The sequence below is a fragment of the Micromonospora sp. NPDC048909 genome (assembly GCF_040649635.1).
In the GTDB taxonomy this organism is placed as follows: Bacteria; Actinomycetota; Actinomycetes; order Mycobacteriales; family Micromonosporaceae; genus Micromonospora.
Map to the genome: position 1 here is coordinate 224435 of NZ_JBEZFU010000003.1, position 57204 is coordinate 281638.

At 73.6% G+C, this 57204-nt stretch carries 49 protein-coding genes, 2 tRNA genes and 1 pseudogene (2 of these 52 only partly in view); 35 read left to right on the forward strand and 17 right to left on the reverse strand.

What is annotated here, in order from left to right; genetic code table 11:
* The 4 genes in view from dapC to AB0C04_RS10395 are tightly spaced (at most 54 nt apart) and all read left to right on the forward strand, a layout consistent with a single transcriptional unit that may run on beyond the window.
* Window positions 1-590: the 3' portion of a succinyldiaminopimelate transaminase gene (gene dapC, locus AB0C04_RS10380; RefSeq protein ID WP_357052219.1), read on the forward strand. The gene continues 517 nt to the left of window position 1, outside the view; the window shows 590 of its 1107 coding nt (coding positions 518-1107); the start codon falls outside the window, past its left edge; it ends in the stop codon at window positions 588-590.
* A gap of 9 nt (window positions 591-599) precedes the next feature.
* A complete protein-coding gene (locus AB0C04_RS10385; protein ID WP_357051287.1) occupies window positions 600-1625 on the forward strand; it encodes a prephenate dehydrogenase/arogenate dehydrogenase family protein in 1026 nt (341 codons plus the stop codon).
* Between the two features lie 54 nt (window positions 1626-1679).
* Window positions 1680-2324, forward strand: coding sequence for an SIMPL domain-containing protein (locus AB0C04_RS10390; RefSeq protein ID WP_357051290.1), 645 nt, complete (start codon window positions 1680-1682; stop codon window positions 2322-2324).
* Window positions 2324-2971, forward strand: a complete 648-nt coding sequence (locus tag AB0C04_RS10395) for a nucleoside/nucleotide kinase family protein (RefSeq protein ID WP_357051292.1) — start codon at window positions 2324-2326, stop codon at window positions 2969-2971. Before AB0C04_RS10390 ends, AB0C04_RS10395 begins: the two co-directional genes overlap by 1 nt.
* On the opposite strand, the gene AB0C04_RS10400 is transcribed toward AB0C04_RS10395, so the two are convergent.
* Window positions 2948-5587 (reverse strand): hypothetical protein, encoded by a 2640-nt coding sequence (locus tag AB0C04_RS10400; RefSeq protein ID WP_357051295.1) that lies wholly within the window; start codon window positions 5585-5587, stop codon window positions 2948-2950. The genes AB0C04_RS10395 and AB0C04_RS10400 overlap by 24 nt on opposite strands.
* Before the next feature lie 181 nt (window positions 5588-5768).
* Window positions 5769-6326, reverse strand: a complete 558-nt coding sequence (locus tag AB0C04_RS10405) for a sugar O-acetyltransferase (protein ID WP_357051298.1) — start codon at window positions 6324-6326, stop codon at window positions 5769-5771.
* 140 nt (window positions 6327-6466) lie between these two features.
* On the opposite strand from AB0C04_RS10405, the gene AB0C04_RS10410 reads away from it, so the two are divergent.
* Window positions 6467-9802, forward strand: a complete 3336-nt coding sequence (locus tag AB0C04_RS10410; protein WP_357051301.1) for a S8 family serine peptidase — start codon at window positions 6467-6469, stop codon at window positions 9800-9802.
* A gap of 54 nt (window positions 9803-9856) precedes the next feature.
* Here AB0C04_RS10410 and dapD read toward each other — a convergent pair whose 3' ends face one another.
* On the reverse strand, window positions 9857-10816 hold the full coding sequence (dapD, locus tag AB0C04_RS10415) for a 2,3,4,5-tetrahydropyridine-2,6-dicarboxylate N-succinyltransferase (RefSeq protein WP_357051304.1): 960 nt from the start codon (window positions 10814-10816) through the stop codon (window positions 9857-9859).
* Window positions 10817-10895: 79 nt separating this feature from the next.
* On the opposite strand from dapD, the gene dapE reads away from it, so the two are divergent.
* Window positions 10896-11969 (forward strand): succinyl-diaminopimelate desuccinylase, encoded by a 1074-nt coding sequence (gene dapE / locus AB0C04_RS10420; RefSeq protein ID WP_357051307.1) that lies wholly within the window; start codon window positions 10896-10898, stop codon window positions 11967-11969.
* Window positions 11970-12067: 98 nt separating this feature from the next.
* Here dapE and AB0C04_RS10425 read toward each other — a convergent pair whose 3' ends face one another.
* Window positions 12068-12241, reverse strand: a complete 174-nt coding sequence (locus AB0C04_RS10425; protein ID WP_350871561.1) for a hypothetical protein — start codon at window positions 12239-12241, stop codon at window positions 12068-12070.
* 155 nt (window positions 12242-12396) lie between these two features.
* On the opposite strand from AB0C04_RS10425, the pseudogene AB0C04_RS10430 reads away from it, so the two are divergent.
* From AB0C04_RS10430 to nudC, 11 genes and pseudogenes are all read left to right on the forward strand, one after another.
* A pseudogene (locus AB0C04_RS10430) lies at window positions 12397-13227 on the forward strand (TIGR00730 family Rossman fold protein); the annotation flags it as partial.
* A gap of 200 nt (window positions 13228-13427) precedes the next feature.
* Window positions 13428-13973: a TIGR00730 family Rossman fold protein gene (locus AB0C04_RS10435; protein WP_357051311.1), complete on the forward strand. Its 546-nt coding sequence runs from the start codon at window positions 13428-13430 to the stop codon at window positions 13971-13973.
* Between the two features lie 94 nt (window positions 13974-14067).
* Window positions 14068-17577, forward strand: coding sequence for an ATP-dependent DNA helicase (locus AB0C04_RS10440; RefSeq protein WP_357051315.1), 3510 nt, complete (start codon window positions 14068-14070; stop codon window positions 17575-17577).
* A gap of 107 nt (window positions 17578-17684) precedes the next feature.
* The gene (locus AB0C04_RS10445) at window positions 17685-21194 is read left to right on the forward strand and encodes an ATP-dependent DNA helicase (RefSeq protein WP_357051318.1); all 3510 of its coding nucleotides are present in this window, start codon (window positions 17685-17687) and stop codon (window positions 21192-21194) included.
* A gap of 203 nt (window positions 21195-21397) precedes the next feature.
* The gene (locus tag AB0C04_RS10450) at window positions 21398-21601 is read left to right on the forward strand and encodes a cold-shock protein (protein ID WP_007464836.1); all 204 of its coding nucleotides are present in this window, start codon (window positions 21398-21400) and stop codon (window positions 21599-21601) included.
* A gap of 205 nt (window positions 21602-21806) precedes the next feature.
* Complete coding sequence (locus AB0C04_RS10455; protein WP_357051321.1) at window positions 21807-23129, forward strand: DEAD/DEAH box helicase; 1323 nt, start codon at window positions 21807-21809, stop codon at window positions 23127-23129.
* A 158-nt stretch (window positions 23130-23287) separates the two neighbouring features.
* Complete coding sequence (locus tag AB0C04_RS10460) at window positions 23288-23491, forward strand: hypothetical protein (protein ID WP_357051324.1); 204 nt, start codon at window positions 23288-23290, stop codon at window positions 23489-23491.
* Between the two features lie 238 nt (window positions 23492-23729).
* Window positions 23730-24845, forward strand: coding sequence for an LLM class flavin-dependent oxidoreductase (locus AB0C04_RS10465; RefSeq protein ID WP_357051328.1), 1116 nt, complete (start codon window positions 23730-23732; stop codon window positions 24843-24845).
* A gap of 10 nt (window positions 24846-24855) precedes the next feature.
* Window positions 24856-26166 (forward strand): pitrilysin family protein, encoded by a 1311-nt coding sequence (locus tag AB0C04_RS10470; RefSeq protein WP_357051330.1) that lies wholly within the window; start codon window positions 24856-24858, stop codon window positions 26164-26166.
* A 65-nt stretch (window positions 26167-26231) separates the two neighbouring features.
* Window positions 26232-27578 carry a pitrilysin family protein gene (locus AB0C04_RS10475; RefSeq protein ID WP_357052222.1) on the forward strand — a complete coding sequence of 449 codons (1347 nt, stop codon included), beginning with the start codon at window positions 26232-26234 and terminating at the stop codon, window positions 27576-27578.
* A 52-nt stretch (window positions 27579-27630) separates the two neighbouring features.
* Window positions 27631-28614, forward strand: a complete 984-nt coding sequence (gene nudC / locus AB0C04_RS10480; protein ID WP_357051333.1) for an NAD(+) diphosphatase — start codon at window positions 27631-27633, stop codon at window positions 28612-28614.
* A 100-nt stretch (window positions 28615-28714) separates the two neighbouring features.
* Here nudC and AB0C04_RS10485 read toward each other — a convergent pair whose 3' ends face one another.
* From AB0C04_RS10485 to AB0C04_RS10495, 3 genes are all read right to left on the reverse strand, one after another.
* Window positions 28715-28990 carry a hypothetical protein gene (locus AB0C04_RS10485; RefSeq protein ID WP_357051336.1) on the reverse strand — a complete coding sequence of 92 codons (276 nt, stop codon included), beginning with the start codon at window positions 28988-28990 and terminating at the stop codon, window positions 28715-28717.
* A 215-nt stretch (window positions 28991-29205) separates the two neighbouring features.
* Window positions 29206-29445 (reverse strand): DUF397 domain-containing protein, encoded by a 240-nt coding sequence (locus AB0C04_RS10490; protein ID WP_357051339.1) that lies wholly within the window; start codon window positions 29443-29445, stop codon window positions 29206-29208.
* A 71-nt stretch (window positions 29446-29516) separates the two neighbouring features.
* Window positions 29517-30497 (reverse strand): helix-turn-helix transcriptional regulator, encoded by a 981-nt coding sequence (locus tag AB0C04_RS10495; RefSeq protein WP_357051342.1) that lies wholly within the window; start codon window positions 30495-30497, stop codon window positions 29517-29519.
* Between the two features lie 45 nt (window positions 30498-30542).
* On the opposite strand from AB0C04_RS10495, the gene AB0C04_RS10500 reads away from it, so the two are divergent.
* Window positions 30543-32006, forward strand: a complete 1464-nt coding sequence (locus AB0C04_RS10500; protein ID WP_357051345.1) for an MFS transporter — start codon at window positions 30543-30545, stop codon at window positions 32004-32006.
* 87 nt (window positions 32007-32093) lie between these two features.
* Here the strand turns inward: AB0C04_RS10500 and AB0C04_RS10505 are convergent, their stop codons facing one another.
* Window positions 32094-32336, reverse strand: a complete 243-nt coding sequence (locus tag AB0C04_RS10505) for a mycoredoxin (protein WP_357051348.1) — start codon at window positions 32334-32336, stop codon at window positions 32094-32096.
* 93 nt (window positions 32337-32429) lie between these two features.
* On the opposite strand from AB0C04_RS10505, the gene AB0C04_RS10510 reads away from it, so the two are divergent.
* The 4 genes from AB0C04_RS10510 to AB0C04_RS10525 all read left to right on the forward strand — a co-directional run bounded on the left by AB0C04_RS10510 (window position 32430) and on the right by AB0C04_RS10525 (window position 35706).
* Complete coding sequence (locus AB0C04_RS10510) at window positions 32430-34592, forward strand: ATP-dependent DNA helicase UvrD2 (protein WP_357051351.1); 2163 nt, start codon at window positions 32430-32432, stop codon at window positions 34590-34592.
* Between the two features lie 124 nt (window positions 34593-34716).
* The gene (locus AB0C04_RS10515) at window positions 34717-34971 is read left to right on the forward strand and encodes a hypothetical protein (protein ID WP_357051354.1); all 255 of its coding nucleotides are present in this window, start codon (window positions 34717-34719) and stop codon (window positions 34969-34971) included.
* Window positions 34972-35102: 131 nt separating this feature from the next.
* Window positions 35103-35468: a WhiB family transcriptional regulator gene (locus AB0C04_RS10520; protein WP_357051357.1), complete on the forward strand. Its 366-nt coding sequence runs from the start codon at window positions 35103-35105 to the stop codon at window positions 35466-35468.
* A 1-nt stretch (window position 35469) separates the two neighbouring features.
* Entirely contained in the window at window positions 35470-35706 is a 237-nt protein-coding gene (locus AB0C04_RS10525; RefSeq protein ID WP_350871591.1) for a hypothetical protein, read from the forward strand.
* A gap of 85 nt (window positions 35707-35791) precedes the next feature.
* Here the strand turns inward: AB0C04_RS10525 and AB0C04_RS10530 are convergent, their stop codons facing one another.
* From AB0C04_RS10530 to AB0C04_RS10540, 3 genes are all read right to left on the reverse strand, one after another.
* The gene (locus AB0C04_RS10530; protein WP_350871593.1) at window positions 35792-37138 is read right to left on the reverse strand and encodes an AarF/ABC1/UbiB kinase family protein; all 1347 of its coding nucleotides are present in this window, start codon (window positions 37136-37138) and stop codon (window positions 35792-35794) included.
* A gap of 145 nt (window positions 37139-37283) precedes the next feature.
* Window positions 37284-38336, reverse strand: coding sequence for a TOMM precursor leader peptide-binding protein (locus AB0C04_RS10535; protein ID WP_357051362.1), 1053 nt, complete (start codon window positions 38334-38336; stop codon window positions 37284-37286).
* 204 nt (window positions 38337-38540) lie between these two features.
* Window positions 38541-38708, reverse strand: a complete 168-nt coding sequence (locus tag AB0C04_RS10540) for a DUF5679 domain-containing protein (RefSeq protein WP_012014940.1) — start codon at window positions 38706-38708, stop codon at window positions 38541-38543.
* Between the two features lie 523 nt (window positions 38709-39231).
* Between AB0C04_RS10540 and AB0C04_RS10545 the strand changes: the two genes are divergently transcribed.
* A complete protein-coding gene (locus AB0C04_RS10545; protein WP_357051366.1) occupies window positions 39232-39765 on the forward strand; it encodes a M48 family metallopeptidase in 534 nt (177 codons plus the stop codon).
* Between the two features lie 105 nt (window positions 39766-39870).
* Entirely contained in the window at window positions 39871-40479 is a 609-nt protein-coding gene (locus tag AB0C04_RS10550; RefSeq protein WP_357051369.1) for a hypothetical protein, read from the forward strand.
* 60 nt (window positions 40480-40539) lie between these two features.
* Here AB0C04_RS10550 and AB0C04_RS10555 read toward each other — a convergent pair whose 3' ends face one another.
* On the reverse strand, window positions 40540-41832 hold the full coding sequence (locus AB0C04_RS10555; RefSeq protein WP_350871597.1) for a zinc-dependent metalloprotease: 1293 nt from the start codon (window positions 41830-41832) through the stop codon (window positions 40540-40542).
* 114 nt (window positions 41833-41946) lie between these two features.
* On the opposite strand from AB0C04_RS10555, the gene AB0C04_RS10560 reads away from it, so the two are divergent.
* The 8 genes from AB0C04_RS10560 (at window position 41947) to AB0C04_RS10595 (ending at window position 49482) form a co-directional block, all read left to right on the forward strand.
* Window positions 41947-42960: a PDZ domain-containing protein gene (locus tag AB0C04_RS10560; protein ID WP_357051372.1), complete on the forward strand. Its 1014-nt coding sequence runs from the start codon at window positions 41947-41949 to the stop codon at window positions 42958-42960.
* 127 nt (window positions 42961-43087) lie between these two features.
* The gene (locus AB0C04_RS10565) at window positions 43088-46093 is read left to right on the forward strand and encodes a UPF0182 family protein (RefSeq protein ID WP_357051375.1); all 3006 of its coding nucleotides are present in this window, start codon (window positions 43088-43090) and stop codon (window positions 46091-46093) included.
* A gap of 190 nt (window positions 46094-46283) precedes the next feature.
* Window positions 46284-46793, forward strand: a complete 510-nt coding sequence (locus AB0C04_RS10570) for a SigE family RNA polymerase sigma factor (protein ID WP_357051378.1) — start codon at window positions 46284-46286, stop codon at window positions 46791-46793.
* Window positions 46783-47700 (forward strand): hypothetical protein, encoded by a 918-nt coding sequence (locus tag AB0C04_RS10575; protein ID WP_357051381.1) that lies wholly within the window; start codon window positions 46783-46785, stop codon window positions 47698-47700. The genes AB0C04_RS10570 and AB0C04_RS10575 overlap by 11 nt, the downstream gene beginning before the upstream one ends.
* Before the next feature lie 89 nt (window positions 47701-47789).
* Window positions 47790-47863 (forward strand) — tRNA-Met (locus tag AB0C04_RS10580).
* A 464-nt stretch (window positions 47864-48327) separates the two neighbouring features.
* Window positions 48328-48401 (forward strand) — tRNA-Met (locus tag AB0C04_RS10585).
* Between the two features lie 119 nt (window positions 48402-48520).
* Window positions 48521-49078 (forward strand): hypothetical protein, encoded by a 558-nt coding sequence (locus tag AB0C04_RS10590; RefSeq protein ID WP_357051384.1) that lies wholly within the window; start codon window positions 48521-48523, stop codon window positions 49076-49078.
* Window positions 49079-49233: 155 nt separating this feature from the next.
* Window positions 49234-49482: a hypothetical protein gene (locus AB0C04_RS10595; protein ID WP_357051386.1), complete on the forward strand. Its 249-nt coding sequence runs from the start codon at window positions 49234-49236 to the stop codon at window positions 49480-49482.
* Window positions 49483-49500: 18 nt separating this feature from the next.
* Here the strand turns inward: AB0C04_RS10595 and AB0C04_RS10600 are convergent, their stop codons facing one another.
* Window positions 49501-50835, reverse strand: coding sequence for an extracellular solute-binding protein (locus tag AB0C04_RS10600; protein WP_357051389.1), 1335 nt, complete (start codon window positions 50833-50835; stop codon window positions 49501-49503).
* A gap of 168 nt (window positions 50836-51003) precedes the next feature.
* Between AB0C04_RS10600 and AB0C04_RS10605 the strand changes: the two genes are divergently transcribed.
* The gene (locus AB0C04_RS10605; RefSeq protein WP_357051392.1) at window positions 51004-51837 is read left to right on the forward strand and encodes a phosphoribosylaminoimidazolesuccinocarboxamide synthase; all 834 of its coding nucleotides are present in this window, start codon (window positions 51004-51006) and stop codon (window positions 51835-51837) included.
* Between the two features lie 42 nt (window positions 51838-51879).
* On the opposite strand, the gene AB0C04_RS10610 is transcribed toward AB0C04_RS10605, so the two are convergent.
* The 3 genes from AB0C04_RS10610 to glpK form a co-directional block, all read right to left on the reverse strand.
* The gene (locus AB0C04_RS10610; RefSeq protein ID WP_357051395.1) at window positions 51880-52602 is read right to left on the reverse strand and encodes a GPR1/FUN34/YaaH family transporter; all 723 of its coding nucleotides are present in this window, start codon (window positions 52600-52602) and stop codon (window positions 51880-51882) included.
* 173 nt (window positions 52603-52775) lie between these two features.
* Window positions 52776-53297: a pyridoxamine 5'-phosphate oxidase family protein gene (locus AB0C04_RS10615; protein WP_357051398.1), complete on the reverse strand. Its 522-nt coding sequence runs from the start codon at window positions 53295-53297 to the stop codon at window positions 52776-52778.
* Window positions 53298-53300: 3 nt separating this feature from the next.
* The gene (gene glpK, locus AB0C04_RS10620; protein ID WP_357051401.1) at window positions 53301-54785 is read right to left on the reverse strand and encodes a glycerol kinase GlpK; all 1485 of its coding nucleotides are present in this window, start codon (window positions 54783-54785) and stop codon (window positions 53301-53303) included.
* A 99-nt stretch (window positions 54786-54884) separates the two neighbouring features.
* Between glpK and AB0C04_RS10625 the strand changes: the two genes are divergently transcribed.
* Entirely contained in the window at window positions 54885-55823 is a 939-nt protein-coding gene (locus AB0C04_RS10625) for a ribose-phosphate pyrophosphokinase (RefSeq protein ID WP_357051404.1), read from the forward strand.
* 73 nt (window positions 55824-55896) lie between these two features.
* Here AB0C04_RS10625 and AB0C04_RS10630 read toward each other — a convergent pair whose 3' ends face one another.
* Window positions 55897-56358, reverse strand: coding sequence for an ATP-binding protein (locus AB0C04_RS10630; RefSeq protein WP_357051407.1), 462 nt, complete (start codon window positions 56356-56358; stop codon window positions 55897-55899).
* 120 nt (window positions 56359-56478) lie between these two features.
* Here AB0C04_RS10630 and AB0C04_RS10635 point away from each other — a divergent pair, with 120 nt between their 5' ends.
* Window positions 56479-57204, forward strand: partial view of a DUF5931 domain-containing protein gene (locus tag AB0C04_RS10635; protein WP_357051410.1) — the 5' portion only. Its footprint extends 399 nt past the window's final position; only the first 726 of its 1125 coding nucleotides appear in the window; it begins with the start codon at window positions 56479-56481; its stop codon lies beyond the right edge, outside the window.

A 57204-nucleotide genomic window follows, 5' to 3' on the forward strand; every position in this document is an offset into this window, starting at 1 on the left:
ACCTCCGCAAGGTGGTCGACTGGGCCCGGGAGCGCGGCGCGGTGGTCGCCAGCGACGAGTGCTACCTCCCCCTCGGCTGGTCCGCCGAGCCGGTCTCGGTGCTCTCGCCCGAGGTCTGCGGCGGGTCGTACGAGGGCGTGCTGGCGCTGCACTCGCTCTCCAAGCGCTCCAACCTGGCCGGCTACCGGGCCGGCTTCGTCGCGGGTGACCCGGCGCTCGTCGCCGAGTTGCTCAAGGTGCGCAAGCACGCCGGGATGATCGTGCCCGCCCCGGTGCAGGCGGCGATGGTGGCCGCGTTGCAGGACGAGCGGCACGCCGACGCGCAGCGGGAGCGCTACCGCGCCCGGCGGGAGGCGCTGCACCGCGCGTTCACCGGGGCCGGCTTCACGGTCGAGCACTCGCAGGCGGGCCTCTACCTCTGGATGACCCGGGGCGAGGACTGCTGGCAGACGGTCGACTGGCTGGCCCGCCGGGGCATCCTGGTCGCCGCCGGCGTCTTCTACGGCCCGGCCGGCGGGCAGCACGTCCGGGTCGCGCTGACCGAGTCCGACGAGCACGTCGCGGCCGTCGCCGGCCGGCTGCGCGACTAGCGCCGGGTCATGGTGGACGGGTCGGGCCGGCAGCCGAGAGTCGCCGTGGTGGGCACCGGCCTCATCGGCGGCTCGATCCTGCTGCGCCTGCACGGCGCCCACCCGGACGTGGTCGGTTGGGATCCCGATCCCCGCACCCGGGTCGAGGGGCGCGAGCGGGGGGTGCGCTTCCCCGACGATCTGGGCGAGGCGGTCCGGGACCGGGACGTCGTGTTCCTCTGCGGCCCGCTGCCGAGCCTGCCGGAGACGCTGCTCGCAGTGGCCAAGCAGACCGACGACCGCTGCGTGATCACCGACGTCGGCAGCACGAAGGGCTCGGTGGCCGCTTTCGCCGTGGAGCACGGGTTGACCGACCGGTTCGTCCCCGGTCACCCGATGGCGGGCACCGAGCGCTCCGGGCTGACCGCCGCGGTGCCGGCGCTCTTCGACGGGGCTGCCTGGGTCCTCTGTCCCGCCGCCGAGGGCATCGAGCCGTTCCGGAGGCTGGTCGGCCTCATCGTGGACGTGTTCGCGGCCCGCGTGGTGCCGATGTCCCCGGCGGTGCACGACTCGGTGGTCGCCCTCTCGTCCCACGTCCCGCATCTGCTGGCCGGGAGCCTGGCCGGCGCGGTGGCCGGTTCGGAGCTGCGCGACGCGGTGCTCGGGCTGGCCGCGGGGAGCTTCCGGGACGGCACCCGGGTGGCCGGCACCCCCGCCAGGCGGACCGCCGACATGCTTCTCAACAACCGGGAACAGCTGCTCCGACAGCTCGGCAGGGTCAGTGCCCTCCTCGACGAACTGGCCGACGCGCTGCGCCGGGACGACCTGGACGCGCTGGTCGGGCAGTACCGGCGGGCGCAGGACCTGCGCACCGCGCTGCTCGATCGGGACCTGCCGGCGGGCCGGGAGGAGTTCCCGACCGGCGGGGATCACGCCGCCGAGCTGGCGTACCTGTTGGAGCTGGGGTCGGCCGGGGGATACCTGACCGGGTGCCGCGCCGACGCCGGTGTCGTGACGTACCTCGGACACCGGCCGGTGACCACCGAGACGGCGTGACGGCGGCTCTCGTGCGAGCCGGCGCGCGGGTCCAGCCGCGACTAGGGTGAGGGCATGGCGGACGGGCCGGTGGTGACGGTGCGCGGTGAGGCCTACCGGGAGGTGGCGCCCGAGTTGGCCCGCTTCTCGGTGACGGCGACCGCGCGGGACAGGGACCGGGAGACCACCCTCACCCGGCTGGCCGAGCGGGCCGCGGCCGTCCGCGTGCTGCTCGACGGCGCTGGTTCGGCGATCGCCCGCCGGGAGGCCGGTGACCTGCGGGTGTGGCCGGAGACCCGGCGCGCCACCGAGCGGGTGGTCGCCTGGCACGGCGGCGTCACCACCACCGTCACGGTCACCGACTTCACCGCCCTCGGCGAGCTGATGCTGCGCCTGGCCGACCAGGAGCAGGTCGAGGTGGCGGGCCCCTGGTGGTCCCTGCGACCCGACAGTCCGGCGCACCGGGAGGCCCGGCACGCCGCGATCTCCGACGCGTTGTCCCGGGCCCGGGAGTACGCCGAGGCGCTCGGCGTCCGGGTCACCGGCTTGATCGAGCTCGCCGACACCGGGCCCGCCGACCGGCCGATGATGGCCCGGATGGCGTTTGCCGGCGGCGCGGAGGGCGGCGGCCGGCCGGAGCTGGAGCTGGACCCGCAGCCGCAGCCGGTGCAGGCGGCCGTGCAGGCCCGCTTCTCGATCACCGAGCCGGCCCTGGGCTGATGCCGGAGGCACGGGTCTTCCCCGTCGACGAGCTGGTGGCCCGGGCGCGCGCCCTGGCCGAGGCCGGGCCGCGCCAGCTGCTCGGCATCGCCGGAGCGCCGGGCGCCGGCAAGTCCACGCTGGCCGAGCGGATCGTCGGCGAGCTGGGCCCGGTCGCCCGGCTGGTGCCGATGGACGGCTTCCACCTCGCCCAGTCCGAGCTGCACCGGCTCGGCCGAGCCGAGCGAAAGGGCTCGGCCGACACCTTCGACGCCAACGGCTTCGTCTCGCTGCTGCGTCGCCTGCACCGGCTCGAACCCACCTCGGTCTACGCACCGGTGTTCCGGCGCGACCTGGAGGAGCCCATCGCCGGGGCGATCGAGGTCCCGCCGGAGGTGCGGCTGGTGGTGACCGAGGGCAACTACCTGCTGGTGCCGGAGACCCCCTGGGACGAGGTGCGGTCGCTGCTGCACGAGGCCTGGTTCCTCGACCTCGACGCGGAGCTGCGGCTGCGCCGGCTGACCGCCCGGCACGAGGCGTACGGCCGGACGGCCGAGCAGGCTCGGGCCTGGGCGCTGGGCAGCGACGAGACCAACGCCGCGCTGGTCTCCGACACCGCGGACCGCGCGGACCTGGTGGTGCGGCTAGCCGACCCCCCGCCGCTGTGACGGCACCGCCCGTCTGAGCAGCCGGGCCACCCGGGCCCGTTCGTAGTGGAACTCGGCCGCGTCCGGGTAGCCGCTGTGGCTGCGGATCGGTGGGTCGGCCACCTCGCCGCCGCTGGGATGCAGCGCCTCCGGGTCCCGGACGGCGAGGTCCCGCTCGCCCGCGTTGACCGGCCAGCCGAGCGGGTCGGTGTCACGCCAGAAGTTGGTCCAGCCGGTCCGGCCGGGCGGGTTGGTCAGCGCCTCCGTCACCGTGGGCAGCCGGTCCGGCCCGAAGTACGCGGGAAAGACCCGCCCGTACAGCCGGGTGAGCTGGCAGCCGTAGGAGAAGTACCAGATCCGCCAGCGCCACCGCGCCGGCAACTGGAGGATCACCGCGGCGCAGATCACCGTCCCCTGGCTGTGCCCGGAGAGGATGATGCCGTCCATCCGGCGCGGGTCGTGCCGGTTCAGGGCGAGCAGCCCGGCGATCCGGGTCTGCAACTCGGGCACCGCGCGTTCGGAGTAGCTGGGCGGGGCGAGCGGGTGGGCGGTGCGCGGCCAGAACGTGCCGACGTCCCAGACCACCCCGACGGTGCGACGCACGGTGTCGTTGCGGTAGACGAGCGCGCCGATCGTGGCGACCAGCACCGGCAGCCAGCTGAGCATCGAGTCGCCGACGTCGGAGACCGCCTTCAGCACGGCCGAGCCGTCGGTGGCCGCGGCGGGGTGCGGCCGGGCGTGCGAGAGCGCGGCCGCGCAGCCGAGGGTGATCAGCGCGGCGGCGGCGACGGCGTAGCAGCCGGTCAGTCGGATGGCGTGCTCCCCGACCAGCCGGTGCAGCGCCCGGTAGGCGCCGACCTCGCGGCAGCGGCGCAGCTCGTGCAGGGAGAGGGTGTGTCCGGGTGGCACCAGTTCGGCGTACTCCCGGCGGCGCAGCCGGTGAAAGAGCAGGCCGGCCCGGAGCAGGGTGACCACGAGCGCGAGGAGCGCGGCGGCGAACGCGAGCCCCGCCCACAGCACCGGGGTGGGCGGGACGATGGCCGATCGTCCGGTCGGGGTCGCCGCGCCGTCGAGCCGGTCGGTCACCCAGTAGATCAGCCCGGCGCAGTTGGCGATGCAGAGCAACCACCCGAAGCCCGCGATCACGGCGGGCCCCCGGCCGCCCCAGGCCAGGTCGGTGTGGGGCGCCAGCGGTTGGACATCGACCGCCGCGCGGGTCCGGGGGAGCACCAGACCGACCGCGGCGAGCGCGATGGCCGGCAGGGCGAGTACCCAGACCGGCGGCGCCCAGGACACCGGAGATGTTCCGGGCAGCCAGCCCTCCATCCAGATCACCCCGGCGGTGAGCAGCAGCCCGGCCGCGCCGGGCGCGGCCAGCGCGCGGCGGCCGGACCGGGCGAGCGCACCGATGGCGATCAGCAGCAGCAGCTGCCCGGTGGCCAGCCACGCGATGATCCAGTCGTACCCGGGCAGCGAGCGGTCGGCGCCGCACCCCGGGAGAGCAGAGTCGCGGGCGCATCCGGGCGGCGGGCGCAGCTCGCGCAGCGGGGTGCCGGCCGGCCCGTCGGGCAGCAGCAGGAGCGTGACGGTGCCGGCCACGGCGAGGGCGGCGAGCACGGCGACCGCGAGGCTCCACGGCCCCAGGGGGGTGTCGCCGGCCCGCCGGGTCAGGTACGGCCGGCCGAGCCCCACGACGGCGATCACCAGCACCGCCGCGCAGACGGCGACGGTGGGCCAGGCTACGACGGCACGGACGCCCCGCGGCGGGTCCATCGCCAGTACGGTGCCGAGCGGCACCGCCACCGCGACCACCGTTCCGGTGCAGAGGTGCAGCACGGCCCCCCGGCGCAACTGCCCCTCCCCGAGCCAGAAGGTCGGGTCCTGCAACGGGTTCGTCGGGTCCTCAGGCGGCGGTTCGGGCGCCGGTGGTGGCTCCTGCGGCGGCTGAGCGACCGGGGGCGACGCGTCGGTGGGCGCCTCGACCGGCGGTCGCAGGTAGGCGCTGGCCGCCGGGTCGGCCGGCATCTCCGCCTCGTACTGGTAGGTGCGCCAGGCCACCATTCCGAGCACCGCGAGCAGGCCGAGCGGGACCAGCAGTCCCACCGCGAGCGCGTGCGCGCCCTCACTCCACCAGCTGTGGGCGAGGAACTCCCACGGCCCGGGGATCCGGCCCAGGCAGGCGTCGTCCACGCACTGCCAGCCGATCAGGTCCACGCCGATCCCGGTCACCGCGACGACCACGGTGCTGGTCAGGCTCAGGCAGAAGACCCGGATCAGCCAGGCGGTGATGCCGGAGCGGCTGGCCCAGCGCTCCTGGTCCGGGTCCGCCGGTATTTCCGGTCGGGCGTGCAGCGCCACGTTGGCCAGGGTGAACGGCAGCAGCAGCGTCCACAGTGCGCGTTCCACGTCGCGCGCGGTGCGCCCGCCGGAGGTCAACTGCCCCCAGCTGTACGCCTCGACGACGAGCGGGTCGTCCGATCCGCCGCCGGGGGCCCGGTAGAAGCCGGTCACCGCGCCACCGGCGACCAGCCGCGGTTGGGGCGGGTCCCCGCCCGGTTCCGGGGGCAGGCCGAGGGTCTGGCCCGGGGGCGTGTTGGACACCCCGTGCACCCGTAGTTCCAGCACCCGACCGCTCATGCCGGCACTCCGCTGCGCTGCGTGCCGGCATGAGGCACCAGCGCGCCGAGTCGATGATTCGCTCGCTGTCGCTCGCTCATGGCGCCTCCCGGTGGCGACGTCACTACCCAGTGTGCTGGCTGGTGAGTCGACCCGCCATCGGTCGAAGGAGCCGTTTACGCAGGTGAAAGCCTTGATCGGGTTACTCGACCGACCGTGCCGGGCGGGCTGGGTTGCCGAGCGCGACGACGTTCGGTGGTAGATCCCGGGTCACGACCGCGCCCGCCCCGACGACGGTGTTCGCGCCGACGGTGACGCCGGCGAGCACGATCGCGCCGCCGCCGAGCCACACGTTGTCGCCGATGGTGATCGGCTTGGCCGCCTCCCATTTCGCCCGCCGCGGCTCCGGTTCGACCGGGTGGGTCGGGGTGAGCAGTTGGACGTTCGGCCCGACCTGGACGTCGGCGCCCAGCGTGATCGGCGCGACGTCGAGGAAGACCGCGTTGAAGTTGACGAAGCAGCGCGGTCCGATCCGGATCCGGTCGCCGTAGTCGCAGTAGAACGGGGGACGTACCCAGGTCTCCTCGCCGACCTCGCCGAGCAGGTCGCGCAGCGCCGCGAGGCGGGCCTGCGGGTCGCCGGCGGGGCTGGTGTTGAAGCGTTCCATCAGCCGGGCGGCGCGGTCCAGGTCGGCGGTGATCGCGGGGTCGTCGGCCTGGTACAGCTCGCCGGCGAGCATGCGTTCCTTCATCGACGTCACCGGCCGATCATGCCGGCCGGGCCGGCGGTCAGCCGGCAACTCAGTCATCTTTCCGACTTTTCAAGACATACCCGGTATGCAATCCTGACGGTTGTCAATGTGTCTCCCGTTGGTAACGACGCTCCACCGAGGAGGATCCGTTGCAAGGAAACAGAAGAATCATCGGGATCGGTCTGGTGCTCGCGCTGGCGCTCGGCACACCGGCGGCCGCCACGGCCGCGCCCCCGGCCGGGCCGGGCGCCACGAACGCCGCCCCGACGGCGGCCCCGACGACTGGCCGTCCGACCACAGTCACCCTGCTCACCGGGGACCGGGTGACCGTCACCGCGTCCGGGGCGGCCAGCGTGCGCCCGGCCGAGGGGCGTGAGCACATCCGCTTCCTGACCCGACGGGAGCGGGGTCAACTCTCCGTCGTACCGCAGGACGCCCTGCCGCTGATCCGCGCCGGCCGGGTCGACCGACGGCTCTTCGACGTCACGGGGCTGATCGCGGCCGGCTACGACGACGCCCGGCGCGACCACCTGCCGGTGTTGCTCGCCCGATCGTCCGGGGCCGAGCGGCGGGCTGCCGCGCCGGCCGGCGTGACGATCACCCGCGACCTGCCCGCGATAGGTGGCCTTGCCGGCACCGCGGCCAAGGACCGGGCCGGCGAGATCTGGGCAGCGGTCACCGGCCGGGCCGGTGGACGGGTCGACGCGGCGGGGGGTGTCGACCGGATCTGGCTCGACGGCCGGCGGCGGATCAGCCTCGATCACAGCGTGCCGCAGATCGGCGCGCCCGCGGCCCACCAGGCCGGCTACACCGGTCAGGGTGTCCGGGTCGCGGTGCTGGACACCGGGATCGACACCGGCCACCCCGACCTGGCCGGTCGGGTGGCCGAGGCGCACAACTTCACCGAGGAGTCCGCGCCGGGCGACCTCGTCGGACACGGCACCCACGTCGCCTCGATCATCGGCGGCAGCGGCGCCGCCTCGGGCGGCCGTTACCGAGGGGTCGCGCCGGACGCGACCCTGCTCTCCGGCAAGGTCTGCGAGACCCAGGGCTGCCCCGACTCGGCGATCCTGGCCGGTATGCAGTGGGCCGCCGTGGACCAGGGCGCTGACGTGATCAACATGAGCCTCGGCGGGTCGGACACCACGGAGATCGACCCGCTCGAGGAGGCGATCAACCGGCTCACCGCGCAGACCGGCACGCTCTTCGTGGTCTCCGCCGGCAACGACGGCGGATTCGCCCCGGTCAGCTCGCCGAGCACCGCCGACGCGGCGCTCTCCGTCGGCGCGGTCGACCGTGCCGACGCGCTCGCCGACTTCTCCAGCCGGGGCCCGCGGGTCGGCGACGAAGCGATCAAGCCGGACCTCACCGCCCCGGGGGTGGAGATCGTCGCTGCCCGGGCCGCGGACGGCTTCATCGGTGACCCGGTGGGCGAGGGCTACGTCTCACTCTCCGGAACGTCGATGGCGGCCCCGCACGTCGCCGGCGCGGTGGCGCTGCTCGCCCAGCAGCACAGCGACTGGGCGGCCGGGCAGCTCAAGGCCACCCTGATGGCGTCCGCGAAGCCGCACCCGGAGCAGACCGCGTACCAGCAGGGAGCCGGTCGGGTCGACGTGGCCCGGGCGATCACCCAGACCGTCACCAGCGACCCGGTGAGCGTCTCGTTCGGCCGGGCACTCTGGCCGCACGGTGACGACACCCCGATCACCCGGGAGGTGACCTGGCGCAACGACGGATCGGCGCCACTCGACCTCGACCTGACCATCGAGGCCAGCGGCCCGACCGGCTCGCCCGCCCCGGCCGGGATGTTCGCCCTGAGCGCGACCCGGGTCACCGTGCCGGCCGGCGGGACGGCGACCGCGACGGTCACCGCGGACACCCGGACCCCGGGCGCGGACGGCTACTACACCGGCCGGATCGTGGCCCGCGCCGGTGCGACGGTGGCGGTCACTCCACTCGCCGTGCATCGGGAGGTGGAGAGCTACACGCTGACCGTCCGGCACCTGGACGACTCCGGCGCCCCCGCCGGCGACGCGTTCACCGTCCTCGCCGGGCTGGAGAGCTACGTCAGCTACGACGTGTCAGACCCGGACGGCACCGCCGAGCTGCGGGTGCCGAAGGGCCGGTACGGCGTGTTGTCCTTCATCTTCGGTGGGGACGAGGAAAATCCGCGGACGGCGCTGATGGCCCGCCCCGAGCTGGTGTTGGACCGGGACATGGCGATCGCCATCGACGCCCGCCAGGCGAAGCCGGTCCGGAGCACGGTGCCGGACCGGTCGGCCACGCCGGTCCTGGTCGAGGTCGGGGCGAACGTGCTCGCCGCCGATGGCGGCTCGAACGGCTTCAGCCTGGTGGGCCTGGACTTCACCGGGCTCTTCAGCGGACAGCACGGCCCGGCCGGATCGCCGGAGCGGTTCCTGGGCACGGTGAGCAGCCAGTGGGCCGACCGGGCGGTGGCGAGCAGCCCGTATCTCTACGCGCTCAGCGAGGGCTTCCCCGGGCGGCTGCCGACCGGCTTCGACCGGCACTACCGCAGCCGTGACCTCGCCACGGTCACTCAGCAGTTCCGTGGCGGCTACCCCGGGCTGGACGCCGAGCGGCTGGTCTTCCCGCAGCTCGAGCCGGACGTGGGTGGCTGGGCGGCGGTCCTGCCCACGGCGGTGCCCGGGCAGCGGATCGAGCACTACAACACCCGCGGGGTCCGCTGGAACTCGGAGCTGACCTTCGGCGTACCGACCGAGGAGGGTTGGCTCGAGCCCCGGGCGGTGCTGGTCGACGACGCCCGGGAACACCGGGCCGGCCGGCACCTGCGGCAGAGCTGGAACAGCGCGCCGTACGGGCCGTCCTTCCCGGCGCCGCGCTGGCCCGGGCAGGGCATCACCCGGCAGGGCGACCTGATCCTGCTGGACGTGCCGTTGCACAGCGACGCCGAGGGTCACGCCGGTGGGTCGATCGCGGACAGCGCCCGGACCGCCCTCTACCGCAACGGGGCGCTGGTCGGCGAGAACACCGACCCGGGCTACGGCGAGTTCGAGGTGCCGGCGGGTGCCGCCAACTACCGGTTGGAGACGGTGACCAAGCGCAGCTTCACCGACCTGAGCACCGAGGTCGGCGCCGCGTGGACGTTCCGGTCCCGGCACGTGCCCGGCGAGGACTTCGCCCGGCTGCCCGCGATGGCGGTCCGCTTCGCGCCGCCGCTCGACGTGGCGAACACCGCGCCGGCCGGTCGGAGCTTCGCCATCCCGGTCAAGGTTCAGCGGCAGCCGGGAGCGCCGTCGGCCCGGGTCGCCGCGCTCACCGTCGAGGTCTCCTACGACGGCGGGACGACCTGGCAGCGGGCCCGGGTCCACCCCGGCCGGGACGGCTGGACGGCCACCGTGCGGCACCCGGCCGGCCCCGGGTACGCGTCCCTGCGGGCGACCGCCCGGGACACCGCGGGTAACACGGTGAGCCAGCACGTGCTCCAGGCGTACCGGTTGCGCTAGGGCGTACCCCCTCCGGGTCCGCGGGGTTCCCGCGGACCCGGAGGCGGGCGGCCGTCAGTCGTTGGCGTGCAGCGCGGCGTTCAGCTCGATGCCCCGGCCGGTCCGCGGCTTCGCCTCCAGCGCACCGGTGACCGAGTTGCGCCAGAAGAGCAGGCCGTCCACCCCGGAGAGCTCGCGGGCCTTGACCACCCGGCCGTCCGGCAGGGTGACCTTCGAGGCGGCGGTGATGTAGCAACCGGCCTCGACCACGCAGTCGTCGCCGAGCGAGATGCCGACCCCCGCGTTCGCGCCGACCAGGCTCCGCTCGCCGATGCTCACCTTCTCGGTGCCACCGCCGGAGAGCGTGCCCATGATCGAGGCGCCGCCGCCGATGTCGGAGCCGTCACCGACCAGGACACCCTGCACGATCCGGCCCTCGACCATGGAGGTGCCGACCGTGCCGGCGTTGAAGTTCACGAAGCCCTCGTGCATCACGGTGGTGCCGGCGGCCAGGTGGGCGCCGAGGCGGACCCGGTCCGCGTCGGCGATCCGCACGCCGGCGGGGACCACGTAGTCGGTCATCCGGGGGAACTTGTCCACCCCGTAGACGGCGAGGTGCCGGCCCGCCGTGCGCTCGATCACCCGCAGCTCGTCGACCCGCTCCGGCGGGCACGGCCCGGCGGAGGTCCAGGCCACGTTCGCCAGCTTGCCGAAGATGCCGTCCAGGTTCAGCTCGTTGGGCCGGACCAGGCGGTGGGAGAGCAGGTGCAGCCGGAGGTACGCGTCCGCAGCGTCCTTGATCGGGTCGTCCAGCGAGCCGATCACGGTGACCACCTCGACGGCGCGCAGGCCGGGCAGCCCGCGCTCGCCGATCGCCCCGGGTGGCAGGTCGAGCACGTCCGCCTTCTCCTCGCCGGAGACCAGCGGCAGCTCGCCGAGCCCCAGCTTCCCGGTCGGGTACCAGGTGTCGAGCACCTGGTCGTCGGCGGTGACGGTGGCCAGGCCGATGCCCCAGGCCGATTGTGCGGACGTCACTGCTTCACCTCTCGTTCGCGGCTGTGACGGCGGACGCTCGCTCCTCGCCCCCACCGGGTCTGACGGTACCGTGCGAACCATGGAGAACCCGCTTACCCCCGAGGTCCTCGCCGATCCGGTGGCGCTCACCCGTGTGCTCGTCGACATCGAGTCGGTGTCTCTCAACGAGAAGGCGATCGCCGACTGCGTGGAGGAGGTGCTGCGGGGCGTGCCGCACCTGAGCACCTACCGGCATGGCAACACGGTGATGGCGCGTACCGATCTGGGCCGAACACAGCGGGTGGTGCTGGCCGGGCACCTGGACACGGTGCCGCTGAACAACAACTTCCCGTCCACGATGCGCGGCGACCTGATGTACGGCTGCGGCACCTCGGACATGAAGTCGGGCGTCGCGTACGCCCTGCACCTCGCGGTGACGCTGCCCGACCCGCGTTACGACGTCACGTACTTCTTCTACGAGGCCGAGGAGATCGAGTCGAAGTACAACGGGCTGCACCTGGTCGCCCAGGCGCACCCGGAGTGGCTCGAGGCGGACTTCGCGGTGCTGCTGGAGCCGACGTACGGCATCGTCGAGGCCGGTTGCCAGGGCACCATGCGGGCGATCGTGTCCACCAGCGGCGTACGGGCCCACTCGGCGCGCTCCTGGCACGGCGTGAACGCGATCCACGCCGCCGGCGAGGTGCTGCGCCGGCTCCAGACGTACGAGGCGCGGCGGGTGAAGATCGACGGCTGCGACTACCGCGAGGGCATGAACGCGGTACGGATCCACGGCGGGGTCGCCGGCAACGTGGTCCCGGACCGGTGCGAGATCGAGGTCAACTACCGGTTCGCCCCGGACCGCACCCCGGCCGACGCGGAGGCCCACCTGCGGGAGGTGTTCGCGGGCTTCGAGCTGACCGTGACCGACGCCGCCGCCGGTGCCCCGCCCGGCCTGGAGGCGGCCCCGGCGAAGGAGTTCCTGGCGGCGGTGGGCGCCGCGCCGATCGGCAAGCTGGGCTGGACGGACGTGGCCCGGTTCGCGGCGATGGGGATTCCGGCGCTGAACTTCGGCCCGGGTGACCCGAACCTGGCGCACCACCCCGACGAGCACGTCGAGATCAGCAAGATCCGCGACGGTGCCGCCACTCTGCACCGCTGGCTCGCCCCCGCCTGAACCGCCCGTACGACGACCGAGGCCTGCGTCACCGGGATGTGCCCGGTGACGCAGGCCTCGTGGTCGAAGCTGCTGCCGGCGGAGCGCCGGCGGGGTGGTCAGACCGAAGCGGTGAAGGACGCGTCGGCGGACGGTCGGGCGTCGGTGGGGTCGCCGGACGGCTCGGCGCCGGCCGGCTCGATCTGGCGGGCGCGGCGGCGCTCGGCCACCACGTCGCGGATCCGCCGCTGCATCTGCCGCCGGATCCGGATCATCTCGCTGTTGCTGATCACGCTGGCTCCTCCCCCGAAGGCGCGCGCCGGGGCATACCCGGTATGTGAATAGTAAGACGTACGGGCGAGCCAATTAGTTGCCCAAGATCGCGAACTATTTCTCCGCGTTCTCGCCCCGCGCACCCGGCCGGTGCCGCTCCACTACGGTGGCTTGCATGAGTCAGAGCAACGGGCCGGAGGCGGGCCGGGCCCCGGAACGGGAACGACACCGGGGCGCGGTCACCCTCCGTCGCCAGGCGATCCCGGGCAGTACCGCCGACCAGCGGCTGCTCGACTCGCGGGGGCGAGGCGACTGGAAGACCAAGGACGCCTGGCGCGCGCTGCGCATCCTCTCCGAGTTCGTCGAGGGCTTCGACACCCTCGCCGACCTGCCCCCGGCTGTCAGCGTCTTCGGCTCGGCCCGCAGTGGGCCGGAGAGCGCCGAGTGCCGGCTGGCCGAGGAGTTGGGCGGCGCCCTGGCCCGGGCCGGCTACGCCGTGATCACCGGCGGCGGCCCGGGCGTGATGGAGGCGGCCAACCGGGGCGCCAGCGAGGCCGGTGGGCTCTCCGTCGGGCTGGGCATCGAACTCCCCTTCGAGCAGGGCATCAACGAATGGGTCGATCTCGCCATCGACTTCCGCTACTTCTTCGCCCGCAAGACCATGTTCGTCAAGTACGCCCAGGCCTTCGTCGTGCTGCCCGGTGGGTTCGGCACCATGGACGAGCTGTTCGAGGCGCTCACCCTGGTGCAGACCGGCAAGGTCACCCGGTTCCCGGTGGTGCTGATGGGGGTGGACTACTGGCGCGGGCTGCTCGACTGGCTCCGCGACACCATGGCCGTCGGCGGCAAGATCGGGCCGGTCGATCTTGAGCTGATCTGCCTCACCGACGACGTCAACGCCGCGGTCCGGCACATCGTCGAGGCCGAGGCCGCGCTCTCCGCCGAGCAGGAGGCGGTCCGCGAGGAGGCGGTGGCCCGGGCCGGCGCCGATCAGCGGGCGGCCGCCGCGCAGCACGCCGCCGCCGACCAGCGGGCCGCCGCCGTGGACCGGGGCGAGGCCGGGCCGGACCGGCCGGACGTCGCCGCGGACCGGGGCGAGGCCGGGTCGGCGCCGGGTCCGGTCGGGTCGGCCGGCACCGCGCCGAACGGAACCGGTCCGGCCGGCGTCGCCGAGCGGATCGACGCCGACGAGGCGGGGGCGGGCTGATGGCGGCGATCTGCGTCTTCTGCGCCTCCTCCCGCACCCTCGACCGGCGCTGGCTGGAGCTGGCCGCCGACACCGGCGCGGAGATCGCCCGTCGCGGGCACACCGTGGTCAGCGGCGGCGGCTGTGTCGGGATGATGGGCGCCCTGGTCGACGGGGCGCGGTCGGCCGGCGGGCCCACGGTCGGCGTGATCCCACAGGCGCTGGTCGACCTGGAGGTCGCCGACCTGAAGTCGGACGAGTTGCTGATCACCGACTCGATGGCCAGCCGGAAGACCCTGATGATCGAGAAGTCGGACGCGTTCCTCACGCTGCCCGGCGGGCTCGGCACGCTGGACGAAATCTTCGAGGTGTGGACCACCGCCACGCTGGCTCTGCACGCCAAGCCGATGGTGCTGGTGGACGCCGACGGGTTCTACCAGCCGCTGCTCGACTGGCTGGCCGCGCTCGCCGACCAGCACTTCCTCAAGCCGGCCGGGCTGGACCTGCTCACCGTCGTGGACTCCGTACCCGCCGCCCTCGACGTCCTCGAAGCCCACCTGACCTGACCCGATCCGCCGACGGAGCGGTACCGGACGTGGGCGGGGGCACCGGGCGGGGTGGCGGGCGGGCGGTGTCGTACCGGCGTGGTGGGATTAGCTGATGCAGGCGTACCGGTTGGTGCGTCGACCTGGAGAGTCGACCGAGGGCCTCGGTCGGCCCGCCGGGTCGACCAAGGAGGCTCGTCCGGCCCAGGTGCGGGTCGACGCGGTGCAGGCCGAGGTGGTCGGGCACACCGACGGGCCGATGCTCGTCGTGGGCGGCCCGGGCACCGGCAAGACCAGCACGCTCGTCGAGGCGGTGGCGGCTCGGGTGGCCGAGGGGGTCGACCCCGAATCGATCCTGGTGCTCACCTTCGGCCGTCGGGGCGCCACGGCGCTGCGCCACCGGATCGAGGCCCGGGTGGCCCGCGACGGCCACCGGGTGCTCCGCGAGCCGCTGGTGCGCACCTTCCCGGCGTACGCCTTCGGGCTGCTGCGCCGGGCGGCGGCCGAGCGGGGTGAACCCTCGCCCCGGCTGCTCACCGGCCCCGAACAGGATCTGATCATCCGCGAGTTGCTCGACGTGGTCGGCGAGGAGCCCGAGGACGACCCGGTCGGCTGGCCGGAGGACCTGCGGCCGGCGCTGCGCACCCGGGCCTTCGCCGCACAGCTGCGAGACCTGCTGATGCGCGCCGCCGAGCGTGGTGTGGGCCCGGTCGAGCTGGCCCGGCTCGGTGAGAAGCTCGGTCGGGCCGACTGGCCGGCCGCCGCGCGCTTCCTGCGGGAGTACGTGGCGGTGCTCGCCCTGCGCGATGTCAGCAACCGGGGCTCGATCGCCTACGACCCGGCCGAGCTGGTGCGGGCCGCCACCGGGCTGCTCCGCGACGACGAGGAGCTGCTGGCGGCCGAGCGGCGCCGGCTGGCCCACGTCTACGTCGACGAGCTGGCCGACACCGACCCGGCCCAGCTCGAGCTGCTGGCGGTGGTGGCCGGTGGCGGCAAGTCGCTGATCGCCTTCGCCGACCCGGATTCCTCCACGTACGCCTTCCGCGGCGCCGACCCGGCCGGGGTGACCACCTTCCCGCACCGGTTCCGGACGGCCTCGGGCGCGCCGGCGGCGCGGGTGCTGCTGACCACCTCCTACCGGGCCGGCCCGGGGCTGCTGGCCGCGACCGGGCGACTGGCCCGTCGGCTGCGTGGCCCGGCTGCGCACCGCCGGCTGCGGCCCCTGCCCGATGCGCCGTCCGGAGCGGTGGAGGTGCACACGTTCCGCTCGGCGACCAGCGAGGCCGCCTGGCTGGCCCACACGCTGCGCTCGGCGCACCTGCTCGACGGCGTCCCCTGGGCGCAGATGGCGGTGCTGCTCCGGTCGACCGCGCTCCAGTTGCCCACGCTGCGACGGGCGCTGCACGCCGCCGGGGTGCCGACGGTGGTGCACGGCGAGGACCTGCCGCTGCACCTGCAACCAGCGGTCGCGCCGCTGCTGCTCCTGCTGCGCTGCGCGCTGGAGCCCGAGCGGCTCGACGAGGAGGCCGCCGTCGCGCTGCTGCACTCGGCGTTGGGCGGCGCCGACCCGCTGGCCGAGCGTCGGCTGCGTCAGGGCCTGCGCGCCCTCGCGCTGGCCGGCGGCGACCGGCGACCCTCCGGCGAGCTGATCGTCGAGGCGTTGCAGGACCCGGCCGAACTGGCCGGCATCGACCGGCGATGGGCCGAGCCGGCGCAGGCCGTCGCCGGGCTGCTGGCCACCGCCCGGGAGGCGGCGGCCCGGCCCGGCGCCACCGCCGAGGACGTGCTCTGGGCGGTCTGGCGGGCCAGCGGGCTCGCCGAGCGGTGGGCCGGCGCGATCAGCCGAGGCCGGCCGGCGGCCGGCGAGGGAGACGTCGCCCGACGGCGCCGCGCCGAGGCCGCCGACCGGGACCTCGACGCCGTGATGGTGCTCTTCGACGCGGCGGCCCGGTTCACCGACCGGCTGCCCGGCGCCCGCAGCGAGGTCTTCCTCGACCATGTGCTCGGGCAGGACCTGCCCGCCGACACCCTCGCGCCGACCGCCGACCGGGGCGACGCGGTCCGGCTGCTCACCGCGCACGCGGCCAAGGGCCTGGAGTGGGACCTGGTCGCGGTCGCCGGGGTGCAGGAGGGGGTCTGGCCCGACCTGCGGCTGCGCGGCAGCCTGCTCGGCTCGGAACGGCTGGTCGACGTGCTCGCCGGCCGGGCCGTCGGCGCCGGCGCGGCAGCCACCGTGGTCGGCCAGACCTCGGCGCTGCTCGACGAGGAGCGGCGGCTGTTCCACGTCGCGGTGAGCCGGGCCCGGCGGCGGCTGCTGGTCAGTGCGGTCGCCTCGGCCGCGGTCGGCGGCGACGACCACGAGGAGCAGCCGAGCCGGTTCCTGCACGAGCTCGGCCCCACCGGGCCGCCCGCCCCGCCCACCGCGCCACCCGACGGCGACGATCCGACTTCGCCCGGTGGCGACGATCCGACTCCGCCCGGCCCGCGCTCCGGCCCCGACGACAACCCGACCGACGGCCCGGACGACCAGCCGCAGGGCGGCGGTCCGGACGACGGTGGGCCGGAGGACCGCGGCCCGGACGAGGACGGCCCGGCGCGGCCCGGCGCGCTGCCGCTCACCCGGGCGCCCCGGGCGCTCACCCTGCCGGCGCTGGTGGCAGAGCTGCGTACCGCCGTGGTCGAGCCGACGGCCCCGTACTCCCGGCGGCGCGCCGCGGCGGCCGAACTGGCCCGGCTGGCCGCCGCCGGGGTGCCGGGCGCGCATCCGGACGACTGGTGGGGGCTGCGTGGGCTCTCCGACGACCGCCCGCTGGTGGACGAGGGAGAGCCGGTCCGGGTGACCCCGTCGGCGATGGAGAGCGCGCTGCGGTGCAGCCTGCGCTGGCTGCTGGAACGGCACGGCGGCAGCGCCCCGGCCAGCACCGCCCAGGGGGTGGGCAACCTCGTGCACGCCGCCGCGATGCTCGCCGAGGACGCCAGCGTCGACCGGGGGGCGCTGCTCGACTACGTGGCCGCGCGGTTCGACGCGATCGAGCTGGCCGCCCGCTGGATGGCCGGCCCGGAGCGGTCCCGCGCCGAGGCGATGGTCGACAAGTTGCTGCGCTGGCTGGCCAGCAATCCGCGGCGGCTGCTCGCCATCGAGCACGAGTTCGCGGTCCGGCTCGACGATCCGCACCGCCCGGTCGAGCTGACCGGTCGGGTGGACCGGCTGGAGGTCGACGCCGACGGCCGGCTGGTGGTGATCGACCTGAAGACCGGCAAGTCCACCGCGGTCACCGGCAGCGACCTGGCCGAGCATCCGCAGCTGGGCGCCTACCAGGCGGCGGTCGAGGCGGGTGCGTTCGAGGAGTTCGGCGACGAGTCCGGCGGCGCCGCCCTGGTGCAGCTCGGCACGACGGCCAAGGACGCGAAGGAGCAGAGCCAGCCGCCGGCCGGTGAGGGGCCGGAGGCCGGCTGGGCGACCGCGCTCGTCCGGCGTACCGCCGATACGATGGCCGCCTCGACCTTCGCCGCGGTCGCCAACTCGAAGTGCCGGGTCTGCCCGGTGCGGACCAGCTGCCCGGTCTCCGGGCAGGGACGCCAGGTCGTCGAGCCGCCGGCCGTGCGCCGCCCAGAACACCCGTAGGCGGACCCGTGAGCGCCTTGCGAGCCCCGCAGCCGCGAACCAAGGCCAGCCCCGTGAGCGCGAGGAGTGAGCTTGCGAGCCCCGCAGCCGCGAACTGAGGTGTCGCCGTGACCCAGCCCGCCCTGTTCGGCGCCGCGGCGCCGGCGCCCCGGCTGGCCGACGCCGGTCCCCGCTACACCCCGGTCGAGCTGGCCCGGTTGCTGCGGCTGCCGGCGCCCACCCGGGAGCAGGCCGCGATCATCGCCGCGCCGGTGGAGCCGCTGCTGGTGGTCGCGGGCGCCGGCTCGGGCAAGACCGAGACGATGGCTGCCCGGGTGGTCTGGCTGGTGGCCAACTCCTACGTCCGGCCCGAGCAGGTGCTCGGCCTCACCTTCACCCGCAAGGCGGCCGGCGAGCTGGCGCACCGGGTGCGCACCCGGCTGGACCAGCTGATCCGCCGGCTGGGGCGGCGCGGGCGGGATCCGTTGGACGACCCGCTCGCCGGTGAGCCGACCATCGCCACCTACCACTCCTACGCCGGCCGGATCGTCACCGAGCACGGCCTGCGCGCCGGTTACGAACCCTCCACCCGGCTGCTCACCGAGGCGTCCCGCTGGCAGTTGGTCGACCTGCTGGTCCGCAACTACGACGGTGACATGTCCGAGGTGGACCGGATGCCGAGCACGATCACCGACGCGGTGCTGGCGCTCGCCGGTGAGCTGGACGAACACCTGGTCGCCCCGGACGAGCTGGCCGCCTGGACCGGCCGGTTCTTCGCCGAGGTGCAGGCCCACCCGGGTCGGATCTACGCCGACGTGCGCAAGGCGCTCGCTTTCCAGCAGACCCGGCTGCGCCTGCTGCCGCTGGTGCGGGCGTACGCCCGGCGCAAGGAGGACTTCGAGGCGATGGACTTCGCCGACCAGTTGGCCCGGGCCGCCCGGGTCGCCCGGGACCACCCGGGGGTCGGCGCGGTCGAGCGGGACCGCTACCGGGTGGTGCTGCTCGACGAGTACCAGGACACCAGCCACGCCCAGGTGGTGCTGCTCACCGCGCTCTTCGGCAACGGGCATCCGGTGACCGCGGTCGGCGATCCGTGCCAGTCCATCTACGGCTGGCGGGGCGCGTCGGCCGGCACCCTGGAGCGGTTTCCGACCGAGTTCACCGGCCCCGGCGGGACGCCGGCCCCCGCGCTCGGCCTCACCACCAGCTGGCGCAACCGGCCGGAGATCCTCCGGGTGGCGAACGCGCTGGCCACTCCGCTGCGCGCCGCCGGGGCGCAGGTGCCCGAGCTGCGCGCCGCGCTGAGCGTCCGGGAGCCGATCCCGCACCGCAGCGCCCGCGGCGCCGCCGCCGGCACCGTGCACTGCGCGCTGCTGGAGACGTACGCGGACGAGGCGGCCTGGATCGCGGAGAGCGTGCTGGCCGCCTGGCGGGGCGCAGCCCGGCTGCCCGGCGCGCTGCCGGAGCGCATCCCGGTGGCGCAGCGGCCGACGACCGCGGTGCTGGTCCGGGTACGCAGCCAGATCCCTGCGATCGAGTCGGCGTTGCGCGAACGTGGCCTGCCCGTCGAGGTGGTCGGTCTGGGTGGCCTGCTGGACACCCCGGAGGTGCGGGACGTGGTCTGCACGCTGCGGGTGCTGGCCGACCCGACCGACGGCGCGGCGCTGCTGCGGCTGCTCACCGGTGCCCGCTGGCGGATCGGGCCGCGCGACCTGGTGGCGCTGCACCGCCGGGCCCGGGCGATCGCCGTCGGGCGGCGGCAGCTCGCCGGCGACGGCACGCCGGAGATCACCCCGGACCTGCTGGACGAGGCGACGCTGGTGGAGGCGCTGGCCGACCTCGGCCCGGCGCAGGCGTACTCGGCGGAGGGCTACCTCCGGCTGCGCGCGTACGGCCGGGAGCTGGCCCTGCTGCGCTACCGGCTGGACCAGTCGCTGCCGGATCTGATCGCGGACATCGAGCGGACCATCGGGCTGGACGTGGAGGTGGCGGTCCGGGCCGGCCGGGACGGCGCCGGTGACGCCGGCCTGGCCCGCGGCCACCTGGACGCGCTGGGCGACGTGGCCGCCCGATTCACCGGCGAGACGCCGGGGGCGACGCTCTCGGCGTTCCTGGCCTTCCTCGCCGCCGCCGAGGACGAGGAGCGCGGCCTCACCCCGGGCGAGGTCGAGGTGGTCGAGGGCGCGGTGCAGGTGCTCACCGCCCACGCGGCCAAGGGGCTGGAGTGGGACGTGGTGGCGGTCGCCGGGCAGAGCCGCGGCGTCTGGCCCGGCCCGGTGCGCAACTCCGACCACTGGCTTGGCGGGCTGGGGGTGCTCCCGTTCCCGTTGCGCGGGGATGCCGACGGGCTGCCCCGACTGGAGCTGGCCGAGGCGGAGGACCAGCGCGGGGTGGCCCGGGCGCTGGCCGATTTCACCGACGACTGGCGGGCGCACGACGAGCGGGAGGAGCGCCGGCTGGCGTACGTCGCGGTGACCCGGCCGCGCCGGCTGCTGCTCTGCTCCGGGTACTGGTGGGGCGAGGGGACCAAGCGCCCGCGCGGCCCGTCGGTCTTCCTGCGTGAGGTCTACGACGCCTGCCTGGACGGCGGGTCGGGGCACCTGGTCGACGCCTGGGCGCCGGAGCCGGCGCCGGACGCGGTCAACCCGACCACCGAGGTGGTGCTCCGGGCGGAGTGGCCGGCCGATCCGCTCGGCGTGCGCCGCCCGGCGCTGACCGAGGCCGCGGCGCTGGTCCGGCGGTTCCTGGCCGACGGAGCCGACTCCGGCAGGGCCGGTCCGGAGCCGGCCGACGCGCCGGCGGAGACCGCATCGGCGGCAGCCCGGCCGGGCCAGGTCGCACCGGAGCAGGTCGGGCCGGAGCAGTTCGGACCGGAGCAGTTCGGACCGGAGCAGGTCGGACCGGAGCAGGTGGCGGACGACCCGGATGTGGCGCGTTGGCGGCAGGAGGCGGACCTGCTGTTGGCCGAGCGGGCCGAGCTGACCCGGGCCTCCGGCGCGGTCGAGGTGGCGCTTCCCGGGCACCTGACCGTCACCCAGCTGGTGGCGCTGCGACGCGACCCGGCCGCGCTGGCGCGAACGCTGCGCCGCCCGGTGCCCAGCGAACCCAACCCGTACGCCCGGCGGGGCACCGCCTTCCACACCTGGCTGGAGCAGCGGTTCGGTGCCGACCGGCTGCTCGACCTGGACGAGTTGCCCGGCGCCGCGGACGCGGACGCCGCCCCGGACGAGGCGCTCGCGGAGCTCCAGGAGCGCTTCCTGGCCAGCGAGTGGGCCGAGCGGGTGCCGGTGGAGGTGGAGGTGCCGTTCGCCACGGTCATCGCGGGGGTGGTGGTCCGGGGCCGGATGGACGCCGTCTTCGCCCGCCCGGGTGGACGGTTCGACGTGGTGGACTGGAAGACCGGCGGCCAGCCCACCGGCGCGGCGGCCGAGGTGGCGGCGGTGCAGTTGGCGGTCTACCGGCTGGCCTGGGCGGAGCTGGCCGGGGTGCCGGTCGACCGGGTGGGTGCGGCCTTCCACTACGTCCGGGACGGGGTCACCGTCCGTCCGGCGGACCTGCTCGACGTGGCCGGGCTCACCGCGATGATCGCCGCCGTGCCGGAAGTTGGGGAAAAGGATGCCGATCGCGTCCAGCCGTGATAGGTTGTCCGGGTTGCAGTTTTGGTTACCAGAGACTCTGTGTGCGCCTGGCGGATTGTGGCCCCAGGCGCTCTTTGTTGTGTCCGGAGTTCTCCGGGCGGGGCGACCAGAAGCGACAGGCGGTCCACGCAGTTCCGCGTGGAGCGCTCCTCTCGGGCCCGCAACAGGTGCGGGTTCGACGTTCCGTCAAGGAGACGAAACACATGGCAATTGGCACCGTCAAGTGGTTCAACGCTGACAAGGGCTTCGGCTTCATCACCCCGGACGGCGGCGGCGCCGACGTCTTCGCCCACTTCTCGGCGATCCAGTCCTCCGGCTACCGGAGCCTGGACGAGAACCAGCGGGTCGAGTTCGAGGTGACCCAGGGCCAGAAGGGCCCGCAGGCGGAGAACATCCGCCCGCTCTGATCGTCGGCATCACTGCACCATCCACCGCGCCCGTCCGGGCATGGTGACGGTGGTCGGCCCGCCGCTGTACGCGGCGGGCCGGCCCCCGTACCCCCTTCGGTTCGTGCTTGTGACCACCCGCGGCTCGGCTGCGCCGGTGGCAGCGCCGCTCGGCGCCTTCCTCGACACGTGCCGCCTCGAGGAAGGCTCCCTTGTGACTACCGTCATGCCGTCATTCGCTGATACCGGCCTGGCGCCGAACCTGCTCGCCGCACTCTCGGCGCAGGGCATCGCCGCTCCGTTCCCGATCCAGTCCGCCACCCTGCCCGACTCGCTCGCCGGCCGGGACGTGCTGGGCCGGGGCCGCACCGGCTCCGGCAAGACCCTCGCCTTCGGGCTCGCACTGCTGCACCGCACCGCGGGTCACCGGGCCCGCCCGGGCCGTCCACTGGCGCTGGTGCTGGTGCCGACCCGTGAGCTGGCCCAGCAGGTCACCACCGCGCTCGCCCCGTACGCCCGCGCCGTCGGGCTGCGCTGCGCGACCGTGGTGGGCGGCCTCTCGCTCCAGCGCCAGGCGGACGCGCTGCGCGCCGGCGCCGAGGTCGTGGTGGCCACCCCCGGTCGGCTGCACGATCTGATCAACCGCGGCGACGCCCGTCTCGACCAGGTCGAGATCACCGTGCTGGACGAGGCCGACCAGATGGCCGACATGGGCTTCCTGCCGCAGGTCACGAAGCTGCTGGAGCAGGTCGCCCCGCAGGGGCAGCGGATGCTCTTCTCGGCCACCCTGGACGGCGGCGTCGACCGGCTGGTCCGTCGCTTCCTGAGCAACCCGGTGACCCACTCGGTCGACCCGGGCACGGCCACCGTCAGCGCGATGACCCACCACGTGCTGCACGTCGACGCGGTGGACAAGCCCGCCGCGCTGACCCGCATCGCCGCCCGTGAGGGCCGCACCATCCTGTTCATGGGTACCAAGCACCGCGCCGACCGGCTCGCCCGCCAGCTGCTCTCCAAGGGAGTACGCGCCGCGGCGCTGCACGGCGGCAAGTCGCAGCCGCAGCGCACCCGGATCCTGGAGCAGTTCCGCAACGGGCAGGTGAGCGTCCTGGTCGCCACGGACGTGGCGGCCCGGGGCATCCACGTCGACGGGCTGGACCTGGTGGTCAACGTGGACCCGCCGACCGAGGCGAAGGACTACCTGCACCGGGGTGGCCGCACCGCCCGGGCGGGGGAGTCCGGCACGGTGGTGACCCTGGTCCTGCCGGAGCAGCGCCGCGACGTGTCCCGCCTGATGGCCACGGCCGGCATCCGCCCGGAGTCGGTCCAGGTGCGCTCCGACGAGGCCGCGCTGGTGCGGGTGACCGGTGCCCGGGAGCCCTCCGGCGTGCCGGTGACCATCGTCGCGCCGCCGGCGCCCGCGGCCAAGCGCGCCTCGGGCGGTCGTGGCGCGACCGCGACGAGCACCGACGGCACCTCGAACGTCGGTCGGCCGGCACACCGCGCCTCGGGCCGGTCCCGTCGGCCGCGCCGGCCGCGTATCGCCTGACGCCCGCGGCTGACCTCGTTCCGCGCCGCCGCACCGGTCGGCTGAGTCGGTAATCAGCATCCGGTGCGTCGGGTGGGCGACTGCGCGGTCGTACCGTCCTGGTCGAAGCTGCCCTGGGGACGTCGTCGGGCGGGGGGCCCGGCGCGGGAGGGGTGACCATGGTGGGCGACGTGGACTCCGGCGCGGCACTGCGCGAGCTGCTCATGGTGCTCGCGGTCGCCGTCGCCGGGCTGCTGCTCGCCATGGTCGCGGCCTTCACGCCCTGGCACGCCACCCCGGCCGGGTCTGCTCCCGCCGGCCTGGTGGAGCTGCACGGCCCGGGTGATCCGGGCGCCGCCCCGGCAGGTACGCGAGCCGGCTGACCGGCCGTCGAGGCCCGTCGAGCCGTCGCGTCCGCCAGGGGTGCGCCGGATCGGGTCGTGCGTGGTGTGGTCGGGCCGGCGGGGCACCGGTCCGACCACGCCCTGCTGTCCGGCAGTCGGCCCAGGTCCTTCTGCGTCATCCAGATGCCGGGACGATCGATCTCGGATATGTCGGCCTTTCCTACCGGCTCGATAGGATTACCACTCCTACGGCACCGGCTGGAGAGAGGCGACGCGCATGACCTTCCACTGGTTCCTCCCCACCTCCGGCGACGGCGACCAGGTGGGCGCGGCGACCGTCACCGCCGGCGCCGCCAAGCACGACCGCGCCGCGACCGTCGCCTACCTGGCCGAGGTCGGCCGGGCCGCCGAGCGGGGCGGCTTCGCGGCCGTGCTCACCCCGGTGGGCGCGGGCTGCCCCGATCCGTGGATCGTCTGCGCCGCCGTCGCCCAGCACACCGAGCGGCTCGGCATGCTCGTCGCGGTCCGGGCCGGCTTCGCGCTGCCCACCCTGGTCGCCCAGCAGGCCCAGGCGTTCCAGGCGGTCTCCGGCGGCCGACTGTCGATCAACGTGGTCACCGGCGGCGACCCGGCCGAGCAGCGGGCGTACGGCGACTTCCTGCCGCACGACGCCCGCTACGCGCGTACCGGCGAGTTCCTCGACGTGCTCCGCCGCTGCTGGCGCGGCGAGCCGTTCGACTTCGCCGGCGCGCACTACCAGATCGCCGGCGGCGGCCTGGCCAACCCGCTGACCGATCTGCCGCCGGTCTACTTCGGCGGTGCCTCCCCGGCAGCCGAGGCGGTGGCCGCCCGGCACGCCGACACGTACCTCATGTGGGGCGAGCCGCCGACCGCGATCGCCGCCCGGGTGGCCCGGATCCGCGCGCTCGCCGCCGAGCACGGCCGGCAGTTGCGGACCGGGATCCGGCTGCACGTCATCGCCCGGGCCACCGCCGCCGAGGCGTGGGCCGAGGCCGACCGGCTGCTGGCCGGGATGAGTCCGGAACGGATCGCCGCCGCCCAGGCGCGGTTCCGCCGGATGGACTCGGTCGGGCAGTCCCGGATGGCCGCGCTGAACGGCGGGAGCGCCGACGGGCTCACCGTCGCGCCGAACCTCTGGGCCGGGGTCGGTCTGGTCCGCGAGGGCGCCGGCACCGCGCTGGTCGGCAGCTACGCCGAGGTCGCCGCCCGGATCGACGAGTACGCCGGGCTCGGCGTCGACGAGTTCGTGCTCTCCGGTTGGCCGCACCGGGAGGAGGCGGAGCGGGTCGGCGCCGAGGTGCTGCCCCTGGTGACGGCCCCGGTCGCGGCTGCTCACCGGAGGTCGCCGGTGGCGGCGGTGCCGACGCGCTAGGGTCGATCCCGTGGCGGCGCGGAGATCGAGAATTCCAGCGACGAAGTACCCGGTCGAGCGGTTCACCCTCGACAACGGCCTGCGGGTGGTCCTCACCCCGGACCGCAGCGCCCCGGTCATCGGGGTCGCCGTGGTCTACGACGTCGGCATCCGCTCCGAACCGGAGGGGCGCACGGGCTTCGCCCACCTCTTCGAACACCTGATGTTCCAGGGTTCGGAGAACCTGGAGAAGCTGGCCCACTTCCGGCACGTGCAGGGCGCCGGCGGCACCTTCAACGGCTCCACCCACCTCGACTACACCGACTACTTCGAGACGTTGCCGAGCAACGCGCTGGAACGGGCGCTCTTCCTGGAGGCCGACCGGATGCGCGGCCCCCGGCTGACCGAGGAGAACCTGCGCAACCAGGTCGACGTGGTCAAGGAGGAGATCCGGGTCAACGTGCTCAACCGGCCGTACGGCGGCTTCCCCTGGCTGACCCTGCCTCCGGTCATGTTCGACACCTTCGCCAACGCGCACGACGGCTACGGCTCCTTCGACGACCTGGAGTCGGCCACCGTCGCCGACGCTGCGGACTTCTTCCGGCGCTACTACGCCAGCGGCAACGCGGTGCTGGCGGTGAGCGGCGACATCGACGTGGCCGAGGCGACCGGGCTGATCGAGCGGCATTTCGGGGACGTGCCGGCCCGGCCCGCGCCGCAGCGCCCCGACTTCACCGAACCCGACCTCACCGCCGAGCGGCGCACCTCGTACACCGACCGGCTGGCGCCGCTGCCGGCGGTGGCCGGCGCCTGGCGGGTGCCGGACCCGATCACCGACTTCGCCGGCTACCTGCCCTACGTGGTGCTGGCCGAGGTGCTCACCGACGGCGACGCGTCCCGGCTGGTGGAGCGGCTGGTACTGCGGGACCGGGCGGTCACCAGCGTCGGCGGCTACCTGGGTTTCATGGGCGACCCCTTCGACGTCCGCGACCCGACAGCGTTGCTGCTCCAGGCGCACCTGCCGCCCGGCGGCGACGTGGACAAGGTCCTGCGTACCGTCGACGAGGAGTTGGACCGGCTGGCCGGCGACGGGTTGACCGAGGGCGAGCTGGCCCGCACCCAGGCCCGCATGGGCACCCACCTGCTACGCGACACCGACGCGGTGCTCGGCCGGGCGTTGCGGATGGCGGTGCTGGAACAGCAACGCGGCGAGCCCGGGCTGCTCAACGAGCTGCCTCGGCTGGTCGGCGAGGTCACCGAGGAACAGGTACGCGCCGCGGCCGCCACCCTGCGGCCGGAGGGCCGCGCGTCCATCGAGGTCATCGCGGGAGGTGCCCGGTGAACGCGAGGAGTGAGCCGGGTTTGCAAGCCCCGCAGTCGCGAACGAAGAAGGGTCAGGTGACGGCAATGGTTGAGCCGGGGCCGCGGACCCTGCCGCCGCTGGGCCCGAACCGCAAGCTCAAACTGCCGAAGCAGGCCGAGCGCACGCTGGCCAACGGCCTCACCGTGATCGCGGTGCGCCGCCCGGCGGTGCCGCTGGTCGAACTGCGGTTGTGGGTGCCGTTCGGGCGGGCCCACCTGGCCCGCGGCGTGATGCTCGCGCAGACCCTGCTCTCCGGGACGCCTGCGATGACCAGCGTGCAGATCGCCGCCGAGCTGCAGAAGGTCGGCGGCGGGCTCGCCGCCGGCGTCGACCCGGACCGGCTGATGCTCTCCGGCACCAGCCTGGTCACCGGGCTGGACCGGATGCTGGAGATCCTCGCCGCCGTGCTGACCTCGGCGAGCTATCCGAAGGACGAGGTGGCCACCGAGCGCGACCGGCTCGTCGACCGGATCCAGGTCGCCCAGAGCCAGCCCGCGCACCGGGCCCGGGAGGCCCTGCTCAAGCGGGTCTACGGCCGGCATCCGTACGCGCTCCAGACGCCGGAGCCGGAGCAGGTCCGCGCGGTCCGTCCGGCCGCGCTGCGCAGCCTGCACGGCGAGCGGGTGCACCCGGCCGGGGCGGTGCTGGTGCTGGTCGGCGACGTGCAGCCGGAGCGGGCGCTGGACGCGGCCGAGAAGGCGCTCGGCGACTGGACCGGCGGCGGCCGGGAGGTCGATCTGCCGCCCGCCCCGCCGCTGGAGCCGGGACCGCTGCTGCTGGTCGACCGGCCGGGCTCGGTGCAGTCGTCGCTGCGGGTGGCGCTGCCGGCGGTGCCCCGCACCCACCCGGACCACGCGGCGCTGCAACTGGCCAACCTGATCTTCGGTGGCTACTTCTCCTCCCGGTGGGTGGAGAACATCCGCGAGGACAAGGGCTACACGTACGGCCCGCACTCGCTGGTCGAGCACTCGGTGGCCGGGTCGGTGCTGGTCGCCGCCGCCGAGGTGGCGACCGAGGTGACCGGACCGGCGCTGCTGGAGACGACGTACGAGCTGGGCCGGCTGGCCTCGGTGCCGCCGAAGAAGGAGGAGCTGGAGCAGGCCCGGCAGTACGCGCTCGGCACGCTTCAGCTCGGCATGTCCACCCAGGCCGGCCTGGCCGCGTTGACCAGCGCGTACGCCGGCAACGGGCTGCGGCTCGACTTCCTGGCCGAGCACGGGGCCCGGCTGGCGAAGGCCACCGTCACCGACGTCGCCGAGGCGGCGGCCCGCTACCTCGCCCCGGCGCGGGCGGTCACCGTGGTGCTCGGCGACGCCGAGCGGATCGCTCCGTCGTTGGCCGCGCTGACCGCGGTCGACACGGCATCAGTGAGCGCAGCGACCGAGTCATGATGCGCAGCGCGGCGGGGTCTCGGGACGGCGCCGACCGAAGGGAGGGGTCGGCATGAGCGGGGAGATCGCGCCACCGCTGGCCCGCTCCACGCTGGACCGGGCCGCGCACCGCCGGACCGACCCGGTCTGGTTGGCCGAGGCGTGGTTGCGGGGTCGGGTGCTGGTGTTGGACTCCACGGCGGAGGGCCGCACCCTGATCCGCACCGAGGGCACCCCGCCGCCGGTGGTGCTGCTGAGCGCGGGGGAGCTGCCACCGGGCAGCGAGGCGACCGCGATGTTCCTCGGAATCGAGCCGGACGGGGTCCCGGTCTTCGCCGTGGACACCCCGCTGCCGGCGCTGCCCGGCACTCGTGCGGTCGGCCTGCGCGACGTGGGCCACCTGCTCAGCGACCGGGACGCCGGCCTCTTCACCACCGCGCTGGCGCTGCTCAACTGGCATCTGCGGCACGGCTACTCGTCGGCGAGCGGCGCGCCGACCGAGATGGACGAGGCCGGCTGGTCACGGATCGACCGCAACGGCGTGCGGATCTGGCCGCGTACCGATCCGGCGATGATCGTGCTGGTGCACGACGGGATGCCCGGCCCGGAGGGGCGGTGCCTGCTGGGCAACAACGCCGCCTGGCCGGGCACCGCCGGCGAGCGCCGCTTCTCCTGCCTGGCCGGTTACGTCGAGCCGGGCGAGTCGGCCGAGGCCGCGGTGCTGCGCGAGGTCTGCGAGGAGGTCGGCGTCGGGGTCGAGCGGATCACGTACGTGGGGAGCCAGGCGTGGCCGTTCCCCGGCTCGCTGATGCTGGGCTTTCTCGCCACGGCCGATCCGGAGCACCCGGTGCAGATCGACCCCACCGAGATCGCGTACGCCCGGTGGTTCTCCCGTCAGGAGATCGGCGCGGCGCTGGCCGGGCGGACGGTGGACGTCGGCGGCGGCGCCCGGTTGCTGCTTCCACCACCGTCCTCGATCGCGTTGTTCTTGATCCACCGCTGGCTGGACGGCTGGCTGGAACCGTCGGACGGAGCTGGACACGGTCCCGGCCTGTGACCGTCGTTGCCGCGGCGGTCACAGGCCGGGAACACGGACCGTCGTGGTCGGTGGGCGAGGAACACGGCGGGGGAGCCGGTCCGGCCACGACGGACGTCTCTCAGGTGGCGGTGCGATCCGGTCGGTGCCAGCGGCCGGATCCGGGCTCGCTCAGCGGCAGCACCTTGACCCGCTGCCGGCCGGCGCGTACCGCGCCCACCGTGGCGAGGGCCCGGGCCAGGATCAGCGCGGCGTCCCGGTCCTCGGCGTGCACGATCTGCCGGCGCGGCTCCGGCGCGGTCGTCTCGTCCCGCAGCCGATGACCGCCCGCCCAGGCGGCGGCGATGTCTCCGTCGGCGACGGAGCGGATGTCGGTGCGAACGATCAGGAACCGCATGAGGGTCTCCGATGAACCGCGACTGATGAGCCGGTGTGGAAGTTCCACGTCACTCTGTCGCCATGTTACGCCGCGTGTTCATCTCGGCAACTGAAACACGACTATCAGTGTGGAGCCTCGTCCGATCAGCGGATGCCTGATCAGCGGGGGCACCGGGGGCCCACATGCGACGGGGCCGCCGGCATCGCGCCGACGGCCCCGTGCCTCTCGGTGGGTCAGTCCAGATCGAACTGTCCCTTCTTCGCGCCGGTGATGAAGCCCAGCCATCCGGCCCGGTTGAACAGCAGCACCGGGCCGCCCTGGTCCTTGCTGTCCCGCAGCGCGACCGCCGCCGGTCCGCCGCCGAGCGGCGCGACCTCCACACAGTTGGAGGTCTGGCTGCGGGTGCTCTTACGCCACGGGGCGTCCGCCAGGTTCAGGCCGGGTACGGACGGCGTGTTGCGGATCTCGTTCATGGTTCTGCTCCATTCGAACCGCTCCGATGGGACGAGTGGTGTCGCACGCAGAACGGAGGGTCCCCCGTGGATCACCGTTCCGTCAGCCGCCCCGAATAGCGGCGGCGCTGGGTCGGCGCCGTTGCCGGCCCGTACGCCACTGTGGACGGGCCTCCCGCCTCGGTCAGCCGTCCCGCCGCGTCGATCAGCCAGGAGAGGGTGTCCGAGGCGGGAAGCGCCGCCGTGCATAGCCACTCGAACACCACTTTATAGCGATTTAGGCCGTTTGCCTCGGTCGACATGACGTCGGTGAACCCCCCTTCGATGGCGACCGTCTCCGGATCGAGGGGATCGGCGAACCGATAGAGGGAGAACGCGGTCGGTGGGAGGAACCAGTCGCCGATCGGCGCGTCCCGGAGCAGCACGTGCAGGGTGACGTTGGGCAGCAGCGCCAGCTCGCAGAGCTGGACCAGTTGCTCGTGGAGCACGTCGGGCGGGCCGGCCCGGTGGCCCAGCGCCGCCTCCTCCAGCACCGCCGTGTAGCGCGGCGCGTCGGGGGCCCGGGTCAGCAACGACTGCCGTGCCAGCCGGGCCTGCACCTCGGTCTCCGGCTCGTCGGTGGGCTCCGGGTCACCGGCGTCCGCCCCGACCTGGCGGGCCGAGACGATCCGCACCCGGGCGTAGCCGGGGGTCTGCAACAGCCCGGGCACCAGCACCGGGTTGTACTCGGAGATCTCGGCACAGCCCGCCTCGAGCTCGGCCCAGCTGCGCTGCTGTTCGGTCATCACCGGGAAGTTCTTCAGCCAGCCACGGATGTCGCCGGCCTCCTGGGTGATGCCGAGCAGTTCGTCGCGGAGCGCCTCGTCGGCGCCGTAGAGGTCGAGCAGGTCCCGTACGTCCTCCGGGTCGGGCCGGCTGCGGCCATTCTCCAACCGGGACAATTTGGACGCGGATGCCCAACCGATCCGCTCGATGACCTGGTCCCCGGTGAGGCCCGCGGCTTCGCGCAGCCGGCGCAGCTCGGTGCCCAACCTGCGACGGCGCAGGATCGGGCTGGGTGAGGCAGGAGGCACGACGACCTCTTTCCCGTCGGCCGCCGCAGACGCGACGGTAACTGTATGAAATTCGCCCCCCACCGTCAGTATGGACGGCGCGACCGGCGTCGGACGTTCCGGCGAGGGCGTGTCTTGCAGAAAAGAGGACCGTGGACTCTGTGGCCTCGCACGAACGGGGCCGCGAGGCACGCGCCACCCCGACCGCGCCCACCCTCGGGCGCACCACCGCAAGCCGGAGGATCCATGCGCACCGTCCTGCGCCGACCCGAGTTCCGCCTGCTCTTCGGCGGGCTGCTGGCCAGCATGACCGCGGAGTCGATCCTCCTGCTCGCGCTCGCCATCTGGGTGAAGGACCTGACCGGGTCGAACGGCATGGCCGGCGGCACCATCTTCGCGATCATCGCGCCGATGACCCTGGCGCCGCTGATCGGCTGGTTCGTCGACCGCTACCCGCGCCGGCCGTTCTTCGTGGTGGCCAACCTGGTGACCGCGGTCCTGTTGACGCCGCTGTTCCTGGTGCGGGATCGGACCGACGTGTGGATCATCTACGCGGTGGCCGCCCTCTACGGGCTCTCCTACCTGACCCTCAGCGCCGCGCTCAACGGGCTGATCCGTGAGCTGGTGCCGGTCGAGCTGCTCGCCGAGGCGAACGGCGTGCTGCAGACCGTACGCCAGGGGCTGCGGTTGATCGGTCCGCTGGCCGGCGCCGGGCTCTACGCGGCGGTCGGCGGCGGGATGTTGGCCGCGATCGGCATGGTCGGATTCCTGTCAGCCGCCGTCGTGGTGGCCGCGCTGCGCACGACACAGCCGGCGCCGCCCCGGGCCGGGCCGCGCTGGACCGCCGAACTCGGCGCCGGTCTGCGGCACCTCGCCGGCGAGCCGGCGTTGCGCCGGGCGCTGCTCGGCTACGGCTTCGGCTCGCTGGTGATGGGCTTCACCGAGTCGCTGATCTTCGCGTACGTCGACCACGGACTGCGCCGCGACGCCGCGTTCGTCGGCGTACTGGTCACCGTGCAGGGGATCGGCGGGCTGGTCGGCGGGCTCTGCTCGGCCGGAGCGGTCCGCCGCCTCGGCGAGGTGGGCACGCTCGCCGTCGGCGTCGCCTTCTTCGCGCCGGCCGCGTTGATGTTGGCGTACCCCGATCTCCGGCTGGGGACAGCGGCGGTGCTGCTGGCCGGCGTCTCGCTGCCGCTCACCATGGTCGGGCTGAACACCCTCGTCCAACGCCGGACCCCGCCCCGCCTGCTCGGTCGGGTCACGGCCGCCGCGGAGGCGGTGGTCAGCGGACCGCAGGCGGCCTCGATCGGCGCCGGCGCGCTGCTGGTCGGCGTGCTCGACTACCGACTGCTCTTCCTGCTGATCGGCCTGGCCACCCTGCTCGCCGGGGGCTACCTCTGGCGCGGCCGACACCTGAGCCCCCCGCCCCCACCCTCACCTGCCACTCCCCACATCCCGGCCCCCCGCCGCCCTTCCACGCCCGTCGATCATGAGGTTTTCGCCGCGACACGCCGGCGCCGAGGGCGATAACCTCATGATCAACGGTGGGTGGGGGTCCGGGAGGCACGGAAAAGGTGGCCGTCCGGGCGGACGGCCACCTTTTCTTCGGCGTACGGGTCAGGCGGCGATGGTGGCGAGGTGCTGCTTGACCTGCGTGATCGACGGGTTGGTGAGCGAGCTGCCGTCGGCGAAGCGCAGGGTCGGCACAGTCTGGTTGCCGCCGTTGACGCCCATCACGAAGTCCGCGGCCTCCGGGTTCTGCTCGATGTCGACCACCTCGTACCCGATGCCCTCGCGGTCGAGCTGCGACTTCAGCCGGTGGCAGTAGCCGCACCACGAGGTCGAATACATCGTCAGCATGGTCAGATCCTCCAACTGCTCCGCCCGGCGGCTTGCCGATCAAGCCGAGGCTAATCGCTGCAACGTCCGAGGCGGCTGCGAGAATTCCTGGCTGTGGTGGTTCACTCAGCGTCCGAGCGGGTGCTCGCCGGGCTGGATCCCGAGCAGCGCAGCGCGGTGACCGCGCCGTCCGGCCCGGTCTGCGTCCTGGCTGGCGCCGGCACGGGTAAGACCCGGGCCATCACCTCGCGGATCGCCTACCGGGCCCTCGCCGGGGAGATCTCCGCCCGGCATGTGCTCGCGGTCACCTTCACCGCCCGGGCCGCCGCCGAGATGCGAAGCCGGCTCAGCGTTCTCGGGGTGCCGGGTGTGCAGGCACGCACCTTCCATGCGGCGGCGCTGCGGCAGGTGCGCTACTTCGCGCCCCGGCTGCTCGACGGCCGGGCCATGCCCGAGCTGCTGGACAGCAAGGTCCGGCTGGTGACGCTCGCCGCCGCCCGGGTCGGCCTGCGTACCGACCGGGCCGCCGCGCGCGACCTGGCCGGCGAGATCGAGTGGGCCAAGTCGTCCCTGGTCGAGCCGGGGGAGTACGTGGTCGCGGCGGCGAAAGGGCTGCGCGACACCCCGCACGAGCCGGCGAAGGTCGCCGAGGTCTTCACCGCGTACGAGAAGATCAAGCGGGGCAACGGGGTGATCGACTTCGAGGACATGCTGCGCGCCGCGGTCTGGGGGATCGAGGAGCACGCCGACGTCGCCGAGCAGGTGCGCGCGCAGTACCGGCACTTCGTGGTCGACGAGTACCAGGACGTCAACCCGCTGCAGCAGCGGCTGCTGGACGCCTGGCTCGGTGGCCGGGACGACCTGACCGTGGTCGGCGACGCCAGCCAGACCATCTACTCCTTCACCGGGGCCACCTCGTCCTACCTGGTCGACTTCCCGCGCCGGCACCGCAACGCGGTGGTGGTCCGGCTGGTCCGCGACTACCGGTCCACCCCGCAGGTGGTCGGGCTGGCCAACGCGGTGATCTCCCAGGCCCGGGGCGCGGAGGCCCGACTGCGGCTGGAGCTGAGCGGGCAGCGTCCGCCCGGCCCCGAGCCCGAGCTGCGCATCTTCACCGACGAGCCGGCCGAGGCGAACGCGGTGGCCGCGCGCGCCCGGGCGCTCGTCGAGGCCGGCACCCCGGCCCGGGAGATCGCCGTGCTGTTCCGCACCAACGCCCAGTCCGAGGCGTACGAGAAGGCGCTCACCGAGGCCGAGGTGCCGTACGTGGTGCAGGGGGCGGAGCGGTTCTTCGAGCGCGCCGAGGTGCGCCAGGCGATGATCGCGCTCCGCGCCGCCACCCGCTCGATCCCGGGCGAGACGCCGCTGCCGACCGCCGTGGTCGAGGCCCTCGCCGCGGTCGGTTGGGCGCCGGACACGCCCCCGGCCGGTGGCGCCGCCCGGGAGCGCTGGGAGGCGCTCGCCGCGCTGGTGCAGCTCGCCGAGGAGTACGCGGCCACGCCCGAGGTGCTCCCGATCGGCGAGGCGGCGTCGGTGGAGCGCCCGGTGACCCTGGCCGGCTTCACCGACGAACTGCACCACCGGGCCAGCCAGCAGCACGTACCGACGGTGGACGGGGTGACGCTCGCCTCGCTGCACTCGGCGAAGGGGCTGGAGTGGGACGCGGTCTTCCTGGTCGGGCTCTCCGAGGGCACCCTGCCCACCACCTACGCGAAGACCGTCGAGCAGGTCGAGGAGGAGCGCCGCCTGCTCTACGTCGGCATCACCCGAGCCCGGGAGTGGCTCTGGATGTCGTACGCCGCGGCGCGTTCACCGGGCGGGCGGGCCCGGCGACCGTCGCGTTTCCTGCCCCAGCTGGACCGCTCCGGCGGCGTCGAGCGGGCCCGCGGCACGGGCCCCACCGGCCGACCGGAGCGCCGCCGCACCCAGATCGTCTCCTGCCGGATCTGCGGCGCGACCCTGCTCGCCGGCCCGGACCGCAAGCTCGGCCGCTGCGCGACCTGCCCGTCCGACCTGGACGAGGAGTTGCACGCGCGGCTGTGCGACTGGCGGCAGCGGGTGGCCGGTGCGCAGAAGGTCCCCGCCTACGTGGTCTTCACCGACGCCACGCTCACCGCGCTCGCCGAGCGGCGGCCCCGGCGCGCGGAGGAACTGATCGCCATCGCCGGAATCGGGCCCCGCAAACTCGGGCTCTACGGCGAGTCGGTGTTGGCCCTCGTGGGCGGCGCGACGGTCGACGACGTCTGCCCGGAGAAAACTTTCGAAATCTCGTCGTAAATTCGTTTGCCCTCGCCCCGTGGCGAGGAATAGCCTCAGGACACACCTCGCGAGCAGCGCCATTCCGGCTGCTCACGGGGGGCGAGACCCAGTCGATACGAGGAACGTGAGGGAGGTGGCACCCGTGGAGATCTTCACCTATGAGCGTCCGGCGGCGATGCCAGCTGCCTGCGCTCCGCTGTCGGCTGTCCGGGTGGCCCTTACCGCCGCACGACCGTCGGTTCCGCAGGTGCACCAGGTCCAGGTTCAGGCCGAGCTGAACCTGACCGTCGCGCCGGTCGGAGTCGAGGGCACCAGTGGCTTCACGGGCATGGGCATCAATGTCGCCAAGAAGCGCATGGATGTCCGCGGCGTTCCACCTCGAGGTAGACCGGTCTGATCACAGACCACCGGCTCACCTCGAGGCCGCGGAACCCGCTTACCGGGATCCGCGGCCTCAGTTTTTTGCCCCGCCGAAGTAGTCGGAAGTAGCGATCCACAAGATCGAAGTGAGAGAGAGGTGACCGGGCGATGAGTCTGGCGTTGGCCCCACTCGAGGTGAGCGTCGAGCTGGAGGCGAACCTGCCCTGCCGGAAGTTCGACCCCGACCTGTGGTTCTCCGACTCGCCTGCCGAGCTCGAGCTGGCCAAGTCGCTCTGCGGGGAATGCCCGCTGCGCGTCGAGTGCCTCGCCGGTGCGGTGGAGCGGGCCGAGCCCTGGGGTGTCTGGGGCGGCGAGATCTTCGAGCGTGGCGCGGTCGTTCCGCGCAAGCGGCCCCGTGGCCGTCCGCGCAAGGAGGACGTCGCCCGCGACGCCGCGCTGCGGGTCGAGGCCGAGGCGCGCCTGGCGGCCAGTGGGCTGTCCCAGGGGCGTAACGCGGTCCGGTTGGCGGCCTGACATGAACCCGATCCGTCCCAACTACGCCGGTGTCACGCCGGTAGCGAGCGAGAACACCATGCTGCACGTCCCGAACGGAGCCATCGAGATGCAACTACTCCACGAAGCGTTGTCCCGGGCTCGAATGCGCCGGCCTCAGGCCGGTCGTATCACCACGAGCACTGAGGCAACCCGATCCGCCCGTACCATCGCGCTGAACAGCCGCAAGCAGGCGGCGCGCGACCTGGGCCTTCTCTGACACCCACCGAACCACGAGGGGCGGGTGGCCGGTTCTCCGGCCACCCGCCCCTCGCGCGTCTCAACTCACGACCGCGCGCCGATGTTCAGCCGACCGGCGCGAAGCCCGGCAGCCAGCGTTCCAGGATGCCCCGGTACGGCGCCTTCGCCTCCAGCTGGCAGAGCACCCCGATCGACCCCAGGGTCACCCGGTGGATGAGCAGGTACGACGGGGGCAGGTTGAGCTGCCGGCTCAGCTGGTAGGTGGGGGAGCGGGGGCTGGCCAGCCGGGCGGCCTCACCCCGGAGCCAGGCGCGGGTGAACCGGAACTCCTCGGCCGAGATGGGTTCCAGCATCGGACGGATGAAGTCGAGCACCCCCTCGGCGTCGATCTCTTCCGTGGAGCCGATGAAGCCCTCCGCCCGTAGACCCGCGACCACCTCTTCGGCGTCGTTACGCAGGGCCAGCGCGGCGATCCGACCGATCGGCTCCGGAGTGCCCTCGGGCATCCGGGCCACCGCGCCGAAGTCGATCACCCCGAGCCGGCCGTCCGGCAGCAGCCGGAAGTTGCCCGGGTGCGGGTCGGCGTGCAGCAGACCGGCCCGCTGCGGCGCGGAGAGGTGCAGGATGGCCATCAGCCGGCCTGCCTCGTCCCGCTGGGCCTCGGTGCCCTCCCGGATGATGTCGGCGAGCGGCGTCCCCTCGACCCACTCGGTCACCAGCACCCGGGGCGCGGCGGAGACCACGGCCGGAATGTAGATCTCCGGGTCGTCGGCGTACGCGGCCGCGAACGCGCGCTGGGACTCCGCCTCCAGCTCGTAGTCGAGTTCCTCGGTGATCCGCTCCCGCAGCTCCACCAGGAGCGGCTTGACATCCAGCCCGGGCTGGATCGCCCGGAACATCCCGCCCAGCCGGGAGAGCTGCTTCAGGTCGGCGAGCAGGGCTTCGCCGGCGCCCGGGTACTGGATCTTGACTGCCACGTCCCGGTGGTGCGGCGCGCCCCCCGGGCCGTACCCCGGATCACGCCAGACCGCGCGGTGCACCTGCCCGATGCTCGCCGCCGCGGCCGGGGTGTCGTTGAACTCGACGAACCGGTCCCGCCAGTCGGGGCCGAGCTGCTCGGTCAGCACCTTGTGCACGCTGGCGACCGGCAGCGGCGGCGCGGCCTCCTGGAGCTTGGTCAGGGCCTGCCGGTAGGGCGCGGCGATCTCCTCCGGCAGCGCCGCCTCGAACACCGACAGCGCCTGGCCGAACTTCATCGCGCCGCCCTTGAGCTGGCCGAGGACGCTGAAGAGCTGTTCCGCGGTGCGCTGCTGGATCTCCGCGGAGATCACGTCGGAGGCGAGCCCGGTGACGCGCTTTCCCATGCCGAGGACGGTCCGGCCGGCGAAGCCGAGCGGCAGTGCGGCGAGCTTGGCGGTCCGGGACACGGCCCGGCGTGGGATGTCGGTCACCCGGTCATTGTTACCGACTTGGCCGGCCCGCGGCTGCTGAGCGGCCGGGCGACTGTCGTTTGGTCCGGACGCTCGGGCCGACACCGGGCGTCCCGGACACCACGACGGCCGGTACCCGGAGGTTCGCCGGAACACGGCGACCGGTTCAGCGCCGTCGGCGGGAGCATTCGCAGCCGGGGTGCGGCGGCCAGCTCCGGCGGCGGAACCGGCCGGCGCCGACGACCTCCACGGCTCCGCCGGTCGTCTCCGGGGCCCCGCCGTCGAGGTGCGCCAGCGCCTCCGCGACTGCGAATCCGACGGCCGCGAGCAGGGTGGCGGTGGCGCACGCCGGGGCCGGGCCGTCGCCGGTGAGCTGGGCGGCGAGCCGGGGCCAGTCCGGGTCACGGTCGGCCCGGTGCAGGTCGACGCAGTTCAGGCAGGGCCCGACCGGGGGCCGGACCAGGGGCCCGATCACCGGCACGTCCTCCCGCAGCGTGACCAGCAGGTGGGCCAGGCGGCGCTGGGCGTACCCGGCGGCGAGCAGGGCCGCCGGCCGGTCGGTGCCGAGCTGCACCGCCAGGTCGGCCCGGCCGCGGTGACCCCGGTGCCCGCCGGTGCCGGGGGCGGCCCGCTCGATCGCCTCCCGCACCGCGGTAGCGAGCGGGCGCCCGAGATCCGCGGCGGGGATGCCGGTGCCGACCAGGTCGGCCGGCTGCACCGGGCCGGCGAGTTCCGGCGTGACCTGGCCCACACCGGCCTGGGCGAGCGCCACGGCCAGCGCCGCGCCGGGCCGACCGGCACCGGTCACCAGCACCCGGGCCGCCTGCCGGCGGCGAAGCACCTGGGCCGGCGTGGCGGGCAGCCGCGCGGCGGCGAGGGCGAGCGCGCCGGCCTCGGCGCCGAGCCGGGCCCGGGTCGGCCCGGCCAGGTCGCGGGGCAGCAGGGTGTGCCGCGGCACGAGCAGGCCCGCGGCGCGCAGGGTGTCGAGCAGGGTACGGACCTCGTCGGTGCCCACGTCGGTGGCGACCGGGTGCGCCAGCACGCCGCGTTCGCTGCGGGTGCCGTCGAGCAGGTCCAACAGCCGGGCGGCGCGCGGGTTGGCGATCTCGAGCAGGACGGCCCGCTCCGGTCCGACGCCGAGCTGCAGCGTGTGCCGGTCCCGCCAGAGCCGGGTCAGACCGGGCAGCAGGGTGGGGCGGGGGAGTGCGACACGGGTCATGACAACGAATCGTGACCGAGTCAGTGCGCTCGGTCGATCGTTGTCCACAGGTGTGGAGGGCTCTGTCCAGGGCTGTCCACAGGAAGTCGCGGGTTATCCACAGCCCGCTGGGCCTCCTGTCCGGGAGGCGACAGTGGGCCCACCGTGACGACTACGGGGGAGGGGTGGCCGACGGCCACCCCTCCCCCGTACCCGCGCTCCGGGTCAGACCTTGGCCTTGCCCAGGATGCGGTTCACTGTTGTGCCGCACACCGGACACTTGCCCTTGGCCATGTTCATTCCGGTCTTCGAGACCTCGACGCGCCCCTCGAAGTCCCGCTTCTCCTTGCACTTGACGCAGTAACCGTTGTAGGTCTGGGCCTGGTCGGCCACGGTGCCCTCCTCGTCTCGTCCGCCGGCCGATGCCGTCCCGGCGGGTTGCCCGGCGGCGGGCCACACGGGGCGCCGGCGCTGGGTCTATCTCCGCGGTCACGCACGTGACCGCTGGTCCGCGGACCCTACCCAGGTCTGGGCAGTTCCATGTCAGCTGTGCATCGACACTGTGAGGAAGCCGACGACGAGAGTGTGCACGGCGAATAACGTCGGATAAGTCAGTTTGGCGGGGACACGCCGACCGAACTGGCCCAGATGCCCCCTCCGGGGGCCCCGGGTGCCGCCCGAGCGGGGTGATCACCTACCGTGGGGAGGAAGCGAAGATCTCCCAGGTGGCGACCGAGTGGGCCGCCACGAAGGGTGACGGTGACGCTTCGCGTTGGTCTGCCAAGAATTTTTTCGGGACTCCTGGCGACCAATCACCATCTTCCGGGCGCGTGTCGCAGGGTTGACCCTTCCGACCCCTGGTCACTACGCAGTAGCTTTCCCTCGTGGCAGCAAATCGAGGCTGCGCGGGTCTGTGATGGCAGGGGCGCGCAAGCCGGTCGTCGAGGTACGGCGCAGCCAGCGCCGGCGACGTACGGTGTCCGCCTACCGCGACGGTGAGCGGGTCGTCGTCCTGATTCCCGACCAGTTCTCCCGGGCCGAGGAGAGCGAGTGGGTCGACCGCATGCTGGCCCGGCTCGCCGCCCGGGAAGGGCGGCTGTCCCGCTCTGACGCCGAGCTGCTGAGCCGGGCCAACCGACTGATCAACGCCTACCTCGCCGAATACGGCCGGCAGGCCGTGCCGGCGAGCGTCCGCTGGGTGACCAACCAGAACGGCCGCTGGGGCTCCTGCACCCCGGCGGACCGGAGCATCCGGATCTCGCACCGGGTGCAGGACATGCCCGACTGGGTCATCGACTACGTGCTGCTGCACGAGCTGGCCCACCTCATCGTGCCCAGCCACAACGCCGCGTTCTGGGCCCTGGTCGGCCAGTACCCCCGCGCGGAGCGGGCCCGCGGCTACCTGGAGGGCGTCGCCGCGGCGGCCTGCGTCCCCGCCCTGGCCGACTGAGCAGTCCCGGGGCCCGGCCCGCGTCCGGTCGATCGGCTGGACCGGGTCTCGCGGTCGGGAGGGCGAGGGCCGGAGCGGTTCGGCGGGGAGGGTTAGGGTCGGGGGATGGTGCGGCGGGTGGTGGTGGCGTTGCTCGGGCCGGTGACGTGGGCGCCGCCCGGCGTCGAGCCGGGGCGGTGGCGTCACGCGCTCGCCGAGGACACCGTCGACCTGCTCGCCATGCTGAACGAGGTGGACACCGCGGTGGCCGTCACCCCGGCCGACCGGTCGCTCGCCGACGCGGTGACCTGGCCGGACATGGCCGTCTACGAGGTGCCGGAGCCGACGCCGAACGCGGTCTTCGCGGCGCTGACCGGATACGACCAGGCGGCCGTGATCACCGCCGACGCGCCTGACCTGCCCGGGCTCACCATCGGCAAGCTGCTCCGCCCGCTGACCAGTCGCCCGGTCGCGGTCGCGCCGGCCGAGGGAGTCGGCCCCGGGCTGCTCGGCGTCGCCGCGCGGCTGCCCGTACCCGACTGGTTGCCCGTGATCGACCTGGACCGGTCGCTGCCCACGACGGTCCGCGCCGCCGCCCCGCGCCCCGGCGACCTCGCGGTCACCCCGGCGTGGCGTCGACTCCGCGGCCCGGTCGACCTGGCCGCTCTCGACCCGGCGGTGGAGGGCTGGGAGACCACCCGCGCGCTGCTCTCCGGCGCCGGCCAGCCGGGCTGACCCACCGGACAGCGAACCGGCCGGCACCGCCGGAAGCGGTGCCGGCCGGTCGGGGGAGGGTCAGGAGCGGCTGTCGCCGTCGGTGTCGTCTGGTCGCTCCGGCTCGCCCGGCGCCTGCTCCTCCGGGCCGCCAGGTGCGGTGAAGTCGAAGGTCTCCAGCTCACCGAGGTCGAGCTGGGCCATCGCGAAGGCCACCGGATCGGCGAAGTCGTCCTCGGAGGGGAGCAGATCCGGGTGGCCCCAGAGCGCGTCCCGGCCGGCGATGCCGCGGTGCTCGGTGAGCGCGGCCCAGAGCGCCGCCGCCTCGCGCAGTCGGCGCGGACGCAGCTCCAGGCCGACCAGGGCGGCGAACGTCTGCTCGGCGGGACCGCCCGCGGCGCGGCGGCGCCGGAACGCCTCGGCGAGGCGCACCACGTTGGGCAGCCGGTCGCTGGCAGCGCTGTCCACCACGTGGCAGACCCACCCCTCGACCAGCGCCAACGCGGTCTCCAGCCGGGCCAGCGACGCCTTCTGGGCCGGGGTGTCCTCCGGGGTGAAGATGCCTTCCAGGGCGATCGCCTGCATCGACTCCGGATCGGTCGGGTCGACCCGGCCCATCGCCTCCTCGATCGCCTCCCGGTTGACCCGGATGCCCGAGGCGTACATCTCCACCGCGCTGAGCACGTGCCCGCGCAGCCACGGGACGTGCTGGAAGAGCCGTTGGTGGGCGGCCTCGCGCAGGGAGACGTAGAGGCGGACCTCGTCCTCCGGCAGCTCCAGGCCCTCGCCGTACGCCCGGATGTTGGCCGGAATGAGCGCGGCGGTGCCGGCCGGGCCGAGCGGCAGCCCGATGTCGCCGGCGGAGAGCACCTCGGCGGCGAGCGAGCCGAGGGCCTGGCCGAGCTGACCGCCGAAGAGGGCGCCACCGAGGGTGGCCACCATCGACTGCATCGGGCCGAGCTGGGCGCGGGCCTCCGGCGGCACCAGGTCGCCCATCGCGCCCACCATCCGGCTGGCCACCGGGTCGCAGAGCTTCCGCCAGACGTCGAGCGTCTTGTAGATCCACTCGTTCCGGTTCCAGGCCACCGAGGTCTGGATCCCGGACGGCAGGGCGGACGCCGGTTCGAGCCACAGGTCGGCGAGGCGCAGCGCCTCTTCCACCGCGTTGCGCTCGTAGGGCGAGACCGCCGGGTCGCCCGCGGCGGCGAGCTGGCTCGCCGCTACCTGCCGGGCCAGGTCCCAGTTGACCGGCCCGCTGCCCGGCGAGGAGAGCAGGTGCTGCAACTGCGACATGAACTGCTGCATCTGCGCCGGGTCGTTGGGGTCTGGTGGCTGCCCACCCGGGAGCGCGAAACCGAACGGAATATCAGGCACGAGCTCTACGGTACGCGCGCCACGCCCCAGGTCGTGTCGCTGGCGTTGCGCTGAGGGCGAAGTCGTTCCCGCGGGTTGCCGGAGCGGCGCCGACCGGTCGGTACGCTCTGCCGCATGAGACGTCGCGGCCTGACCGTCCTGCTCGGTGCCCTGTTCACCGCCCTGCTCAGCATCGGCGTGCTCGGTGCGCCGATCCCGTACGTGGTGCTCGGCCCCGGGCCGACGGTGAACACTCTCGGCACCGAGAAGGGTAAGGAGGTCATCCAGGTCAGCGGCCGGCCGACCTCCACCTCGGCCGGGCAGCTGCGGCTCACCACGGTCGGCGTGCAGCCCTCGGTCAAGCTCCGCTCGGCGATCGCCGGCTGGTTCTCCAAGGACGAGGCGGTGGTGCCCCGGGAGCTGATCTACCCGCCGGGTGAGTCGCAGGAGCAGGTCGAGCAGCGCAACGCCGAGGACTTCGCCGCCTCGCAGACCAGCGCGGAGACCGCCGCGCTGCGGGAGCTGGGCTTCCCGGTGCAGGTCGTGGTGAAGACGGTGGCCGCGGACGGCCCGGCGGCAGCGGTGCTCAAGCCCGGCGACGTGCTCACGTCGGTCGACGGCCAGCCGGTGCCGGTCGCCGCCCGGCTCACCGAACTGATCCGGGCCAAGCCGGCCGGCAGCGCGCTGACCATCGGGTACACCCGCGTCGGTGCGCCGGCCACCGCCCAGGTCACCAGCCGGGAACAGGACGGCCGGCCCCGGATCGGTGTCGAGATCGAGCAGCAGCAGCCGCACCCGTTCAACCTCAGCATCGCCCTGGAGGACATCGGCGGGCCGAGCGCCGGCCTGATGTTCGCGCTCGGCATCGTGGACAAGCTGACTCCCGCGGACCTGACCGGCGGCGCAGTGATCGCCGGCACCGGCACCATCGACGACGAGGGGAAGGTCGGCCCGATCGGCGGGATCGCCCAGAAGCTGGTCGGCGCGAAGCACGCCGGGGCGAAGGTCTTCCTGGTGCCGGCGGACAACTGCGCCGAGGCCGTTCGCAACCCGCAGCCGGACCTGCCGCTGCTCAAGGTCGGCTCGCTGGACGAGGCGCTCACCGCCCTCGAGACGCTGCGCGCCGGCGGTCAGCCGACCCGCTGCTGAGGCCGGCGGCCGGGGGTCGGACACGACGGGTGGCGATGCGGCGTGACCGTGGGCCGCCGCATTCAGGAACACCCCGTACTCTGGGTGCCTGGTCGGAGCCGATCACATCGAGCGTGCGGAGCCAACAGTGGTCATGCGTAGCGGCAGCCCCCTGCCGAGGATGAGTAGGCGCGGTCGCGTCACGATCGCCGTCCTGGTCGGGGTGTTCGTGCTCTTCACCCTGCTCGGCTGGGGTGTGCAGGCCTGGACGGACTGGCTCTGGTTCGACGAGGTCAACTTCACCGAGGTCTTCACCGGGGTGCTCGTCACCCGGTTGCTGCTCTTCCTCACCGTCGGCCTCGCCATGGCGGTGGTCGTCGGCGGCAACCTCTGGCTGGCCCACCGGATGCGCCCGCGGCTGCGTCCACACTCGGTCGAGCAGGCCACCCTGGAGCGTTACCGGATGGCGCTCGGCCCGCGACTCGGCCTCTGGATCACCCTCGTCGCCGGCGTCGTCGGCCTCTTCGCCGGTCTCTCCGCACAGAGCCGGTGGAACCAGTGGCTGCTCTTCCGCAACGGCGGCGACTTCGGGGTGAAGGACCCGGAGTTCGGGGTGGACGTCGGCTTCTACGTCTTCCAGCTGCCGTTCTGGCGCTATCTGCTCGGCGTCGCCTTCACCGCGGTGGTGCTGGCCGTGGTCGGCGCGCTCGCCGTGCACTACATCTTCGGCGGGGTCCGGCTGCAGGGCGTCGGTGACCGGATGACCAATGCCGCACGGGCCCACCTGAGCACGCTGGTCGCGGTCTTCGTCCTGCTCAAGGCGGTCGCGTACGTGCTGGACCGGCGGGCCATGCTGCTGGAGTACAACGAGGGCGCCAAGCTCTACGGCGCCGGCTACGCCGACGTCAACGCGTTGCTGCCGGCGAAGGAGATCCTCGCCTACATCTCCATCGTGGTCGCGATCGCGATCCTCGTCTTCTCCAACGCCTGGATGCGCAACCTGGTCTGGCCGGGCATCTCGCTCGCCCTGCTCGGCGTCTCCGCGGTCGCGATCGGCGGCATCTACCCGTGGGCCGTGCAGACCTTCGAGGTGAAGCCGAGCGCCAAGGAGAAGGAGGCGCCGTTCATCCAGCGCAGCATCGACGCGACCCGGACGGCGTTCAGCCTGCAGGCCACGAAGACCACGCCGTACGCGGCGAGCAATCTCACCCCGCCGGCCAGCCTGGTCACCGACACCTCGGTGGTGCCGAACGTCCGGCTGCTCGACCCGCAGCTGGTCAGCGAGACGTACACCCAGCTCCAGCAGGTGCGTGGGTTCTACGACTTCGGTCCGAAGCTGGACATCGACCGGTACGGGGTGAACGGCAAGACCTCCGACTACGTGGTCGGCGTCCGCGAGATCAACTACGGCGAGCTGACCGACCAGCAGAACACCTGGATCAACCGGCACACGGTGTACACCCACGGTTACGGCCTGGTGGCTGCTCCGGCGAACCAGGTGGTCTGCGGTGGTCAGCCGTTCTTCGTCTCCGGCTTCCTCGGCGAGAAGACCCAGGAGGCGTGCTCTTCGCAGACCGAGCAGATTCCGGCCACCCAGCCGCGGATCTACTACGGCGAGCGGATGGAGGACGGCGACTACGCGATCGTCGGCCAGCAGGACCCCGAGAAGAAGGCCGAGTTCGACCGTCCGGTCGGTGAGGGCGGCGGCGAGTCCTACACCTACACCGGCACCGGTGGCGTCGAGATCGGCTCGTTCACCCGCCGGCTGCTCTACGCGATCAAGGAGCAGGAGTCGAACTTCCTGCTCTCCGGTGCGGTCAACGAGGACTCGAAGCTGCTCTACGTGCGCAACCCGCGGGACCGGGTGGAGAAGGTCGCGCCGTTCCTGACGCTGGACGGCGACCCGTACCCGGCGGTGGTGGGCGGTCGGGTGCAGTGGATCGTCGACGGCTACACCACCGCGGCGACCTACCCGTACGCCGAGCGGGTCAACCTGCGCGAGGAGACCACCGACGAGCTGACCGGGCGGGGCACCTTCCAACTGGCCCGGGAGAACGTCAACTACATCCGCAACTCGGTCAAGGCCACCGTCGACGCCTACGACGGCACCGTCCGGCTCTACGAGTTCGACGAGACCGACCCGGTGCTGAAGGCCTGGAACAAGGCGTTCGGCGGCGACCTGGTGGTGCCGAAGAAGGACATCCCGGCCGACCTGGCCGAGCACTTCCGCTACCCGGCCGACCTGTTCAAGGTGCAGCGCAACCTGCTCACCAAGTTCCACGTGACCAACCCGGGTGACTTCTACTCGGCCCAGGACTTCTGGCAGGTGCCCAACGTGCCGGACGCGCCGGACAGCGGGCAGACGCAGCCGCCGTACTACCTCTTCACCGAGTTCCCGGGTCAGGACGGGCCGCGCTTCCAGCTCACCTCGGCGGTCACGCCGAACGGCCGGCAGAACCTGGCCGCGCTGATCACCGGCTCGTACGTCGACGGGCAGCCACAGCTGGAGGTGCTGGAACTGCCCGACCAGACCCGGATCTCCGGGCCGGTGCAGGTGCACCAGCAGATGACCAACAACGCCAACATCCGCCAGCAACTGAACCTGCTCTCCTCGAACCAGGCCCAGGTGCAGTACGGCAACCTGCTCTCGCTGCCGTTCGGCGACGGGATGCTCTACGTCGAACCGGTCTACGTGAAGAGCAACCAGCAGGACGCGTATCCGCTGCTGCAGAAGGTGTTGCTCTCCTACGGTGACGGAGGCTCCTTCGTGGCGCTGGCCGACAACATCACCGACGGCATCAAGCAGCTCGTCGAGCAGGGCAAGCGGGCCACGCCGGGCACCGCGCCGCCGCCGACGACCGGCGGCACTCCGCCGTCGCCCCCCACCGGAGGCGACAACAACCCGCCGCCGCTGACCGGCGAGCTGGCCGCCGCGGCGGACCGGGTGCAGGCGGCGATCAGCGAGGTCCGGGCCGCCCAGGCGTCCGGTGACTTCGAGCGGTACGGGCGGGCGCTCAAGGCGCTGGACGAGGCGCTCACCGCGTTCCAGCAGGCTCAGGGGCGGGCCAGGCCGGCCGCGAGCACCAGCCCGGCCCCCAGCGGCAGCCCGCCGGCGTCGCCGAGCGGCAGCCCGCCAGCCGGGTCGGGCGGCTGACCCGCCGCGCCCCCGGGTAGCTCTCGAAGCCCCCGCCGTCGGACCGCATCCGGTCCCGACGGCGGGGGCTTCACCATGTCCGGCCCGCACGCCCGTCTGTCGCCCTTCCGACCGGGGCCGAGCAGCCCGCAACCTCGGGCACCGGTGCGCCGTCCTCACTGCAACGGGGCGCGGACGAGGGGGAACAGTCGTGAGGGACGCGCAGAGCTTCGACGAGTTCTACCGCAGCACCGCCCGGCGGATGCTGCGTTACGGCTACGCGGTCACCGGCGACCACACCGAGGCGCAGGATCTCGTGCAGGAGGCGTACGCCCGAGCCTGGCGGCAGTGGGGGACGCTTTCGACGCACCCGGCGCCGGAGGCGTGGCTGCGACTGGTGGTCGCCCGGCTGGCGACCGACCGGTGGCGGCACCTGCACCGCTGGCGGGGGGTGCTGAGCCGGACCGGACCGCCGGCCACCGCGCCACCGCCGAGCGAGGACGGGGTGCTGCTCGTCCGCGCGCTGCGGCAGCTGCCGACCGCCCAGCGGCAGGCACTGGCCCTGCACTACCTCTTCGACATGCCGGTGGAGGAGATCGCCCGGGAGACCGGGGTCGCCGTCGGCACCGTGAAGTCCTGGCTGTCCCGGGGCCGCGCCCGGCTCGCCGCGCTACTGCCCGACCTCTCCACCGTGGAGCTGGAGGCGAACGATGTCACCTGAACTCTCCGACCTCTACCGGTCGCTCACCGCCACCGCCGACGGCCAGGAGTTGGCCCACCCCGAGCTGGTCCGGCGGCGCGCCGACCGTCGGGCCCGCGTCCGGGTCGCCGGGACCGCGCTCGCGGTGGCGCTGCTGCTCGGCGGGGTGGCCGCCGGCGGCCGGCTGGTGTTCTCGGCGGACGGCCCCACGCCGCTGCCGCCGCCCGCCGACACCCCCGGCCCGGTATTGACCAGCCCGGCACCCCGCCCGTCCGCGTCGCCGTCGGCCTCGACGCCGGTGCCGAGTACGCCGAGTGGTGCGCCGTCGACGGCACCGACCAGCACCGTGCCGACCCGCCGTCAGCCCACCTCGATCCCGGACCGGGCGTTCTTCGTCCTGGCGGCCGCGAACCGGACGGGCCTGGAGACGGCGCTCGCCACGCCACTGCTGCCGACGCTCTGCGCGGCCCGCTTTCCCAGCGAGTCCGCGGTGGTGCAGCGCCGCGCCCGCAACCTGGCCTACAAGCTGGCGAGCACGCCACGGGGGAACGTGCCGGACGGCAGCTACATGCACAGCATCACCATCTATCGGCCGGGCCGCGCCGACGACGTGCTGCGGGAGCTGCGGCAGGCCGTCCGCGACTGCCCCCGGCAGGGGCCCGACGAGACCGGGGTGACCTGGCGGCAGCGGCTGCTGGACCCGGGGGAGTACGGGGACGAGTCGGTGCTGTTCGAGATGCGGGCGCCGTACCCGGAGGGCATGGGCGAACCGGGTGACGACCAGGTCCGGTTGGTCCGGGCGGTGCGCATCGGTGACGTGGTGACGGTGCTGTGGGAGCAGGGCTGGGAGAACACCACCGCCGAGCGCGCCCAGGTCGACGCCGACAGCCGCCGGGCGGTGCGGGCGATCGAGGACTGGCTCGACTGACGGCGGCCCAGGTCAACCGGGTTGGCGGCGGTGGGACGGGAGGTCGTTTTGCGGCGCCCCGGGTCGGTGCGCTACGGTTACTCAGCCGACGCGGGGTGGAGCAGCTCGGTAGCTCGCTGGGCTCATAACCCAGAGGTCGCAGGTTCAAATCCTGTCCCCGCTACGAGAGAAACACCGTTCAACAGCCCGTCCCCGGTCACCGGGGGCGGGCTGTTTCTGTTGGTCCCGGACCGGGTCTCCGCGCCCGAAAACCGTCAGGCGCAGCCGGCTGCCGGTCGCGGGTTCGTCAGCACTCGAGGCGACCACCTGACCCCCGACCGTCGAGAGTGGACCGCGATCGGTCGTGCCGTCGGCGTCGACGCGCGGTATCGGCTGGCGTTGAACAACGCGGGGGAGCGGCCCGTACCGGGACGGCGCGGGACTTTCACTCCGCGCGACGACGCACGACCGGGCCCGAGTGCCCGGACGGCCCGACTTCAGGGCCCGCATCCGGCCGGCCGGGTCGCCGTCCCGCTGCGGGGCCGGCCACCGGCCGGTCCGGCATCGCGGTCAGCCGGACCCCGATCCGGGCGAATAAGTGGGCCCGCGGATCTCGGTCAACGGCGTGGGGTAGAGTAGAGCTACCGACGCGGGGTGGAGCAGCTCGGTAGCTCGCTGGGCTCATAACCCAGAGGTCGCAGGTTCAAATCCTGTCCCCGCTACGAAAGAGAAGAACCCGGGTCCCGACATGGGGCCCGGGTTCTTCCGTTTCCGGCTCTGATGGGGCGGCGGGCGGACGATCGTCGCGCGTACGGTGTGGGCCGACCCGAAGGAGATTCGGATGGCCGTCCGACCGCGGCGCAAGCCCAACCACGCGCGTTTCTTCGCCCTGTTCATCGGGCTGATCGTCGTCGGCGTCGGCGCCGTCTACGGGATCCACTGGGCGGCGAACCCGTGGGCCCTGGCCCTGCCGGGCAAGCCGGCACTGACGGGCTACTGGCAGGGCGTCGTGCCGTACGGGCCCGGCGACGACCGGCGGATCGTCCTGCACCTGGCCGACGACCAACCCAGCGCGACCGACCGCTGCGGCAACTGCCCGGACCTTCGAGGCGCCTTCAAGGTCTGCCATGGGCCGGAGGTCGAGAGGTACGAGGTCTGGGGGGACCCGAGCAACTATCTCGGGACCCGCTTCTCGCTGCACACCCGTCCGGACGTTCAGCGGTCCGGGCCGAGACTGAACGAGTTCGACGGCGACTGGGACGCCGACCTGCTCAGGATCCGGACGTCCTTCACCACGCTCGCCGCCGACGGCGTGCTCGCCGGATCCGGTTCACCGACGGCCTCGTTCGAGATGACCCGTGCTGACGAGGCCGACTTCGACGACCCTTCGTGCCGGTGACGCGCCGGGCCGGACGGCGCAAGGAGCGTCGGGCCTCGGCCATCTCGCGCCGGTCATCCCTCGGCGGTGGGCGTCGGGGTTGTCACCCGCCTGCCGTCCCGCGCGTAACGGTCCACCGTGCTGCCGGGTTTGCGTTTCTCGGCGAGGATGTGGGCATGTCTTCTTTCGGTAAGTGGTGGGGCCGGCTCGGCGCGGTCCTCGGTACGGTGGTGCTCGCGGTGTTCGTACCGGCGGCGGCGTGGGCGTCGAGCGGGACCGGCGAGCTGGTGGTCGAGGCGGCCCGGCGCCGGTCGCGCGGTGGCTTCGGCTTCCTCGGTCTGCTCTGCTGCGCCGTGGTGGTCGTGGTGGTCGTGCTGCTGCTCCTGCGTATGACGCGTAACCGCCGCGGCGGCCCGCCGCGCTGACCCCGCAGCGGGCGTCGGTCATCCCGTCAGCGCGGCGTCGGCCTCGGCGAGGAAGCGGGTCGCCGCCGCGCGGGTGCCGACCCCACCCGATCGGACGCTCTCGGCGGCGGCGACGAGCAGGGTGCGGACCCGGGCGTGCCCCTTGGGCGGCGGGACGGGGGCCGGTCCGATGGCCGTGCCGAGGCTGGTGCCGAGGGCGGCCGCACGCTGCTGGGCCCGGTCGGTGAGGCTGCCCTCGACGGCCCGTCGGACGGCCTGGCTCGGGCTGAGCCCCCGCTCGTGGCCGAGGACGGCGCCCGCCTCGCCGTTGTTGGTCAGAAAGTTGATCACGTCGACCGCCACGTCGGGGTGCCGGCTGCCGCGGAAGACCGCCCAGTACATCGACGCCCGGGCCCACTGGGCGGCCGGGGAGCCGGGGAACCCGGCCAGCCCCAGCTCCGCCTTGGTCAGGCGTTGCAGCTCGGGCAGCTGGTGTGACCAGGCGAAGGACGCCGCGGTCAGCCCGGAGACCACCAACTGCCGGGCCGGCTCGCCACTGTCGGCCTGCTCGACCAGCGCGGCGGCCGGGGTGGCCCGTCCGGCGCGAGCCCGCCGCCACAGATCGAACCAGCTGACCAGCTCGCCGGCGCCGAAGCCCAGCTGCCGGCCGCGGTAGAGCTCGGCGCTCTGCCCGCGCAGCCAGAGCCAGAGCGCCCGGTAGTCGCCGGACGGATCCATCGTGCCGGCGACGCGCCCCTGGCTGGCTCGGGTGACCTGCTCGGACCAGCCGATGTACTGGGCCCAGGGCATCCCGGTGCGGGGCTCGGGCAGCCGCAGTTCGCGCAGCAGGTCCCGGTTGAAGACCACCGCCGCGGCCGTCTGCCCGCCGGCCACGGCCATCGTCCGGCCGTCGACCTGGCCGTAGCGGACCAGCCCGTCGGGGAGGCCGGTCAGGTCGAGCCGGCTCTGGGCGACGTGGTCGCTGAGGTCGAGGAGGATCTCGCGCTGGGTGTACTCGCTCAGCACGCTGTCGTCCAGCTGGATGAGGTCGGGCGGATTGCCGCCGACGGCCTGGGTGGCCAGCCGGTCGTAGTAGCCGTCGACGCCCTGCCAGGTGACCCGGAAGCTGACTCGGGGGTTGCGCTCGCTGTAGAGACGCAGCGCCCGTTCGGTCAGCTCCGCCCGCTTGGCGCTGCCCCACCAGAAGACCGACAGCACCACCGGCTCGTCGCGGGCCTCGGTGGCGGCCGGGCCGGCGCTGCACCCGGTGAGTCCGCCGGCGGCGAGGACCGGTGCCCCGAGCAGCGCGGCGAGCATCCGCCGCCGGCCCGGATCGGGGCCGGGGCCGGAAAGCGACGGTCGGGCAGTGGGCACGCGGAACTCCTGTCACCTGCCGAAGGCGGACGGTCGGCTCATTCACGCAGGCACCGCCCGAGGGTGTCAACGTCCGTCCGGCCACAGGCCGGGTCGCACAGACGTACGCATCGATGGCCTCGGCCACCCCTGCCGGGCGTACGCAGGCGACATGGTGTACTTGGCCGCGTGGAACTTCTGCATTCGGGCAAGGTCCGGGACGTCTACGCCGACGGCGACGACCTGATCCTGGTCGCCTCGGACCGGATCTCGATCTACGACGTGGCGCTGCCGACGCCGATCCCGGACAAGGGGCGCCTGCTCACCGCGCTCTCGCTCTGGTGGTTCGAGCAGCTCTCCGACGTGGTGCCGAACCACGTCATCTCGGCCACCGACGTGCCGGCCGAGTTCGCCGGCCGGGCGATCCGCTGCCGCCGGCTGGAGATGCTCCCGGTCGAGTGCGTCGCCCGTGGTTACCTCACCGGCGGTGGGCTGCGCGAGTACGAGCGCACCGGAGCGGTCTCCGGCGTACCGCTGCCGCGGGGGCTCGGCGAGGCGTCGATCCTGCCCGAGCCGATCTTCACCCCGTCGAGCAAGGCACCCGCTGGCGAGCATGACGAGCCGATCACCTTCACCGACGTGGTGGACAAGTTGGGCCAGGCCACCGCCGAGCGGCTACGGCAGATCACCATCGACATCTACCGGCGCGGCGCCGAGCTGGCCGCCGAGCGGGGCATCCTGGTCGCCGACACGAAGATCGAGCTGGGCTGGGCGCCGGACGGCACCCTGGTCCTCGCCGACGAGCTGCTCACCTCGGACTCGTCGCGGTTCTGGCCGGCCCGGTCGTACCAGCCGGGCCGCACGCAGTTCTCCTACGACAAGCAGTACGTGCGGAACTGGGCCACCGACAGCGGCTGGAACAAGCAGGCCCCCGCCCCGGACATGCCGGCCGAGGTGGTCGAGGCGACGCGGGCCCGCTACGTCGACGTCTACGAGACGCTCACCGGCAACCGCTGGGAGTGAGCGTGCGGGCTTGCCGCGCCGCGGCGTTGCCCGCCCGTACGGTCACTGCCCGATCTTGATGCCCGGCTCGCCCGACACGAACTGGATGGCCTGCGGCGGCTGCGCGCCCGGCCGGCTCGGGGCGCGCAGCATGCCGATCGGCAGGACCGCCCGACCGTAGGTGGCCTCCAGCAGCATCGCCGTCGCGGTGTACCAGGCCACCACGGCCGAGGCGATGAAGAAGTAGGCGCCGAGTGTGCGCCAGCCCGAGATGTCGGCGAGCTGGCCGATCGCCTGGGCGGTGGCACCGGCGGCGAGCGCGATCAGGGTCAGGGCGAGGCTGACGTTCTTCGCGAGCGCGGCCAGCGCGCCGGACCAGGTGATCGCCGCGAGGGCGATGAACCAGTAGCCGAGCGCCACGAAGGGGGTCGGCGGAGTCAGCGCCCCGAGCGCCACCAGCAGGAAGAGCACGCCGTAGGCGAGCCAGAAGGCGCCCCATATGCCGTGCATCGCGGTGGCCAGGCCGTCGCGGGCCCGGTAGGCCCACATCCCGGCCAGGAACTGCGCGAGACCACCCGTGAACGCGGCGAACGGAAACAGGAAGCTCGGCGTGTTCGTGTCGCCGTACCAGCCCGCCAGGTTCGTGGCAACGACGAAGGTGGCGGCGGCGAAGCCGAACAGGCCCAGGATGGACGGCGGGGCAACCGGCTGCAACGAGATCTGTGCGTGGTTTCGCCAGAATTCGAACTCGCCGTCCTGGGACGGCGTGTTGGCCATGCGTGGCATCTGAGCCTCCTCTTCCCGGCGGCGTCGCCCGGACGGCCGAGCGGTAGGCGAACGGCTACCCGGTGCGCGCGGTCCCACACCCGGAGCGGCCGGAGGCGGCCACCGCTGGGCGTGAGTGAGCAGGCCCGAGCACGGCGTGCCGCCGGCCTGCCGACTGAGTCGCTGCCCGCCGGTCAGGACGCCGGCGGGCGCCGCCAGAACTGGCGGGGGGCGTAGCCCTCGCGCCGCAGCCAGTGCTCGGTGTAGACGATCCGGTCGGCCTCGACCACCACCAGCGGCCCGTCGGGCGGCTCGTCCAGGCTGCGGGACCGCTCGACGTGATCCGACTGCCAGCGCACCGCCGGCCAGTAGTGGGCGAAGAGCGCATCGTCCGGGGTCAGCACCCGGGCCCGCCCGAACACCTGCGCGCCCCGACTGCTGGCCTGCCCGACGAGCGGCGCGAACACCCCGATCGACACCCGGGGGTCGGCGGCGATGTTGCGCATCTTCGGCGTGCCCGCCGCGGCGGTGAACAGCAGCGCGAAGTCGAGGTGGAAGTAGCGCACCGGCGTGGCCAGCGGGCCGTTCGGGCCCGCGGTGGCCAGCACGCACATGTTCTGCGACGACAGCAGGTTGAGGATGCGCTCACCGAGCCGCTCCGGGTCGAGCCGTCCGGTCGGGCTCGGGCCCGACAGCCAGGGATTCGTCACCGGCACGGCTCAGTCCGCCCAGTCGAGGGTGCGCTGCACGGCCTTGCGCCAGTTGCGCAGTTCCTCGTCGCGCAGCGCCGGATCCATCGCGGGGGTCCACTCGGCGTCGGAGCGCCAGTGCGCGCGCAGGGTGGCCAGGTCGGGCCAGAAGCCGACTGCCAGGCCGGCCGCGTACGCGGCGCCCAGGCAGGTGGTCTCGGTGATCTGGGGGCGGACCACCGGCACGTCGAGCACGTCGGCGAGGAACTGCATCAGCAGCTCGTTGCCGGTCATCCCACCGTCCACCCGGAGCCGGCGCAGTGCCACGTCGGAGTCGGCGTTCATCGCGTCGACCACTTCCCGGGTCTGCCAGGCCGTGGCCTCCAGCGCCGCCCGGGCCAGGTGTCCCTTGGTGATGTAGCCGGTGAGCCCGGCGATCACGCCGCGCGCGTCGCTGCGCCAGTGCGGCGCGAAGAGCCCGGAGAAGGCGGGCACCACGTAGCACCCGCCGTTGTCCTCGACGGTGCGGGCCAACTCCTCCACCTCGGGCGCGGTGGAGATCAGGCCGAGGTTGTCCCGCAGCCACTGCACCAGCGACCCGGTCACCGCGATCGCCCCCTCCAGGGCGTACGTGGCGGGCTGCCCGGCGATGCGGTAGGCGACCGTGGTGAGCAGGCCGTGCGACGAGGCGACCGGGCTCGCCCCGGTGTTCAGCAGCAGGAAGCTGCCAGTGCCGTAGGTGCACTTGGCCTCGCCGGGCTGGAAGCAGGTCTGCCCGAACAGTGCGGCCTGCTGGTCGCCGAGCGCGCTGGCCACCGGCACCCCGGCGAGCACCCCGGTGGCCGTGCCGTAGACCTCGGCGGAGCCGCAGATCTGCGGCAACATCGCGGCCGGCACGCCCATCGCGTCGAGCAGTTCGGCGTCCCAGTCCAGAGTGGTCAGGTCCATCAGCATGGTCCGGCTGGCGTTGGTCACGTCGGTGACGTGCCGGCCGGTCAGCTTCCAGATCAGCCAGCTGTCCATCGTGCCGAAGAGCACCTCGCCGGCCTCGGCCCGGGCCCGTAGCCCGTCGACGTTCTCGAGCAGCCAGCGCAGCTTGGGGCCGGCGAAGTAGGTGGCCAGCGGCAGGCCGGTGCGGGACCGGAACAGCTCCTCGCCGTACGCCTGGTCGAGCTCGCGCAGCTGCGGACCGGTCCGGGTGTCCTGCCAGACGATCGCGTTGGCCACCGGGCGGCCGGTGGCCCGGTCCCAGACCACGGTGGTCTCCCGCTGGTTGGTGATGCCGACCGCGGCCAGCCCGGCCGGTTCGGTGCCGGCCGTCTGCAACGCCTCACGGACCACCTGCTCGACGTTCGCCCAGATCTCCTCGGCGTCGTGCTCGACCCAGCCGGGGCGGGGGAAGATCTGCCGGTGTTCGCGCTGCGCCACCGAGACGATCGCCCCGGCGTGGTCGAAGACGATGCACCGCGAGGAGGTGGTGCCCTGGTCGATGGCGGCGACGTACTCTCCGGTCACGGCAGCACCGTACCCGCCCCGACGGCGGCGCGCCGACCGCCGGGAAGCTCCTCGTGGGTCGGCACGACGCCCGAGCGGCGGCCCGTACGATCTGCAGACGTGCGTGACATCGCCGTCTTCAGCGGGACAGCCCACCCTGACCTCGCCGCCGAGATCTGCACCAACCTCGGCGTGCCCCTGCACCCCGTGCGGGTGTCCCGCTTCGCCAACGACTGCCTGGAAGTGCAGTTGCAGGCCAACTGCCGGGAGCGGGACGTCTTCCTGATCCAACCGCTGGTGCCGCCGGTGCAGGAGCACCTGGTCGAGCTGCTGCTCATGATCGACGCGGCCCGGGGAGCCTCGGCCGGCCGGATCACCGTGGTGCTGCCGCACTACGCGTACGCCCGGTCGGACAAGAAGGACGCGCCACGGATCTCGATCGGCGCCCGGCTCGTCGCCGACCTGCTCACCTCGGCCGGGGCGGACCGCGTGCTGGCCATGACGCTGCACTCGCCGCAGGTGCACGGCTTCTTCAGCGTGCCGGTCGACCACCTGCACGCGCTGCGCGAGCTGGCCGGGCACTTCCGGCGCTACGACCTGAGCAATTCGGTGGTCGTCTCGCCCGACCTGGGCAACGCCAAGGAGGCGGCGGCCTTCGCCCGGATGCTCGGCACCCCGGTGGCCGCCGGCGCGAAGCAGCGGTTCAGCGACGACAAGGTCACGATCAGCGCGGTGATCGGCGACGTGGCCGACCGGGACGTCATCGTGCTCGACGACGAGATCGCCAAGGGCAGCACGGTGGTCGAGTTGATGGAACATCTGCGCGAGCTGAAGGTGCGCTCGATCCGGCTGGCCTGTACCCACGGCCTCTTCTCCAGCGATGCGCTCGGCCGGCTCAGCGACCAGGAGGGCGTGCTGGAGATCGTCTGCACCAACACCGTGCCGATTCCGGTGGCGAAGCGGGTGCCGAAGCTGAAGGTGCTCTCGGTGGCGCCGGCGTTGGCTGAGGCGATGCGACGGATCCACAACGGCGAGTCGGTGAGCGCGCTCTTCTCCTGACCTGCCCGCCTGCTCCGTGGACGTCCGGCGTCGGCGTGCCGCCGCGGGTCGGCTGCCGCCGACTGCGCGGGGATCAGTCGGGTCGGGCGGAGGAGGTCGGAGCGGTGACGGCGGCGCTGATCCGGACGACGGTGCCGGTCTCGCCGCTCTGCACCTCCATGGTGTCGCTGAGCTGCCGGGCCAGCCAGAGCCCCCAGCCGCCGGCGATCTCCGGCTCCGGGCGGCTCCGGTCGCCCAGTCGCCGGGCGCTGATGCCGTGCCCGTGGTCGGCGACCTCGCAGACCAGCCGCTCGCCCCGCTGCCACAGCCGCAGCGACCCGCGCCCGCCACCGTGCCGCACCGCGTTGGTGATCAGCTCGTTGACCGCGAGCACGAAGTCGTCGAGGCGCTGCCCGCGCAGCCCCGCCGCCCGCGCGCAGGAGGTGACCGAGTGGCGCAGCTCGGTCACCTGGGCCTGATCGAAGGCGTCGGCGATGAGGAGGGAAGGTTCGATGGGCACAACCGTACGCGGTGCGCTGGGCTCGGCGTTCGTCATGGCCCCGTCCCGACAGCGGATCTAGGAGTTATTCGCGGCATTTCCACCGTACGTCAGGGTTTCCTGATCTGCATCAGGCGGCCCCCCGTCCGGCGGACGCACTGTGGCATGGTGGCGCCCATGCCGTCGTCGCCGGGTGGGTTCGAGGTACCGCTCTGGCGTGCCATCGCGGTGTTCCGGGTGGCCTCGCTCGCGTACGTCTGCCTGCTGGCGGTGCGCGACGCCGACCGGTACGCCCACCCGCTCGCCGCCGCCGGCCTGGTGCTGGCGATGATCGTCTGGACCGGGGTGACCGCGTTCGGCTACGCCCGACCGGCCTGGCGGGCCTGGCCGCTGCTCCTGGCCGACCTCGGAGTGGTACTGGCGATCATGCTGGCCACCCCGTGGGTGATCGGCCGGTCGGCGCTGCACGCCGGGGTGCCCACCCTGGCGGTGGCCTGGCTGGCCGGCCCGGTGCTCGCCTGGGCCGTCTCCGGCGGCCGGCGCCGCGGGACCGTCGCCGCCCTGGTGATCGGCGGTGCGGACCTCGCCACCCGGGAGCGGGTCAGCCAGTCCTCGCTCACCGGTGTCATCCTGATCCTGCTCGCGGGGGTGGTGGTGGGCCACGTCGCGCGGCTGGCGGTCACCGCGGAGGAGCGGCTGCACCGGGCCGTGGAGCTGGAGGCGGCCACCCGGGAGCGGGAGCGGCTGGCCCGGGACATCCACGACTCGGTGCTCCAGGTGCTCGCCCTGGTGCAGCGGCGCGGCGCACACCTGCCGGGAGAGGCCGGGGAGCTGGCCCGGCTCGCCGGCGAGCAGGAGGCCGCGTTGCGGGCGCTGATCGCCGGCGCCGTCCCGGCCGGGGTG

Bases quoted from the DNA above. Each gene is read 5' to 3' on its own strand.
- AB0C04_RS10385 (WP_357051287.1), top strand. From the start codon at position 600: ATGGTGGACGGGTCGGGCCGGCAGCCGAGAGTCGCCGTGGTGGGCACC.
- AB0C04_RS10390 (WP_357051290.1), top strand. From the start codon at position 1,680: ATGGCGGACGGGCCGGTGGTGACGGTGCGCGGTGAGGCCTACCGGGAG.
- AB0C04_RS10395 (WP_357051292.1), top strand. From the start codon at position 2,324: ATGCCGGAGGCACGGGTCTTCCCCGTCGACGAGCTGGTGGCCCGGGCG.
- AB0C04_RS10400 (WP_357051295.1), bottom strand. From the start codon at position 5,587: ATGAGCGGTCGGGTGCTGGAACTACGGGTGCACGGGGTGTCCAACACG.
- dapE (WP_357051307.1), top strand. From the start codon at position 10,896: ATGGAGAACCCGCTTACCCCCGAGGTCCTCGCCGATCCGGTGGCGCTC.
- AB0C04_RS10435 (WP_357051311.1), top strand. From the start codon at position 13,428: ATGGCGGCGATCTGCGTCTTCTGCGCCTCCTCCCGCACCCTCGACCGG.
- AB0C04_RS10440 (WP_357051315.1), top strand. From the start codon at position 14,068: ATGCAGGCGTACCGGTTGGTGCGTCGACCTGGAGAGTCGACCGAGGGC.
- AB0C04_RS10450 (WP_007464836.1), top strand. From the start codon at position 21,398: ATGGCAATTGGCACCGTCAAGTGGTTCAACGCTGACAAGGGCTTCGGC.
- AB0C04_RS10455 (WP_357051321.1), top strand. From the start codon at position 21,807: ATGCCGTCATTCGCTGATACCGGCCTGGCGCCGAACCTGCTCGCCGCA.
- AB0C04_RS10460 (WP_357051324.1), top strand. From the start codon at position 23,288: ATGGTGGGCGACGTGGACTCCGGCGCGGCACTGCGCGAGCTGCTCATG.
- AB0C04_RS10465 (WP_357051328.1), top strand. From the start codon at position 23,730: ATGACCTTCCACTGGTTCCTCCCCACCTCCGGCGACGGCGACCAGGTG.
- AB0C04_RS10475 (WP_357052222.1), top strand. From the start codon at position 26,232: ATGGTTGAGCCGGGGCCGCGGACCCTGCCGCCGCTGGGCCCGAACCGC.
- nudC (WP_357051333.1), top strand. From the start codon at position 27,631: ATGAGCGGGGAGATCGCGCCACCGCTGGCCCGCTCCACGCTGGACCGG.
- AB0C04_RS10485 (WP_357051336.1), bottom strand. From the start codon at position 28,990: ATGCGGTTCCTGATCGTTCGCACCGACATCCGCTCCGTCGCCGACGGA.
- AB0C04_RS10490 (WP_357051339.1), bottom strand. From the start codon at position 29,445: ATGAACGAGATCCGCAACACGCCGTCCGTACCCGGCCTGAACCTGGCG.
- AB0C04_RS10500 (WP_357051345.1), top strand. From the start codon at position 30,543: ATGAAATTCGCCCCCCACCGTCAGTATGGACGGCGCGACCGGCGTCGG.
- AB0C04_RS10505 (WP_357051348.1), bottom strand. From the start codon at position 32,336: ATGCTGACGATGTATTCGACCTCGTGGTGCGGCTACTGCCACCGGCTG.
- AB0C04_RS10520 (WP_357051357.1), top strand. From the start codon at position 35,103: ATGAGTCTGGCGTTGGCCCCACTCGAGGTGAGCGTCGAGCTGGAGGCG.
- AB0C04_RS10525 (WP_350871591.1), top strand. From the start codon at position 35,470: ATGAACCCGATCCGTCCCAACTACGCCGGTGTCACGCCGGTAGCGAGC.
- AB0C04_RS10535 (WP_357051362.1), bottom strand. From the start codon at position 38,336: ATGACCCGTGTCGCACTCCCCCGCCCCACCCTGCTGCCCGGTCTGACC.
- AB0C04_RS10545 (WP_357051366.1), top strand. From the start codon at position 39,232: ATGGCAGGGGCGCGCAAGCCGGTCGTCGAGGTACGGCGCAGCCAGCGC.
- AB0C04_RS10550 (WP_357051369.1), top strand. From the start codon at position 39,871: ATGGTGCGGCGGGTGGTGGTGGCGTTGCTCGGGCCGGTGACGTGGGCG.
- AB0C04_RS10560 (WP_357051372.1), top strand. From the start codon at position 41,947: ATGAGACGTCGCGGCCTGACCGTCCTGCTCGGTGCCCTGTTCACCGCC.
- AB0C04_RS10575 (WP_357051381.1), top strand. From the start codon at position 46,783: ATGTCACCTGAACTCTCCGACCTCTACCGGTCGCTCACCGCCACCGCC.
- AB0C04_RS10590 (WP_357051384.1), top strand. From the start codon at position 48,521: ATGGCCGTCCGACCGCGGCGCAAGCCCAACCACGCGCGTTTCTTCGCC.
- AB0C04_RS10595 (WP_357051386.1), top strand. From the start codon at position 49,234: ATGTCTTCTTTCGGTAAGTGGTGGGGCCGGCTCGGCGCGGTCCTCGGT.
- AB0C04_RS10610 (WP_357051395.1), bottom strand. From the start codon at position 52,602: ATGCCACGCATGGCCAACACGCCGTCCCAGGACGGCGAGTTCGAATTC.
- AB0C04_RS10630 (WP_357051407.1), bottom strand. From the start codon at position 56,358: ATGACGAACGCCGAGCCCAGCGCACCGCGTACGGTTGTGCCCATCGAA.